The sequence below is a fragment of the Alteromonas sp. NFXS44 genome (assembly GCF_040148705.1).
In the GTDB taxonomy this organism is placed as follows: domain Bacteria; phylum Pseudomonadota; class Gammaproteobacteria; order Enterobacterales; family Alteromonadaceae; genus Alteromonas.
This window is the reverse complement of sequence record NZ_JAGDEA010000007.1, coordinates 1-57,671: the sequence shown is the minus strand read 5'-3', so window position 1 is coordinate 57,671 and position 57,671 is coordinate 1. Positions and strand designations below refer to the sequence as shown.

The following is a 57,671-nucleotide window of genomic DNA, read 5'->3' as shown; positions in this document are numbered from 1 at the left end:
TGGAAGACAGAATACGTCGATGATGCTGTGAGTAAATTGGACGCCTTCTTTAAAGATACTCTCTAAGTTAATGACGTTGTGAGCAAAGATGAAACGGCGACGAGGATTGGTATCGAGTTAATTCGATAACTAAACGCACCAATCTGCTAGGAATCGCCGTTTCCTCCGTTCAAAGAAATATGGCATCAGTTCACAATATTATCTTGAAAGCCGCGCCGTCCACCAAGTAAATGATGCCGCAACCAATAGAACCGTTGCACTGAAAATATAGGTTGTGACGTAACCCTCAAAATCATACAACACGCCACCTAGTGTAGAGCCAAGCCCAATGCACAGCTGCACGACGGCTACCATCAAACCACCACCGGCTTCGGCATCGTCAGGGAAGTTTTGTGGTATCCACGCCCACCAACCAACAGGTGCAGCTGTGGCGATAAAGCCCCACAGTCCGAGTAGAAATACGACAATCTACATAGAATGACCAAATACAGTTAAACTAACCGCGATAGCCGCAAGCATGAGAGGAATAGAAATCAGGGTAGGGTAGAAGGCATGCTTTAACGGAAAATTAATCAATGATGTACCAATAAAACCCGTCACGCCTATTACCATCAGAATAAGGGACAGCGTGCCTACATCTACCTGGGTAACATTTTCCAGAAACGGGCGAATATAGGTGTATAGACTAAACTGTCCAAGAAAGAATAAGCCCACAGCAAGCATGCCGATGACAACCAATTTTCTTTTCAACAGTGCGAATACGGCAAAAATTCCAGCACTTCCATGATCTTTAGATACTGGCGGCATTGAGGGCAAGCTGAGCCACTGCCATACAAAGGTGACTATCGAAACCGGTATAAGGCTAAGGAATGCGCCACGCCAACCAATCAGTGCCCCCAGGTAGGCGCCTAAAGGCGCAGCAATAACAATGGCCAATGCGTTACCACTATTAAATATCGCTAACGCCTTGGAAACTTGATCTTCTGGTACCAGTCGCATGGCAATGGCAGCAGACATAGACCAGAAATCACCAACAACAATACCAATCATGGCGCGTCCAATCATGTAAATAATATAGTTATTGGCGAGTCCGACAACTGCACCAGACAGACCCATAAGCACCGTTAGAAATAACAGCAGCGTTTTGCGATTCACGTTAGACGCAGCCGATGAAATAAACAGGCTTGTTATTACTGCGAACGCACCGGAAATAGCAATACCTTGACCAGCCATGCCGTTAGTCACATTAAGTGCATCGGCGATAGGTGTAAGCAAACTCACGGGCATAAATTCAGAGGCAACCAGAGTAAAAACGCAAACGGTCATGGCAAAAACGCCACTCCAATAAGCTTGCGGCTCGTCGTTAACGATAGTGCTTTGTTGAATTGTCATGGATGATTTTCTACAGCAATAGTTAGCAACAAACATCGTGATGACAGTGCTGCACGTATGTCTGAGATAAAATAAGGAAGGTGCTATATTCTTACACAGGGTGTTTTTTGAATTAACATGGAATGCATAAATACACTTATGAATGGTGTTCATTGAAGAGCGTGGCGAATTGTTAATAGGTGCGGTGCAACAACAAAGTTGTAGAGAGGATTTTGCAAAGTGACGACTGCCACTTAACTTGAGAATCTCTGCCAGCGAGATCTCCTACTTATCAACGAGTTATAAATTCTCTCAAAAATTCACTGTCACTTAAAATGAGATTTATTTTTCCTAAGGCAATTGAACATCCTGTCGCTAACTGGCTTAGCGTCCTGTACTAGGTAATCCCAGATAGAGGGGAATCTAAACCCAAGCAAAATCAAATCTATCCATTTATCAGTTTCTAGAGTTAGAGAATTGGACGAATTCACCATGGCAATACAAAAGGTAATCAGCGGCGATTCATTAGGGACTACCAAGTAAATAGCTGACTCCTTACCTGATGATCTTGGTAATGCAGCTCTCAACGCGTGGGTTGCAGGAATGGAGGGGAGGCTAGAGCGATTTGGCGACTCGAATGAAATTCTTTCTGAAAAAAGTTTCATGCCGTGGTGAGTAGGGGCTAAGTACTAAAAGTGCGAACTAATACTTGTGCATATACGTTTACGTAAATGTACGACCATGTGTTTCGTTCCGAAATGAAGCAAATGTGCAACAAGCCGTTGCACAAATAACGACTGCTGAGTGTCTGTAGCATTCTTGAGTGTGATTTATATTTTTACATTTATTCCTCAATCACTTTTTTAACACTGCTCAGCATATTCATTTGTGATTAGGCTTAAGCAACTGATAATAGTAATGTCGTATTTTAGCAGAAGAATATTCGGGCTGTATATTCGTTGTAAGTCGCAAAGGTATGCGAAATTCAACATGCACTACGGCATAACCGTGTCAAAAAACACACTTGCACGCTTAGCTGTGTTGAAATTAATCCAGTTAAGAAATGAACTAGTACAACTAATTTCCTATTCTTGGCATGTGAAAAGGTTGACGGGAACCTGAAGGGGGATGTGTTTGCGATACATTGAGCAGCATCGCTAGCATTGTATAGTAACCACATAAACCACATAGCTCTACCACACCCTGTTCATCAAATAAGTCTAATGTCTGTGAGTAAATTTCATCAGTTATACACTTACTTAGATTAATCTGTTTACAGAACTGATACACTACGTTGAAATCATTAGGTAAGTTTTTGAGGTTGCCAGTTGTTCCAAGCTCTTCAATCCACTCCTCTCTTACTCCCTTACTAATAGCTATTGGAACATGAGCATGCCACTCATAGGTTTGTTGCCAGTGCCTTGCAATATTCAGAATAGCAAATTCGCGATAGCGTTGAGGAATAACAGAGTCAAACCGTATATATTCTCCTAGATGTTGAGCTCGGTTCATAAATTCTGGGCTTCGAATCATAGAGATAAAAGGCCCTCGCAATCCACCACGAGGTCCACTAATTAATGCCTTTGCTGCATCAAACTGCTCTTTTGAATAAGCCTCTTGTGCAATGGCTGGCATACGTTTGGGTTTACTATTGGGAGTCATCATTATCAGCTATATATATTTTTGTGGGCTACCTAAAAATGATGCAAATACACCGTTAGGATCGTGTTTTGCCCGCAACCTTTCTAATTTTGAGTAGGCGGCCTTAGATAAATAATCCTGCGCATGATCCAGCATGTTTTCATCATTCATCTGTGCTCCGATTGATAAATCTTCTAAGGCTTTAATCTGCGCTACCGGCCAGCTGTGCATTTCGGTATCAAGTGCAGGATCTGTCCATAGTGTATAAGTGGCTATGAATACATCTCCCTGCATAGAGAGCGCCATATCATCTTCATAAGGTTTGGTTGGTCCCCAGCAATGCCAGAAGGTATGTGTTCTGGGGGTTGGCTGGTTTAGGAAAACCTCTCGTATTCGGGGTAAAAGTTCCTCTGCAGAGGCATTGGTATACATATTATCTACGGCAAATCGAAAGCCTGCCGGATCAGCTGAGTAGCCGCTCATGTAACACTCTTCCAGCGTGGTGGGGGTGCAAGGCATTGTAAAGTAGGCTTTGTCCAGAATTGGGCAAGTATCTATAAAGTCCAGTTGACGGTCACACTCTTCGTCTGTATCAGCTAAAGACAGTGCTGCCACCGTTAATCTAGGCGCCGATGCGTCTCCGGTTTTTGCATCATGTGAGGTAGATACCAGCACCATTTCGACTTCTTCTGGAATCTCTGGCATAACATTACGTATCCAGGTAATCAGTTCGTCGAACTGCTCTGGGCGGAACCCATATACCGAACGTTTCCAGACTTTAGGTCGTGGGTGGGCCTGTATCTGCATGCGGGTAACAATACCAAAGAATCCCTGACCTGATCCTCTTGCAGCCCAAAGGTAGTCGGTATTTTGGGTCGCGTCAGCCCGAATTAACTCTCCGTCGGCTGTGACAACATCTATCGCCAGTAATTGGCGTGCGCCATTCCCCCATTTACGAGAGTTCCAACCAAAACCGCCATTCATGGTAAATCCACCGATACCTGGCGAAGGGTGATGGGCGGTAGGAATAATTAGTCCCATGGTTTTTAACATGGCATTGATTTTAGAACCCAGTACGCCTGTGTTAGTCCATAAAGTTTGGCGTTTTTCGTCAATATCGACCTGTTGCATTAGTGACATATCAACAAGCAAACAACCCTCACGGATGTGTGAGGCAGACCAGGCATGTCCACCGGATCGGGTTGTTACTTTCAATTTGTGCTGACGGGCAAATTTCACCGCAGCCACAACATCATCATCGTTAAGCGGTTGCACGATAATTAGCGGATATCGTTTAGGCTCGTTGCTACGATAGGTATTTGCTCCGCGGATGCTTTCGTATCTGGGACTATCCTTCCAAAAAACGTTACCAGATACCTGGTTTTCCAGAGTGGATTTTTCCTGGGCAGAAAAGGATTTGAAAACAGGGGCCGCTAAGGCGAATGCTGTGGTAGCAGCGAGCTTGCGAATAAAGGTTCTGCGCTCTTCGTTAGTGATTGTTCTTGAGTGCTTTGAATACGACTTTGACATACGAGTATCTCACTGTTGAATTACTGTCATTTTTGATGTGTTACAGCATTTGTTAAATAATTAACAATATATTAATTACCTTATCAGAGAATATTTGACGGGGTAAAGTGTTTTGTGTAGATTTGGGTAACATTTTCCCTTTGAGAGAATAATTTTGATGAGTAAAAAGACAGGCTTAACTACCAACGAAAAAGGATGCTTTACAGTCATGCGCAGAATGGATACGAGGCGCTTGTTAGCCGCCTCTGCTATTGGCATAGCGGTGCTTGCTCCTGTCTCGACGAATGCTAATGAAGCGCTTGCAGTGAAATATGGGTGTGTCGCCTGTCATGCTGCTGATTACACACGGATTGGCCCGTCTTTTATCGATATTGCAGAGCGCTACGCAATGGGAGGCAAGCCCATGGTGGATCATCTAGCCAACCAGATTGCCAAGGGGAGTAAAGGTTTGTGGGGGGATATGCCAATGGCTGCACAATTTTTACCAACCGAAGCTGATCGAAAAGCACTAAGTGCATGGATATTGGAGCATGATCTAAGCGAGTAAGGGGCGCCTTGCGTCTAAAAGGGCTGGTTCTTACTAAACAGGAGCCGGCCTTTTTTGTTTTTCGGTGTAACTTCTGGCTAGCAGAGCGGTTATTTTGTCAGGGCTAAATGTGTGGGCAAGTAAAAATAAAGCCACCGTTCTGATGGCTTTATGTATGGTTATAGATTAACTCGGGAGGCTGGGTAATAGGCTAGCTCAAACGACGGTCTATCGCACATATCCCGATACCAGCGAACGACAGAGGGGCGAGCCTCGAAGAGATACTGCATATGTAAATCTTCGAGTCTGACTAACGAAGGCAATAGACTGATGTCGGCGATGGATAGTTCATCACCCACCAAACATCGGTTCATATTCAGCGTGTGTTCAATCCGGTCTAAACTCTGCACTAATTGCCGTTCTGCCAACGCCAACACACCTTCGTGAAAGCCTTCAGGGCCCAGTTGACGGTAAAATCCTTCACGTAGAGGACGTTCCCGCGCCATGGCCAGGCGTTTTTCGGCTGGCATTGTTGCAAGGCGTTTACCAAACGCTTTTTGAAACGATGGGTAACGAATAGCCGGCGTCGTAACTTCATCAAGGTACTGAACCCAAGCGCGCATTTGCGCTTTGTCTGCAGCCAAAGAAGGTCGCAATGGTTGTTCCGGATAAACATCTTCCAAGTACTCAAGGATGACTGAAGAGTCGACTACCGTGGTGCTGCCATCAATCAGGGTCGGTACTAACCCGTTTGGGTTTAGTGCCAGATACTCTGTGCTCAAATGTTCATTGGCGTCCAGTTTGATATGCCGGCTTTCCCATGAAATATGTTTTTCTGCCAGCGCGTGCCTCACGCGCTGGGAACAGGTTGATTTATCTGAGTGATATAAAATAATCATGGGATTAACACTCTTTTTCAACCAATGGGTTATTTGCTGGTTGCTCTTCTTTCGCCGGTTCAGGCTTAAGTAGGAACCGGAACTTTCCAAGTGTGGCAATACATAAAACAGAAATTGTCATCGTTGTTCCAAAGATATAAACCATAACGTCGTAGCTACCTGTGAGGTCATGAACCTTACCCATCATAAAGATACCGATGGCAATACCTAAGTTACTGGCGCCAAAAGTTAAACCGTATAAGGTACCGAAGGATTTTAGGCCAAAATAGCGAGAAATCATGTAAGCATTTTGTCCGATCTCACCACCGAGGCCCATTCCCATCATTAAGCAGCCGAGCATTAACAGGGCTTCTGAACCGCTAGTGGTATGGGAAATCAGAACGCCCAGTAAAGCGATGCAGAAATACGGTAAAATAATGCGTGGGGTAGGGAATCGATCCACTAAAAAGCCTGACGAGAATTCACCAATGAGTACGCCGGCAAAGGAAAGCGAGATAGCTGTGGTTGCAATGTTAGCGCTAAAGCCGTGCTCTTCAAAAAGGATTCGGGCATGACTTAATGTACCGATTAAGGTCATCGACGCAAACATAATGGCAAAAAACACCTGATAAAAAGAGAGGGTTTTCAATGACTCTGGTACCGAAAGGCCTGGTAGAACTTTGACGTCACTGGCTTTGTTATGGTCTAGAGGAGTTTGTTTTACCCCTTTTGGCTGACGCACAAAAATGAATATCAGAGGTAAGGCAACGGCAAAAATTATCAAAGAGATACCCTGATATCCGCCACGCCACCCATAGGTATCGATTAGCCACTGAGATATTTTAGGCATGGACATTTGGCCAATGCCTGCACCAAACGCGACACAGGTCCCTAATACCAGACCACGGTTGCGGTCGAACCAACTCGACACGACTTTCGCGTAGCCGACCGACGAGTTAAGGCTGGCACCAACCGAAAGCACGATTTGGAGTAAAGCATATTGCCAAATACTAATTACCTGACTCATGGCTAAAAAAGCACCGGCAAAAATCATCACGCCGGGAATAAGCACTCTTCTGGCACCAAAGCGATCAATAAGCTGACCCGCGATGGGCACTAAAAAGGCGACTACCAGTGGCGCAATGGCAATTGCGCCACTGACCTCTGAGTAGCTGGCACCAAAATCTTTGATTAAGGCATCCATAAAATTAGCATTGGTTGCCGCCACCATTACGTTGGGGCCAAGCAGGAATGCAACCCAACAGCCAAATGCGGCACGCATAGAGTGATTAGAAAATTCGCTGTCGTGTTTCATAATTCATACCTGATTTGCATAATCATATTTCCTTTCGATTCGCGTTTGAAGGCGTGTTTTAAAAATACATACTTAACCTGACACCATAGGTTCGCGGTGCTTCAATGGCTGAATACCTTGCGCCACTTAGGTTTGTGGATGGTCTCCAGAAAATCCCGGTGCTGATTGAGTTCGATGTACCCACATTAATAACCGGTTCGTCAGTAATGTTGTCGATGTACGCGGTAACTCGCCAGTCAGCTGACGTACTCTCGTATGTTAATGTAGAGTTAAATTTTATGTAAGCCTCTCTGTAGTCTCCCTCAGTTAAGCTTGCTTTATCAACGGCTCGCATAATCATTTCTGACTCATAGTGAGCATTCAGGCCGAAGATAATAAAGTCACCACCTGGTAGTATGAAAAGATGGGTATAGTCGGCGGTAATGGTGTGTTTAGGTACGCTGGTTCTGTCTAAATCGTACAGGCCACCAATCTCTCCCGATGAGTTCACAGCCTTAGGTAGAAAGTCGTATTTACCATTTACATTTAAATACTGCAGGTTAAGGGTATCGACGTCTGTTGGTAGCCAGGTTAGCTCCACTTCGGCACCGTATAAGTTACCATCTGCCTGTAAGGGTTTAGGTGCTTGGCCTGAAGGGTAAAGATTTTGTCTTACCCCAATTTGTTGATCTTCATAGTCCCAGTAATAGAGCTCGATATTGGTTTCTAATGAGTTATCAAAGAAGCGGTTTTTTGAGCCTATTTCATAAGATGTTAGTTTTTCTGGGCTGTAGCGGTTAGTTTGCACGTCGGTAGTTGGATCGTCCAGGCCAGGGTTCAAACCTCCAGATTTAAAGCCCGTTTTAATATTGGCGTACAGTAGTGAACTATCTGTAATATCATAAGCAATACCGAGTTTGTAACTCAGATCATCAAAATCAACTTCACCGCTATTGGGAATAAGACAATAACCTTCAGGGTATTCATTTCCGAAGGCTGTCGTAGGGCCATTTACCAAGGTGGCAGGTTCTGCACAGGTGGCAGAGAAATCGGGAATAATACCTAAATCAACCAGCCAACTTTCGTTATTTGCTAGTACAAAACCATCAATTGATTTTTCTTCTTTGGAATAACGCAGGCCAGCCGTAAGACGCAGGTCTTCTGCCAGGTGGTAAGTTACCTCCCCAAACAGCCCCATACTGGTCGTATCGAGGTTAGGGGTATTCAGGATTTGATACCCTTGCGGCTCAAAGTTTTGATTAATGGCATTTTGATCTTCTTTTAAATACAGCGCGCCAATCAACCAGTCTAGTTTGCTGTCCTGATTAGAGGCTAATCGAGCTTCAAGAGATACCTGACGGGTTTCTTCATCCCCTTTAAAGTGAAAACCAGAACCATAATTTAAAAAATTAACATCGGTTTCGACTAACGCGGGGATTACGGTGAGGGTGGCAGCTGAGAATGACTGGTTGATTTCCATGCCATAAATTTTTTGGCTGACGTTTAAGAAGCCATCATCATCGACTACAGATAAATCCTGAAACTCTTCAATGTGGATATTAAAGGGGACGCCAGCAGAGGTGTTATCACCCCAGGTCGGGCATTCGGTAACATCACCACAGCCGGATGGACCGTAGGCAAACCAAGGATTATCCGGGTTTTGGTACTCTTGGCTAGGCTCTACATAACGATAAATTGTGCTTGGCCCTTTCGAATTGTTGTTAAACTGGTCATAGAAGAACAACACATTAAAGTTATCAGATGGCTCGTATAGCATGCTGACTCGTAAGCTTTGATTGTTGGCATCGTTATAGCCATTAGATAAGTAACCGTCGTGATGATTGCTGGAAAATGATACCCGTGCTGCGAGGTCATCGTTGACGGGTAAACTGACGCCACCATTAACGTTTAATGTGTTGTAATTACCTGCAGTGACGTTGAGGTTACCCTCGAAATCAGAGCCAGGGCGCTTAGGAATTAAATTTAGAGCCCCGACATTGGCGTTTCTGCCATAAAGTGTGCCTTGGGGACCTTTCAGGAGTTCTACTCGCTCCAGGTCGTAAAAGGCTGCTATGGTGGAGTGCTGTCGTGATAACGGAACACCGAAAATACTAAATTGCACACTTTGCGTCGTAAACTGGCTTGAACCGCCAGCCCCGATCCCTCTCAACACAATATTATTACTTGGCGTTGACGTGGTTAAGTTAAGTCCGGTTACTGCATTTTTGAAGGTGGTGAGATCCATCAACCCTTTGTTATTGAGCTCTTCACCACTTACTGCTGAAATTGCCATTGCGGTATCCTGAATACTGGTAACCCGTCTCTCTGCGGTGACTTCTATGGTTTCTAATTCTATTTTCTTACCTTTCTTATCTTTCACATTGGCATCAGTTTGAGCCGTAGCCGTTACGCTAAGCAAAGATGTAATCAGTAGGCTAAGTGTGTTTTTTCGGATGTTCATAAAGTGTCCTAAGGCTTTAATTATTGTACTTATTCTCTTTGAAAGAATATTTAGGCAAACTTACCCCCAACTGCGGGGTGACAAAACGATAATCATGTAAACACAAACTTTTAACAATTTAAATAAATAATTTCCCTAACAGAGAAATAATTTCTGTGGTAAGTTGATTTATGTGATTATCTTATTGAATATATTGATTTTAATTTTTCTTAGTCTGGTATTATTTAAAATAGTGTTTCAATTTTAATTGGTTTTTTGTTGCTAGTTTGGAAGGTGTGGTGTTACATTTTATTAAACTTAATTCTCTGCTAAAGAATAAATTCAAGGAAAAAAAGTGAATATTATAGGTCCTGATTACTTAGTGTTTGGTGTCGATGATATGAGCGCCTGTCAGCAAATGCTTAAAGACTATGGTGCAATTGTGAAGGAGGAATCCGAGGAAGGGGGGACATATGTTGCTTTAGATGGCACCGGCGTTATCCTTCGTCATCACGATGATCCTCAGCTGCCTCCAGCGGTAGCGCCTGCCCCCAATGCGCGCGAGACAATTTACGGCGTAGCTGACCAGGAGACCCTGGATGCTATTAAAGCGGAATTAGGAAAAGACCGCGACGTGGCTGAACGAGATGGTGTGATACATAGTGTTGATGATGATGGTTATCCCATTGGATTTCAAATTACCGTCAGACATGCCATAGATATGCCGCACTATGGCATAAATGTGCCTGGTCAGGCTCCTGGTCGGGCTCCTAATGTGGTGGCAGCAATTGAAGATCAGCATATACGCCCCTTGTCGCTGTCGCACGTGGTGTTCTTCACACAAGATAAGTACAAGTCAGAAAAATTTTATGCTGAGAGATTAGGCTTCAGAACGGTGGATGTATTCACAAATTTAGGGCCATTTATGAGGCCTGCTGGCACTCTGGACCACCACACTTTGTTTTTAATTCAAGCGCCTAAATTGGGCTTGCAGCATTTTACTTTCCATTTTGCAGGAGCGAATGAAATTCTCAAAGCCGGATTTGAGTTAGTTAATAAAGGTTATAGTTCAATGTGGGGGCCAGGTCGTCATGTTCTGGGCTCAAATTATTTCTGGTACTTTAACAGTCCTTTTGGCGGCTTATTGGAAATGGATGCTGATATGGACTTACACGACGATGACTGGAAGCCGCGTTTTATGGACGCGACCAAAGAGTCATCGCAAACTTTTTTAATGAAGTACACGGAGAAGTGGTCACCAGGTGGTAAGCATTAATGTCGTTGACCAGACTTTGTGGTTTTCACGATATTCCTGAGGGTGAAGCCAGAGGCTTTTTGTATCTCGAAGGTCACCCTCAGATTTTTGTTGTTCGACGTGAAAATCAATTATACGGGTACCTTAATCAGTGCCCGCATAATCTAATCCCCATGGAGTTCAAGAAAGATCACTTTCTGAACGCCGATAAATCTAAAATTATTTGTTTTGCTCATGGCGCACACTTCGAGATTCAAACTGGCTATTGCGATAAGGGAATCTGCCAGGGGGATTATTTAACCGCAATTGAGTTAACTATCGAAGATGGACAGGTATTTTGGCGTCAAGGTTTGCGCGAGTCTAAAAGTATGATCTAATATGAAGTCTGATAGGAACTCTAAAAATTCCCTGAACAGGATACTTCATGGCCGGTACAATAAGAAAAACAAATTCTGCTAACACCACAAAGAACACAACCCGAACCACAACAAGCACTACTAAACGCAGGGGAAAAGGAAGGCCAGTAGGCGGACAACTAGAAATAGGGCGCGACATTCTTATTGAAACAACCTGCAAATTACTTAGTGAACTGCCACCGAAAAATGTGACCCGAGTTAAAGTGGCCGAAGAAGTAGGCGTGGACCCTTCGTTAATTCGTTATTATTTTAAAAATCGGTCGGCATTGCTGCTGGCTGCTTTTGAACGCCTGACCAGCGAATATAACTCTATGTTGAAAAAGGAGAAAAGCAATTTTGATTCATCTCCTGAAGGTCAGTTGCGCTCAAGGGTGTCGGCATTATTTCGCCTTATTTCTACGTATCCTCACTATCATCGCTTGATCATCGAAGAAATTGCGCCAATGGATACGCCGGAGTCGCGTAAAGCGTTGCAAGAGTTGACCGGCAACCGTCTGGTAACTTACGGAAAAATCATTCAGGATGGTGTTGAGGCGAATGAATTCCGGCAAGTGGATACCGGTTTATTGTTTATCGCTATTATCGGTATGGCTAACTTTTTCACCAGCGGTGAAGAAGTGGTTAAAATCGCGCTTAACAAAGACTCTCTCGATGAGGAAGCAGCCTCTGACTATCAAAGTTTCATCTGTGACATGCTGCTGAATGGCTTGAAAGTCAGACCAGAATAGTACAGTCATTGTAGCGGTAACTCCTTTTTACCCTGCTGTTGTGTAGTGCACCTTTCGATTTGTACTTAACGCAAGGCAGGGTAAGTTAAACCCCTCATTTATTGAGTTAAAAGATACTGTTAATCAAACGTTAAATGCGATACGTTATTCTCTCTTGAAGAATAATGAGTGATATGATGTTACGGTATTTGACGATATTCATGTTTGTGGTTGCTTTACATGCGGCAGCTAATAGTTCTGCACCAGCTTTTTCCATGATGGTTGATGGTCAGTCAGTTGCCTATCTCGATAGCGGGGGGAATGGTGAGCCTATTCTGTTTTTGCATGCAGGCTCTGGCAATATGTCGTTATGGGATCAACAAGTAGGCTTCTTTATCTCCCATGGTTATCGGTTTATCGCCATTAATTACAAGCCAATAGAAAACGCACAACGTCATGCTGTCATGCATGAGTTTATGGCTAAGCTCGGTATTCACCAGTTCCACTTAGTTGGCACTGCCGCTGGTGGTGGGATAAGTTTAGGCTATGTGCTGAAATACCCAGAATCGGTTAAATCCATTGTGATAGCCAATAGTACGGGCAATATTGATGACGATGACTATCGAAAAATGAGTAACCGGTTTCGGCCTAGCGATATTTTTACACAGCTTCCCACCGATTTTCTTGAACTTGGCCCTTCATATAGGGCAATCAACCCAGACGGAGTTGAGCTTTGGAAAACACTTTCTGAAAGCCATAAAAGAATGCCTCCCCCACCTAAAACACCAGTTAACGTTGACCCTGAATATGCTATAACTTGGGAGAACCTGGCCAAGTTAACTATGCCAATTTTGTTTTTAACCGGAGACGCTGATTTATATACGCCTCCTGCGGTTGTGCGACTATTTCATACTCATGTTCCACAATCAGAAACCTACATAGTATCGGATAGCGGCCATTCTGCTTACTGGGAATCTCCGAAGGAGTTTAACCACGTTGTTTTGACTTTTCTTTCTCATGGCAAGCTGAACTAACCTGTTCGTCGAATATTCGGAAATTTCCCGTTAACTCTTATTTTTTAGATATTTAAGCTGTTGTCCTAATTTGCTTTTTTATTTATTTACAATTTTATTCCCTAACAGAGAATTATTATGTATGATGTAAAATAGTTGTGAACATGCTTATGTTTTTAGGTCCGGAAGAAAGAGGTGTTTAATTTATGACGTTAACGAGTGACTTGGTGTTTACTCAATTAGCCACTAGCAAGGCTGTTGACTTTGGCTCTCTGGCTGCCTCTCTGGATGTTTCAAGTGAGAGCTACTTGTCACAAGAGTCTGAATTGCGGGTAGCTTGGTTTGAGTATGTGGCAAATGGCAGTGCGCGAAATGTGTTAACAAATAGAAAAGCACATTTAAGTCAGCTTACTAAAGGTATAACACCGATTGAGGTCAACGCTTATGCAGGTCGTCTGGTGCAAGATACCGGCGATGCTTCTGCTCCATGGGGACTTCGTATGATAGTGGCATTTAATGTTCCTGATACACAAAAAGCCGAAATCGACAAGTGGTATGTGGAAGAGCATATCCCTTTGTTAATGAAGTCTCAGTATTGGTTAAGAGCTCGGCGTTATGAATGTGAAATGGTTATTGGTGATACACCATTTAGTTCAATTGCCGTGCATGATTTGGTCGATCAGCGTGCGTTGGACAGTGCTGAACGGAAGGTAGCTCGCGATACGCCTTGGCGGGCTTCGTACAGTGATAGCAACTGGTTTAAACAAGCGGGTCGTTTTTATTACTGTAATAACGCAAAACATATAACGGAGGGGGCGTGATGTCAGATAAGCGGTTAGACGGCAAAGTTTGCCTGGTAACGGGCGCCGGTCAGGGAATTGGTAAGGGTATCGCTCTGAAATTTGCTGAATTGGGCGCTCATGTAGTGGTTACGGATTTAAATCCAAATACGGTACTGGGCACAGTCTCAGAAATTACTCAGCAGGGCTCACGAGTGGATAGTTTTGCACCGTGTAATTTAATAAATAAAAATGATGTCAAAAACTGCATGGATTTTGTAATTGAAAAACATGGAAAACTCGACGTATTGGTAAATGCTGGGGCAATCCACCCACACCTTAAACCCTTTTCTGAAATGGATTATGACACAGAGTGGTGTACCACCATGGTAGGTGAAGTTGATGTCGTGTTCTTGCTCACACAGGCAGCGTGGCCACACCTAAAAGCCACAGGTAATGGTTCGATTATTAACTTTGCATCAGTGAGTGCACAACGTGGAAGCCTGAATATGGGGATGTCTGCTCATTGTGCAGGCAAGTCTGCAGTGATGGCACTTACATGGCAGATGGCAATAGAGGGCGGCGCAGACATTCGGGCCAATTCCATTGCTCCGGGAATGGTAACTACGCCGGGCACTCAGCAAGCTGGAGGATCTTCTGAAGGTCCCGTGAAAGACGCAATTCTAGCGCGCGTTCCGCGCAAACGTTTAGGTACTCCGGAAGATATTGCGTGGGCAGCAGCATTTTTAGCATCGGATGAATCGAGTTGGATTACGGGGGCTATGCTCCCTGTTGATGGCGGAACTACCTGTTGTTAATCAGTTTTACGAAGAGGACTAAAAATGAAATTTGTATTGTATTGGTCGCATGGTAAAGCGCGCCCAGGAGTGATTGTTGATGGCATGGTAATAGATATTTCCCGTGTAGTAGATCATGGCCAGACTGCACAACAAACCATGGAAAACATCATTAATAGTTACGACACTATTAAATCAAAAATCGAGGCACTCTCCGACTCGGCACCGAAGCAGCCATTATCATGTGTGCATTTACTGCCTCCATTACCGAGACCAGGCAAGATCCTTTCTTGTATCGCGAATTATCGTGAAAACAACGAGCACCGTGACCCACGCCCTTTAAACATGTTTATGAAGAACCCAGAAGCCGTGATTGGCCCTGGGGACACCATTCAGTTACCTAATTTTGAAGAGCCATCGAGCTTTATGCATGAAGCAGAATTAGCCTTGGTTATCAAAGGTCCGGTTAAACATGTAACGGAAGAAAACTGGCGCTCTGCGATATTTGGTTATACCGGTTTAATTGATGTGACTGCCCGGGGAGAAGGTCGTTCAACCTGGAAGAAAAACAGTTGGATGGGAAAATCATTTGATACTTTCGCTCCTATTGGCCCCTGCATTGTCACCGCAGACGAAATTGACGACCCAAACGATATCGATATTAAGTTTTGGAACAATGGTGAACTTCGTCATGACTTTAATACTTCTGATATGGAGCACAAAGTACCTGAAGTGGTGTCATTTGCCTCACAAATGATGACGTTAAATAGTGGCGATCTCATTGCCACAGGTACCAATCATGAAGGCTTAGGTTACTTACAACATAACGAAGAGATCGAAATTAGCCTGGCCGGGATTGGCACTATGAAGCTCAATGTTTTCGACCCACTAAACCGTAGTTGGGAGCGAGGCGTTTATCTTGGCGCAGACTCAACAAACCATGCTGTTGCGTTAAAAGACGGCAAAGTCGTAAACCGATAAATCCAATTTACATAACGACAAGGGGCACGTTTTTAGGCGAGCTCCTAAGAATACTTGTGCGAAAAATAAGGAATGATGATGAATGCAACTTATCCTGAAATAGTAAAACTGTATATCGATGGTGAATGGCGAAATGCTCTGGACGGCTCTACGTTACCGGTATTAAGTCCTGCCTCTGGGGATGAAATTGGCAAGGTGGCAGCAGCACAACAAGCCGATCTGGATGTTGCTCTGGCAGCCGCTGAAAAAGGGTTGGAAGTCTGGCGCAATACGCCACCATTAGAACGAGCCAGCAAATTACGTAAAGCGTCTGAAATTTTGCGTAATAATGCCCAAGAAGCCGCCCGATTGATGACATTGGAGCAGGGTAAGATTTTGGCAGAAGCGTCTGCAGAGGTGTTTCGTACCGCTGATGGAAATGATTGGTTGGCAGGCGAAGCCGAACGGATTTACGGTCGTACGATTGCCGGGCGTACTCCTAATGTAAGCCAAACTGTTGTGCAAGATCCGATTGGTGTTGTCATTGCGTTTACGCCGTGGAATTTCCCGCTGTTTCAAATGGTAAGAAAAACCGCAGGCGCGTTGGCCGCGGGTTGCAGTATTATTGTAAAAGGGCCAACGGAATCTCCGGCGTGTTGTGCCGCGCTGATTGACGCCTATCATCAGGCTGGTATTCCTGCTGGGGTGGTCAATTTAGTTTATGGTGAAGCGGCTAAGATTTCTGACTATCTGGTACCGCAACCCATTGTTCGTAAGATATCTTTTACCGGATCGACTCCTGTGGGTAAGCGCCTTGCTGCTATGGCCGGTGAGAATATGAAAGTGATCACCATGGAATTAGGTGGCCATGCTCCTGTGATGATTTTTGATGATGTGCCAGATGTGGAGGCGGTGGCTAAAATGATCTGTGGCAATAAATTCAGAAATGCCGGAGCCAGTTGTATTAACCCAACCCGAATCATGGTACAAAAATCGGTGTTTGATCAATTTGTAAAGGCGTTTGTCGAACAAGCTAAAACCATTAAAGTGGGTCATGGGCTTGAGCCTGATTCAACGATGGGCCCGATGTGTAACGAAAGCAGATTGGTAGCCACTGAGCAACTGGTTGAAGATGCAAAGTCGTCAGGGGCGCAGTTAGTGTTAGGCGGCAACCGGGTGGGTACACGCGGTAACTTCTACGAACCCACTATTTTTATTAATGTGCCGCAAGATGCCCAAGTGATGAATGACGAGCCTTTTGCGCCAATTGCTATGATCAATAGTTTTGATTCAGTGGATGAGGCGATTGAAGAGTCGAATCGCCTGCCTTACGGACTAGCGGCTTTTGCCTGGACATCAGATCCTGCTAAAGCCAGACGAATCAGCCGAGAAGTCGAATCAGGTATGGTTTCCATTAATCACTTTGGATTGGGGAATCCCGAAGCGCCATTTGGTGGCGTTAAAGACTCTGGATTCGGTTTTGAAGGTGGTCAGGAAGCCATTGAGGCTTATCTGCAAACACGCTTTATTACCGTAGCTGACTTATAAGGCTGGAAGACCATTATGTCTGCATTATCTTTCTGGCATCATCATATTGGATTGAGTGTGCCTGATTTGGATGAGTCTATTGCATGGTATGAAACCATGCTGGACTTTACGTTATTTCGTCGTTCACATATCGCTGATATACCGGCGGATATTGCCATGCTAAAAAACGGTAATATGCATATCGAGTTATTGTGTGTGGAGGGGGCGAACCCGTTACCAGAAGACAGGCGTACCCCTGAACTGGATATCCACACTCATGGGACTAAACATGGCTGTTTTGAGACCGATGATGTGGTGGCTACTGCCGAAGAGCTCAAGCGTCGTGGAGCCGAAGTCTTATGGGTTCGTGAATATGCTGGTGGACGACAAAATTGCTTTGTCCGGGATAATGCGGGTAACTTAATCGAGTTTGTCAGAGCCGTGCCCAATTAAGCTAGATTGGAAAATAAAAAAGGAGCGATATGTCGCTCCTTTTTTGTGAACTGTGACTGACCCATCCTAAATAGTGCTCATACGTGATCAAACCCTTACTCTGCGGTCCAGCCACCATCGATAACCAGGCTGGTTCCTGTTACCAACGAGGCGGCGTCGCTGGCAAGAAACACTACCGCGCCCATGATATCCTGAACCTGGCCTAATCGACCCAATTTTATCTTTTGTAGAACGGCTTGTAAAAAAGCCTCATCGGCTAAAAAGGGTTGGCTCATAGGCGTTTCGATAAAGGTCGGCGCGATGGTGTTGGAGCGAATACCATGGCATGCTAGATCAAGGGCGAAAGCTTTGTTCATCCCTTCCATTGCCCATTTTGATGCGCAGTAAAGAGAACGATTTGCCGCGCCCACATGACCCATTTGCGAACTGATATGGAGTAATGAGCCACTGACTCCCTCACTTATCATCTTATTGGTACATGCCTGAGACATGAAGTAAGCGCTTTTCAGATTAAGGTTAAGCACGGCGTCATAGTCTGCTTCGGTTACCTCACTTAGCGGTTTAGGGCGGTTCGTACCGGCATTATTAACCAATATATGAAACGCTGCTTGAGTGGCAAAAAAATCGGTAACAGCGGATGTGTTAGTTACATCAAGTTCCGTTGCTGTCGCCATGCCTCCGCTTTGTGTAATGGCGTCGGCAACAGACTTGATTTCATTATGGCTGCGGGCAATCAGAGTGACCTCGGCACCGGCCTGGGCTAACCCCGCTGCGATAGCCATACCGATTCCTCGCCCGGCACCACTGACGAGTGCGCGCTTCCCGCGTAAACTGAAGCTCGGCATAATAGGGAGTTGAAGGTCACTCATGCGTTATTCCTTATGCCCGTGTTTTATCTGACGGCGTGGCAGTACCTGCATAAGGCACATCGATTTTACCATAACGACGCACACGTATATTAGCTTGCTCACCATGGCCGGCAAAACCTTCAAGACCACATAAACGAGAGCAGTATTCGCCTACCAGTGCAGATGCTTCATCGGTGGTGACTTTTTGATAGGTACAGGTTTTCAGGAATTTACCCACCCAGAGTCCGCCTGTGTATCGAGCAGCCTTTTTAGTTGGCAGGGTGTGGTTAGTACCAATGGCCTTATCTCCAAAGGCAACATTAGTGCGAGGTCCAAGGAATAAAGCGCCGTAATTGGTCATGTTATTGAGGAAGTAATCTGGATCGTAAGTCATTACCTGAACATGTTCACTGGCCAGCTCATCAGCAATTTGAACCATTTCCTCATTACTCTCTGCCACAATCACTTCACCATAGGTTTCCCATGCGGTACGAGCATGCTCGGCGGTGGGTAGCACCTTAAGTAAACGTTCAATTTCGGCCATGGTTTCACGAGCCAGCTTTTCTGAGGTGGTGAGAAAAACGCCGGGGCTATCTGGACCATGCTCTACCTGACCTAAGATATCGGTCGCGCAGATTTCTCCATCAACCGACTCGTCAGCAATAATCAGGGTTTCTGTTGGGCCGGCAAAAAGGTCAATGCCGACACGCCCGTAGAGTTGTCGTTTGGCTTCAGCTACAAATGCATTCCCCGGACCAATCAGTATATCTACCGGTGAAATGGATTCGGTACCCAGCGCCATGGCGCCTACCGCCTGAATCCCACCCAGCGCATAAATTTCGTCAGCTCCAGCAAGAGCCTGGGCGGCGACGATAGCTGGTGCAGGCTTGCCCTTAAAGGGAGGTGCACAGGTAATGACACGAGGAACACCGGCGACTTTGGCGGTAATTACTGACATATGGGCAGACGCCAGAAGAGGGTATTTCCCTCCCGGTACATAGCAACCGGCGGCATTTACTGGCAGGTTTTTATGGCCCAGAATGACGCCTGGCAGGGTTTCCACTTCGACATCCTGCATCGAGTTGCGCTGCACCTGAGCAAAGTTTCTTACCTGAGTTTGTGCAAACTCAATGTCTTTCAAATCCTGTGGTGAGAGGGTGTCGATACACGCCTGGATTTCAGCGGCACTTAGCCGGTAGTCTTCGCGATCCCAGTTATCGAATTTATTTGATAACTCACGCACGGCAAGATCGCCACGTTGTTCAATATCGGCAAGTGTTGCTTCAACAATAGTGCGTACCTTGCGGTCTACATCTGCTTTGAATTCAGTGGCGGCTCCACGTTTTAGCCAGATAGCCATAATCTTCTCCAGGTTAAATAGGGTTGGGCTGGCGCTATGTAACCATAGCGCACGTTAAATCCGGTGTTTGTTTGAGTATGTTTCTTCGTTCAGAGCAACGGTATTTTTACACTCGTTGCAGTAACGTAGCGATGCCCTGGCCAACACCAATGCACATAGAACACACAGCGTATTTGCTGTCAGATTGTTGCAATTGCACTGAGGCTGTTTGCAGTAATCTGGCTCCAGACATGCCTAGCGGATGGCCAAGTGCAATAGCGCCACCATTGGGGTTGATACGTTTGTCGTCATAAGGAATGTCGAGAGCTTTGAGGCAGGCTAAGCCCTGAGCAGCAAAAGCTTCATTTAGCTCTATCAGATCAATGTCATTGATGGTTAACTGATTACGCTTGAGAAGTTTTTGCATGGCCGGCACAGGGCCTATACCCATGATGGAAGGTTCTACACCTGCAGTAGCCAGGCCTTTGATTTGTGCCACAGGCTCAAGTTGATAACGCTCTACGGCAGCTTCGCTGGCGACCAGCATTACGGCCGCCCCATCATTGATTCCTGATGCATTACCTGCGGTGACCGTGCCTTCTGCCTTAAAGGGGGGGGCTAATTTGGCCAGCGCGGCTAAGGTGGTTTGCGGACGCAGGTGCTCATCGGTGTCGATGATTACCTGCTTATCCCGCCCGGCCGTATAGGTTATAGGAGTAATTTCCTGCGCAAATCGCCCATTTTGTTGTGCTGTTGCAGCTTTTTGTTGAGAGCAAAACGCAAACTGGTCTTGCTCTTCGCGACTAATATTGAATCGCTCCGCTACATTTTCGGCCGTTTGTGGCATGGTTTCTGTGCCATAGCGCTTTGCTAGTTCAGGGTTGATAAAACGCCAGCCCATGGTGGTATCTTCAATTTGTTGCTGGCGGTTGTATGCATGGGTTGCTTTGCCCATGACATAGGGCGCACGAGACATAGACTCAACGCCACCGGCCATAATGACGTCAGCTTCACCGGTGAGAATACTTCGATAAGCTAAGCCAATCGCATCCATACCTGAGCCACATAACCGATTTATCGTGGTCGCCGGTACAGAAAAAGGAATACCGGCGAGTAATGCCGCCATACGACCCACATTACGATTATCTTCTCCTGCCTGGTTGGCGCATCCGATAAAGATATCATCAATGTGTTCGGCTGGCAGATGGGGGCAAAGCGCTAGTGTGGCCTGCATCACCTGAGCCAGTAAATCATCTGGTCGGACCGCAGCTAAACCGCCACCGTAGCGGCCAATGGCGGAGCGCCTTGGAGCACACAAGTATACATTCATACCGCACTCTCCTGACTATGGGCTTGCTCGGTGGCCGCTTTTAAGCTTCTTAGTACTTGTATCTCCTGTGTTGAAGGAGATGGGGTGGTGACCAGAGTAGAAGCAAACCTTATATCCCAGCCGGTAGCCTCGATCACTTGTTGTTGGGTCACACCAGGGTGAAGGCTAACCACAATCAATTCGTTTGTTTCGGGGGCAGGTTGCAAAATACATAAGTCGGTAATGACCAATACCGGTCCTTTACCTATGGTGGCTTTGCCTTTACGGGCCTGACCATCCCGGCCAAAGCCGAGTGTGGTAATAAAGTCCACATCTTTAACAAAGGTGCGGGGGGAGTGCTTAAGCGTAATAATTACTTCTTTGGCATTGGTTGAGATTTCAGGAGCGCCGCCACCGCCAGGTAACCTTACTTTAGGATGTTGGTAGCTAAATGCCCCTTCCGGCCCACTGTCAGGGTGCTCAGCGGCAATGACCGTGGTATTGAGATTGGCGTACCGATCTATTTGTGCTGTACCTAAGAAGCCCACATCGATATGGCCCCCTTGTAACCAGTATCGGAACATTTCGGGTACGGAGACTGTGGTTAACGAGGATTCACATAATTCCCCATCGCCAATAGATAAAGGCAGTAAGCTGGGTTTGGTTTCAATGGTGCCAGACTCGTAAATAAGCCGAATGTCCGGAGCGTGAGTGAGCCTGGCCAGATTGGCCGCCTCACTGGGTAAACCAATACCAACAAAACAAGTCGAATTATTATTCAGTGCTCTGGCAGCAGTGATCGTCATCATTTCTGCTGCAGTGTAATCTGACGCAGTCATTAGCAAGCTCCTTGCATAAATACGTCGCTATCCAGCCAGCTGGCAAAGCTGTCCCGCTGGCGCGAAATAGCATCCCATTTTTTGTAGTAGCTATTGTCTCTTGGGTAATAACCTTGTGCGTACGAGGGTTTAGCACCCAAAGGTACGTGGCATATTGCATCGATGGCCCATCCGGGAATAATGCAGCTATTGGTACTGGCGTTGAGATCGTCAACAATTTCTTCAACAGTAACTATGCTATGGTGAGAAGACAGCACGACTTCTTTTTGCACTCCCACAATACCCTCTAATAAGACGTTACCCGCCTTATCTGCCTTTTGCGCATGAATGATGCCTACATCGGGTTTGATTGCCGGTACGGCGGCCAGAGCTTCGCCGCTAAAAGGGCAGGTTACGGTCGCGATATTTGGATTGACCTTTTGCAGGTCACTGCCCACATACCCCCTAAAAAGAGCCATAGGTAATCCTGCTGCACCTGCTTCATAGGCATTTGCCATCGCAGCGTGGCTGTGCTCTTCAATCTCAAGCGCTTCAGGGTAGGCATTTTCAATCGCGTCACGAACACGATGCAACGAACCGACTCCAGGGTTTCCTCCCCAGGAAAAAACCAGTTTGCTAACGCAACCGGCACCCACCAGTTGGTCGTAAATCAAATCAGGCGTCATTCTAATTAATGTGAGTTGACGTCGTTGCTGACGAATAATTTCGTGGCCTGCAGCAAAAGGAATGAGGTGGGTAAAGCCCTCTAGTGAGACAGACTGGCCATCGTGTACACCATCAGAGATAGCGTTTTTTAAGGAAGTAAATTTTGCCATATTCTTAAAAGTTCGTTATACGAATTAAAATTCACGATGCGTACAATTTAGCGGGTTACGCTTTGTTACGTCAAGTTTAATTTTTAACAAAAGGATAACTTGGCAGTGGTGAAAGGTTTTATGTGGCTGAAATTAATGGAAAACTGGCACTTGTTAACGGAATAGGAAATAATTTGACTAAAGCGAAACGGAAGCTCATATGACTGACGAAAAAATTACCTCCGATCATCGTGACTACATAGCAGCGCTAGCGACGGGCCTGGATGTACTGGGTGCATTTGATGCGCAGCATAGATCAATGACGCTGTCACAAGTGGCTGAAAGATTAAATATCGACAGAGCAAAGGCACGTCGCTTTTTACTCACGTTACATGCCCTTGGATATATTCAGCGTGACGGCAGATTATTTGCTTTAACGCCAAAGGTGCTGTCTTTAGCACATGCTTACACTGTGGGTGATGATTATCTGGCCGTGGTAGAGCATTACCTCAAAGAAGTCACCCAAACGCTGGGAGAATCAGCGTCCTTAGGTAAGCTGGAAGGTCAGCACGTCGTCTATGTGGCGCGTTCACCGGCGGCACATCGTTTAATGTCGATTAATATTACGACCGGCACGCGTTTACCTGCGGCCTATACCTCGATGGGCCGGGTGTTAGTGGCCGGTTTAGATTCCTCCGAGCAAGCGGCCTGGCTTGACGGCGTAGTATTATCACCTCATACCAGAACAAGCATTATAGAGAAAGACGTATTAAAAGAAGCTCTTGAACAATCCCGTGGTGAAGGTTTTAGTATTGTGGATCAGGAGCTTGAAGAAGGGCTAAGATCAATCGCCGTGCCTGTATTTAGTGGTAAAGGTGAGTTGATTGGAGCAATGAACATTAGTACTAATGCGTCACGGGTGAGCATGGAACACTTAACGGAAACCTGTTTGCCGGTGTTACAGCAAGCCGCAGCGAAAATAAAAGACGATACTCGCTAAAGTGAATTGCTATTTTTTGAGTTTGATAAGTCAATCAAATGACAGCCGCGAAAGGCTGTCATTTGTGTAAAGTACCTGCTATCACAAGGCGCTAGCACCCGTGAGCTGTTAAAAACTCATTCAACGCGCAGAATAATGTTACCCTGATATTTACCGGGTTTTATTCGGGTTGTTTTACCATTAACCGTCATGGTTAGTGTGCCATTTTTGCCAACAACCGATGCGCCTTCTTCTAATTGCAGCGAATTTAACAAGCTCGTTGAAGTTACATTCCAGGTAGCGCCTGTTTTTAAGGTCAGATTGATATGGTTAGCCCCATTATCAAAGGGTTTATTCGCAATATGGCCCAGATAGTAATATTCATCACTATTAAATCTGGCCTTTTGTTTACCATGCTCATCAACATGGATCGCAGAGGTTGCCGAGACCTGACCGGTTAGCGTGGCCTTGTTGGCTAAGGTTAAATTCAGGATATCTCCTGCCTGTCCATTCATGTAACCCGTGGCATTAAATACATCACCGGTTAAGTTTACATTTGTTGCCGTTGCATTGACGGTCGAACGCATTTCGGTAGTGGGTTCGGGAATTTTAAAATCAAGTCCGGGGTAGCCAACCGGCTCGGAAAAACTTGTATTAAAGTGGAAATCCAATCCGGTGTCTTGTTGCAGGCCAACGGCGCGATCATCACTATCCATTAGTTGAATCAGTATGCCGTTTGCTGGCAGGAGTTCGACATTGTCTTCCAGTGTTAGGGTGATGTTGCCGTCTTTAAACAGGAACATAGTACTGCCTGTTTCTGCGCGAGTACCATCCGTCAGTGTTAAACCACCGTTACCATGAGACATCCAGCCAAAATTATCAGATAAGATAACAGAGTGTTTGCCTTTACCCGGGATATTGGTAAATATGGGGTCTTTGCTTACTTGCTCTATAAAGACTGGGCGGTCGTTTCCAAAAATGTCTTTTTCTGTTTTGCCCGTATCGATTTGAATTTTAGGATAGACGTTTAACGGCGCGCTAAAGTCCGATGCTCCGTAGGTTGCGTAGCCATTACGGATTATACCGCCGTAGGTTCCGGCTTTCACCGTAACGCCATAATAAAACTGTTCTGAACCCAGGATATATGTGCCATAGCCACTACCATATTTTTTGCTGAAGATATCTTTTTCACCAGTTAACTCCAGCTCAGAGTCTACGATGGTTAACAGCATTGCTGCGCCCAGATCGGTTGATACCACTCCCCAGTTTGCGGCTTTTACCGTAGAGTTAACTAAGGTAAATGTGGTGGTATTACCCATCATGTTAGTGGTTCTGGCTGTCCCCGTAATGCCAAGTACCCAGGGAGGGGCTACCATTAACGAAAAATCAGCGGAGTTTTCATAGCCGGGGTAAAGCTCACCTCCCAATGAAGTGAAGTTTGAATCCTGAACCAAAACATCTGAACCCGCAAAGCTAAACAGAGCGAGGCGGGCAACACCAGCAGTGATAATGTTGGTATTATTAATCGTGACTTTAGCATCGTTGTAAGCGGCAATGGCGGCACCGAATCCGGAAAAATCTGATACCTCTGAGCCGTCACCATTACCGGTAAAATCAAACGTTGAGTCAGAAATCGTATAATTGACAGGCCCATTTATCATCACGCCATTAAAGTTGTCGCTGGACGAAGTAATTGTCAGGTTCCTAGCAGTCGTATCACTGAATTGTCCTTTAGCAATAGCTTCAACAATCGATTTTTTGTTATCAATGCCTGATTCATCGACGTACAGCGCTGTCCGGAAGTTATCTACGCCTCGAGGAGTATTACCTGCAGGATTTTGGCCAAATTTATCTGAAACTCGGAGTTGTGCATTTTGATAAGTTCCGGCTTTTATGGGGACTTCCTTGCCTGCAACCAGTAGCGTTATGGCTTTTCCGGGTCTGAGAATTCGGGCTCCTGCATCAATAACCAGTTGATCAATTAGCAAATCCTGACTGATAACCCAGGGGCGTTCATTGGTAACATGGTACTTTTTTAAGTGTACGGCTGTGCCGGCTATCGACACTGTACTTAATACACAACTGACGGCCAGTGTGATGCGCTTTAAATATGTACCCTTAAATAAAAACGGCTTAATCATATCAAGATCCCTGTTTGACTTTAGCGTTACTCTATCCACCTAAAGTAATTTTATTGTGAATGTTTTGTAATTATCTTGCAGATAATTATGCAGGATATATCAATATCGACACGAATACGCCAAATACATCTTTTGTTTTACCGATACACATTGTTTGTAAAAAAAAATAGCCGGTTTTTTATTTAATGTTTTACCCAAGCGCATGAATTTATGCGCTTTGTTAAGTCTATGGAGGAAGGTTGACTGCCCATGGAATGATATTGCCAGATTGCCCTTTCGCTACTGGTATACGTCTTTCTTGTTAATGTTAAACATTATTGCAAAAATTATTTAACATATTATTGGTTTGCTATACATTATTCTCTTTTAGAGAATAATGTGGTGAGTTATGTACAAGCAAAGAAGACATATGATAAAAGCGGCTGGTGGACTTGTTGCGGCTAGTGCCCTGATGGGAGCCAAAGGAGTGCGCGCGAATCAACCTCTAAGGTTATATGACAGCCATTGTCATCTTATTTCAGATGACACAACGAAATATCCGCAGAAAGCCGTCGATTTAGCCGGCGATAAGTCTGGTCAGAAGATGCCTCCTATCCCGGGAGAATACTTTGGTCATATTAAAGTCGCTCCTACACTCTCCAATGTATTGCAATGGATGCACAACTCGAACGTAGAGGCGGCGGCGGCAGTGCAAAAGAAAAGCACCTATGGCTATGACAACAGCTACACTCTGGATGCGTCTGACGTAGTGGCCGATAAATTTGTGGCTGTGGTGGTGGTTGATGCGAAGCAGGACAATACCCACGATGTGATTCGTCAGTACGCAGAAAAACACAATCTGGCGGGTATTCGTTTAAGTGGATTGCAGGGAAATAAAGCCAGTTATGACTGGTTACAATCTAACAACGCACGTAAATGCTGGCAGGTGGCTCATGAACTGAAGTTAACAGTCGATGTGATGGCGGTATTACCAGAGTACAACGAAGAAACCATGGAACGTTATCAGGAATTAGCATCAACGTACAATGATACAAAACTGGTGCTTAATCACCTGGCATGGCCACACTTGAGCCAACCTAATTACGGTGTGCATAAAGCGATTACTCAAATAAACTCGTTACCTAATGTCTATTTTAAGTTTACTACCATTAACTTAAATATGCTGGCAGAAGCGAATATTAACAGCGCCGACTTTATGAGGGTTGCCTGTGACAATCTGGGCGCTCATAAATTATTGTGGGGCTCGGATATTGGTAATTCTGCAGGTACATACAGTCAAATGGTGCAGCGTATGCTGGTGGCTTGTGAAACCCTGAACAACAAGGAAAAGCATGAGGTGCTATACAAGACCGCGAAACAGTTATACCACGCATGAATCGGCTGGCACCACGCCAGCCACATTAGTTCAGGCTGGCGTGTGTCGAAGTAAAAACGCTTTCATAGATGCTTTGGCTACATCAAGCTCAGCTCCGCTCTTCCATTCTTGCAGAAAAACCTCATTGTTTGGTAACAATGCGGCTACCTCTCGTGATACGGATAGAGGATGGGCGTTATCGTTGCCTGCAAACACTGCCGTGGGGATCTGACATTGGCTAAGAGACTCCGAATTTACACTATACACAAAACCGCTTTGATATAAGTTGGCATAAAACCTATCCAGTATCTCACTCGGGGTGCTTTGTAATGTATCGACGGTCGCTGTCCACTTATTAAAAATCTCATTCGGCGGTGGCAACGCAACGCCTGCTGCACGTCCTATGGTTTGGGCAATGACTGCACTGCAAAATCGCTCTGGTGAACGTTCGAGCAATTTGAAAATAAATGGTCCACCAATACATTGTCCGAATACATGGCATTGTGCGATATCAAGATGGTCAAGCAGGGCGATGTGGTCGTCGGCATAGTCATCCCAACTGGTTTTTGCCGTGACCGGAGCATGGGAAAGTCCGCCAGCGTTTCTCTGATCCATTACGATGATCTGAAAGTCTTGAGCCAGGTCATAAAGTGGTTTGATTGGGGCATTGGGGAGATCCCAAACTGATACTTTGGACAACAATCCCATCGGGGCAAAAGTCAGGATTGGAAACCCTTCTCCGTGTACCTCGTAGTAGATGCTTGCATCACCATGTTGAAACTGTGGCATACGCTTTTCCTTTTATTTTTCACTTTGTTTTAACCCGTGTGGGTTATTGTTGTGTAACAATTAAGTCACTTTTCTTATTTTTTAATTCGAATTTAATTCTTTTCCTGGTTGTTTTCTAGGTATCTGTTTTTGTTTGATTTATTGTTTTTGTCTTAATCCTTTTAAGGTATGGTTAAAGTAACTTTGTAAACAAAATGTTCAAGTTCAACTCTTGACGCAATCAACTCAAGATGCGTAATATTACCTAATCGAGAAATAATTGTAACTAATAATTCTCTCCAAGGGAATAAAGTGAGGAAGCGGCATTGGCTAAGTATTTACGTAGAGTAGTAACAGGTCACACACCCGAGGGGAAATCTGTGGTGTTGAGTGATTCCATGGCTCCGAATGTGAGAACCAAAAATACCGGAGTGGATTTTATTGAAATCTGGAATACCAGCGAGACACCTGCAGTAATACATGCCTCTGAGCCTGAACCTACGGAGGGGCCGTTAATTGTTCCCCCTGTTGCAAGGGGCAGCAAAATCAGAGTGAACGACTTTTATCCTAACCACATCGATAAGTTGCCAGAAAGGGAAGATGGTCGTCACAAGATGATGCATCGCACACTTTCTGTTGATTACGGCATTGTGCTGGAAGGGGAGATTTACATGATCATGGACGATGAAGAGGTGCTGTTAAAGGCCGGAGATATCGTAGTTCAACGGGGAACGGATCATGCCTGGGAAAACCGTTCTGACCAAATGTGTCGAATGGCATTCATTTTAATTGGTGGCGAGTTATCCGACGCGTTGAGGGAAACATTGCCAGAAAATCTGGAAATCAGAAAATAATAAACAAGAGGATTTAGTTATGGCCTTTAAGCCTGAAAAAGGAAATTACTACCGTATGCCGGTATTCTTCGGTCCTACACCTGGGCCCCGTCAGTTCAAAGGAATTGAAAATTATGATTGGGAAACTTTACCTAAGCGCCATGTATTGGGAGCGCGTTTTCTAACTGATGCCAAGATGCTCGAAAGCTGGTTACCTGAAGGATTCTCACTGTGGGGCGAGCCGGTAGTGACTTGTGAGGCAACTTACTTTGATGGCTTTGGCTGGCTGGCCGGTCGCGGCTACAACATGTGTGATTTAAAACTTAATGTGGTCTTTGAAAGTGAAAATGGCCCAGTCCATGGCACTTTCTTGGTTGTTCGTTATGAAAACCTGACTGATCCTATTTTATCCGGTCGTGAAGAGCTTGGTCATAATAAATTGTGGTGCAAAATTCCTCCGGTTAGAGATCACGAAGGGAAAAAAGAAACGGCAATGTCATGGTTGGGTACAACGTTTTGGAAGATTTCAGCGTCGGATCTTAGTGAAAGCACCGAACTGCCTAAAAGTGACCCTAAGTTTGCAGGGTTATTATCTTATAAGCATATTCCTACCACGGGTAACTGGGGGGATTCTGATGCCAGCTATGTCACTTTAACGCCACCTGCCTGGAACGGTAAAGTTATTCGCCGGTTGGAAGGGAGCGGTAATGTTGAGTTTATTCGTCCTAAATGGGAAGACCTGCCCACCATGTATCACATGATTGATGCATTTTGTGATTTACCGCAATTAGAGAGTCGAGGTGGATACTTCCTGGAAATGGAAGGCGGCGCCAGTGGTTCTGAGACACACCGTATTGACTAATCAGGGAGATTAACATGGCAGCCATTAAAAAAGCCCTGGTTGTGGGCGCTGGAATTGGTGGACTTTCTGTAGCAATTGGTTTGAAGAGAAACGGTGTTGACGTTGAGGTAGTGGAGCTGCATGGGAAGCGGGATGTGTACCATGTGGGAATTGTCGTGCAGGCAAACTTTATTCGGGCAATGGATGCCATTGGTGTGGCTGATAAAGCCATGGAAATTGGTTATCCCTATGAAACCATGATATTTACCGATTTGCAGGGGAATAAGCTGCACGAGATTGAAGTGAAAGGTTTTGCAGGCGAACGTTATCCGGCCAGGTTAGGAATGACTCGCCCCGCACTTCATGACCTCTTGTTGGGAGCAGCTGATGAACTGGGTATTCCGATTCGCAATCATTTTACCTATAGGGCGTTGAATGAGGTCGGTGACAAGGTTGAAGTGCTGTTTAATGATGACACAACCGAAACATACGATGTTGTGATTGGTGCTGATGGTTTGTACTCATCGGTTCGGAAAACCGTGTTTGGAGACAAGTATACTCCCAAATATACGGGGCAAGGCGTATGGCGATATAACATTCCCCGCCCAGCTGATTTGAGTACGTCGTTTAACGCCATGGGCCCTGAGATCGATAAAGGTAAGTGCGGTTTTATACCATTAAGCGATAAAACCGGTTATGTGTGGTTAACCTCTACTGACCCTGAAGGTAGCTGGTTCCCACAAGATAAATTAGCGGAATTATTCCGCGAAAGACTGGCTGGCTGCGGCGGGCATTTAGCCCAGATGAGAGAGCAAATCGTGGATTCGTCGATGGTGGTATATCGCCCTCTGGAAGCGGTGTTTATCGATGAACAATGGAATAAAGGCCGTATTATCCTGATGGGGGATGCTGCTCACGGGGCAACACCGCATATGGGGCAAGGTGCCGCGCAGGCAGTGGAGGATGCTGCAGTATTAGCCGAGTTACTGCCGCAGGATATGCCATTTGAGAGCCTGATGGAGCAGTTTAAAGAGCGTCGATTCGAGCGCTGTAAGTTTGTTGCTGAAAGTTCTATTCAAATTGGCCAGTGGGAGCAGGATGGCGCTTCACATAATGAAGATGCGGTCAAACTGACTCAAAAGGTCATTGAAGAAGTGGCAAAGCCAATTTAACACGATAGGAATGGGCCGGAGAATCAAAAAACGCTGTCAGATTGATACGTTATTGATATCCGGCCACCAATATAACTGAATAAAAGGACACCTATGACTATTCAGAACCGTTTAAAATCGATCCCGCTAATTATCAGTTTATCTTTAGGCACGTTGCTGAGCACAGGTTCGGTTCAGGCATATCACGAGCAGCCTCACACCGATAAAGCGCTGATTGAAGAGACCGCATTTGAATCTGAACAATACGTTGATTTGTATCCTGGATTATTTACGGTACAAGAAAAGCAACCCATTGGTGATTATATCAAGATGATTAATGCGATTAATCAACGAGGTGATGTTGATATAAAAGCATTAATTAAAAAAGGTTGGCCGAAATCCGTACCTGGCTTAGGTAATGTGATTGAAGTGACGCCGGAATGGGTTGCTTATCAGAATAATAAGTATGATCCAACCAATCCGCTGTACACCGATAAAAAGTATGCAAAGGCACATGGCCATCCTGATACGCCTGCTTATTTAACTTTTGGAATTCACGACGATTCCTTCATGACGTTTCCTAACGTGGAAAGCCGGGACTCGTTACTGGCTGGTGACTTAAATCACAATGTGACTTTCTATCGTCATGTATATCCTGGTGATACCTTATATGTGATCAAAGACCAAATTATCCGAAAAGACCGTACGCCAGAAGAGGGCAGTAAATATCGCTGGACTCATAACAGTTATTCGGGACGTGTATTTAACCAAAATGCGGAAAAAGTGGCAGATGTCACATTTAGAGTGACTCGTGGAATCAAAATCTTTAAAGATGAATTTGAGCCAGAAAAGCGTGACTTCAAGCTGTTATGGGAAGCGCCAGCCTGGAATAGTCGCCCAGCGCATTACTATACCGATGCGGATTGGACTTACATTAAAAGCATTTGGCAGAATGAGTCAGTGCAGGGAAGTAAGCCACTATACTGGGAGCAGGTGAAAATCGGCGATCGCCCCACCGTCACCGCTGACGGCCCAATTTTACATGGCCCATTACCCATCTCTCCCCACGGAATGGGAGTGGGTGGTAGTGTGTCGCTGCAGCGCTTTATTATGGATCCTAAGATTGCTAAAACCATGATTAGAAATAGCGCTGATGGCATTTACCGTATGAAAAATCGCACTGACTATGTCCCTATTCCTCCAGGCAGTGATAAACCCATTGCCTTGGCGATGAGTGAGGAAGACGAGAGCGATTATGACGTTACTGACATTCATAAAGAGTCGGAAAAAAGAGCCATTCTGCTGAACTATGTAGCCAGAGATTTTGCTATCAGGCACATCAACAACTGGATGGGAGACAAAGGCTTTGTGCAAAACCTTCGATGGAGCATTATGGATCCTCGCGCCATGGCTCTTGTCGGTAAAACAATTCCAGAAAACCCAGAAGCAGAGCACTTCCTGGATCGTGTACCTGAACTGAAAGGTAAACATGTAAATACACATGGTCTGACTCAGGATATGGCGATTGTGAAATCTTATGTGTATGACAAGTACGTTGAAAATAATAAACATTACATTGAAATAGTGTGGTGGATTGAAAACATAGAGGGTGACATCTGGCAGGAAGGGGCAGCAACTATCGAGCTTCCTTCAATTCAGGATTAATCATCTGGCTGGCGGACGATGTTCGCCAGTCTATGTCTCTGGAGATAGTGACGCTATGTTTACTCTCAGTCGACGTGCTTTTTTGGCAGGGGCTTCGGTTGTTGCTTGTTATCCGTTGTGGGCAAATGGCATTTCAAGCGACCTGCAGCGTTTTGTTGTTGGCACTTTCACCAATAGTCAGGATGAAGATATACCTACCGATTTTGGCATACATCGCAAGGCATCGGATATCTCTGAAGGGATATATGCATTTACGTTAAACACAAAAAGTGGGCAGCTAAGTCAGGCAGAGTTAGTCGCTAACGTTTCTAATCCGGTCAATCTGATAACTCATCCAACGCTTAATGTATTGTATGCGTGTCGGGGGCAAGGTACGCAAATAAACGGGCAAAACGTGATTACGGCTTATCGCTGGCACCACAATCATTTTGTCGAACTCAACTCGGTTATGAGCGGTGGGTTAGGTCCTACCGTTGGGCAGGTGAGTCATGATGGTAAACAATTACTTACAACACATTTTGCTTCCGACAGTATTGTCGCCATTCCGTTAGCCGCAAACGGTGCCTTATTGAATCAACAACAAACTATGGGTAAGCCCTTTGTCACAGGGGAGTATCGTATTCGGGCTCCAGGCGAGGAGACACATCGGGATAGCTGGCCTGAAATGGATATTGGCAAGCCCCATGATATTCAGTTTAGTCAAACCCAGAGATATGCCATTGCCACTGAGATAGCGGCTAATCGATGTCGTGTTCTTAAAGTGGATAAAACCTCGGGACGCTTGCTTTTTCACAGTGTCGCTAACGACGCCCCTGGCGCTGGCCCCAGGCATATTGCCTGGCATCCGGGGTTTCAATTTTTGTATACGTCTGGTGAAGGGACTTCCTCAGTATCTGCCTGGCGATGGAATGAACATGATGGAACTTTAACCTTACTTCAAAACGAGAGCGTACTGCCATTAGGGTATCGTGGTGACAATCATACCGCAGATATTGTAATGCATCCTTCGGGTAAGTGGGTCTTCGTTAGCAATCGCGGGGCAGGGAGTATCGCCTCTTTCAGCATCAACAGTCAGGATGGTCGTTTTACACTTCATCAGCATGTTGAACTCTCATCTCCCAGTTGCTGGAGCATGCAATTTGATAAAACTGGCCAGTGGGCTTTGGTGACAGAACAAATAGCTGACCAGGTCTCACTCTGGCGATGTGATGTGAAATCCGGGGACCTCATTCGTACTGAAAATCGGGTGCGAGTCGTGTTGCCATCTTGTATCCGAAATTGGGTTTAGGATGCCAATTTTTGCGGGCATTATTTGTTTTATCGATGCCGTATATCACACTTTCTTATCGCGAATACACATCCTAAACTATTGATTAACTTGCCTTAAATTTTTTTACCATAAAGTCTAAAAAACTATTTCCCTTTGCGGGAAATATGTGTTTATTATGTGTGAACTTAATGTTATCAGTATGTGTTTTTCTGGTGTTTGGTTTTCGTTTTCATGTTGTCACGATGTGGCCATCAGCAGAGATACGCATTGAAGAATGAGAAATAAAATACAACTCGGAAATATGCACACAGGAGGTATTATGCGTAAACACAAAATCACTTTATCAGTTGCCATGGCAATATCTAGTTTGAGCGCTTCTAATGTTGCAATGGCTCAGCAGAACGAAATAACCGAAGCTGAAAACAGGGCACAAATCGAAGTTATAGAAGTGACAGCTGAAAAGAAGGTTTCATCCATTCAAGAAACACCAGCGTCTATTGTGGCAATAAGTGGTGAAGCCATATCGTCTCAGGGACGAAATGATATCCGTGAAGTTTTAGATACGGTAGCAGGTGTGAGTTTTTCAAATGCAGCGTTTGGTGCAACAAACATCAATATGCGTGGTGTGGAAGGTGCCACAGCCGCATTTGGTCGCACTGATCCCGGAGTGTCTATTAATGTCGACGGCGTCGTGAGTTCCAGTCTGATAGGTGATACCGGTTCACTTGCTTTCTTTGATATTGACCGTCTGGAAGTATTACGTGGGCCCCAGGGAACGCTATATGGTCGCGGTGCCATTGCCGGCGTGTTAAATGTTATTACAAAAGATCCAACTGATGTCTTTGAGTTATCTGGCTCGGTAGAGCGAGGCAATTATGACTTAATTCGTGCTACCGGCGTTATGAATTTACCATTAAATGACAACTGGGCAATGCGTGTAGCCTATAACTCCGTTGATCGTGACAGTTACTATACCAGTGGCCTAAACGACTTGGTTTCGTCAGGTTCCCGTATTAAGTTAGCTTACAATGATGGCGGAGCATTTAGCGCTTTATTTGGAGTAGAAAACAATACATTAGGTGGCGCTGTTGGTTCAGGAGGTCGTGGCGCAGGTTCTGCTGTTTGGGGATTAGGTGAGCCTGACTACGATGCATGGGATGATGTTACACAAGACGGTGGTTTAACCGGTCAGGAACCGGGCTCTTCAAGAGATTTTGATTTTGCCAAGTATTATGCTGACCTGCGCTTTTCTACCAGTTTTGCTGATTTTCGAATATTACCAAGCTACAGTAAAACGGATCAGTTAAAGAACCTGATCATTAATACAGGTACAGCATACCAGTACGGACAGTTTCCTGAAAAGACAGAGGCGGATTCTACGACTTTTGAAGCTCAGATGTCATCTCCGGAATCTTCCGACATCGATTGGATTATAGGTCTTTATTACGATGAGGCGGAAAGAAGTAACCATTCTACGGAATATGATACCTTCCTCTTTCAGGACCAGAGTACTCAGGCAGTATTTGCGCAAACAACCATCCCATTTGGTTCATGGGCAGTCACTGCCGGTGCACGCATGACGAAAGATGAAAAGTCATTCATTAATACCAGTAACTATGAAACTGAAAGTGCATCGGATGCGTCAGGTAGCAAGGACTGGTCTCGTTTTGATTGGAAGCTGGGCGTTGAAAAAGAGTTGAATGACACCTCGTCTGCATATATGACTTTAGCGACTGGATATCGTCCAGGTGGTATGAACACTAATGCTTCCCCGATTGTAACCAACCTTGCAGGTGAGGAGATCCCCAATAAAAAATTGTTCAGTGACCCAGAGTATCTGACAACCTTGGAAATCGGCTCCAAAAATATGTTGTTCGATGGTACTCTAATGCTAAACGTGTCTGCTTATTATTACGATTATACTGACCGTCAGTATAATTATTTCACCACAACAGCCGATCCAACAGTTGACTGTCCGGATGGTTCTGCTCCACGTGTTTTCTTTGATGTGGACGTAGTGTGCAGTTCAATGCTGAACGCCGAGGGCATTGAGACTACAGGACTGGAATTAGAGTCAATGTGGCTGGTTACCGAAGATAGCCGTATCAGCTTATCGACAGCCTATACCCGCTCTGTGGTGTCGGATGACAGTTATCTGACGTTTACAGCTACTTCAGGTACCAGTTTTCCGGACGATGCTTCATCCACTGTTAATCTCAATGGAGCGCAATCCCCGCGAACCCCCGAGTTGCAGGTTAAAGGTTTCTATGAACATTTCTTTGATTTCTATGGCGGCACCCTGTCACTTCGTGCCGATGTTCGCTATTCCAGTGAGATCTACGTATCAGGTTACAGTTATATGAATCCGGCAATTCGTGAATCTGATGGAACCCCCGTTGGTGATTTATACACGGTGGATGCTAATACTCAGTTTGACGTTATGGCAACCTACATGCCGGGTGGCGAATACGATTGGAAAATTAGCGCGTATATAAGAAATATTACTGAAGAAGTCGTAAAATCGACTACAGACGGAAGTACCGCACAGGCAGAGCCTCCGCGTACTTTTGGTATAGTGTTTTCTGCGAATATATTTTGATGATTGTTCAAGTTTTACCGTAGCCATTTGAAACACAATGCTTTATCAAGTGGTGAATAGGCTAAATTGTCTCTTCATCACTTTTTATTTTGACTTTTCCGATGATTTTAAACTACTGTATATTCGTTGTAAGTCGCAAAGGTATGCGAAATTCAACATGCATTGCGGCATAACCGTGTCAAAAAAACACACTAGTTCATTTGTACTGACACATACACGATCTGACAGTTTAGGATTTTAACTCAACCAAATCAGACAGTCCGCAACAAGTTAATGTCCGAAAAGAGCGAATTTCGGGCGTTTTCCAAGCTTTGGTTAAGTAACCGCTAAAAGTACACAACCACGTGTTTCGTTCCGAAATGAAACAAATGTGTAATGAGTGAAATATCTGAGTTATTAAAGGCATTAGCAAGTCTCTTGAATCACTTTTTTAAAACTGCCAAGCATAGTCATCCATGTGTCACTGTAACCTCTATAATTACAGTTCCCGGCACGGAGCCGGGACTGCGTTAGTGGTTGTTTTACTGCCCAATCAATGCAAGTTCTGCATCGCGGTTTAATACTACCCACCAGCGGTTGCCAAACTCACTGTCATATCCGGTTAGCGGATAGTCTTCACAACCGGCATCTAGTGTAGGAGGGGTAGTGAGATAACTGTCGGTCCAGGCAGAATCAACCACACATGACGACGGTGCCACAGGTTGCCATTCATCCCCGGTAAGGACACCTAACACTACCGTTGCAGCGTCGTAAGTCTCGGCGGCAGTAAATTGTACAGCGTATGCATCACTAACTGCTGTGCTGATATCCCACTCTTTTGTTGCGGTTATCGGTAAGACTACGGCTTGTTTAGCAGACCCATCTGTTTGAGAATTGCCTAAGCCGGTATCTACTTCGATATCTTTAAGGACGCCGTAATCATCCTGATAGATGCCGGTTTGGTTTTGGGTACCACTGACAATCAGGATGTCTGAAGCTGTGTTTGTCGATGTTTGCCAACTTAAGGTGATATGCTCTTTCAGGTCGATAGTGGTCTCAGGGATCAGCAATTCCTCAGCATCGTAGTCAGGAACAACCCGCAGAGGGCTGTTTAAATTCGGACTCCAGTTCTCGTGAACCTGATATAACCATTGATAGGCAAGACGTAATAAATCGTTCATAGACTCTGCGCGGGTCAAGCCAGGCGTAAAACCCAAATCGCGGGTGCGGGTGTCGGTACGATTAAATGTATTATTCTGACCACCTACCAGATTGACATAACTGCCATCATCAGCGTAACACTCGTTCGTCATATAGCGCGTCTGAAAGACCAAAACCGGACGAGTATCTGACAGAATGGAGTTGGGATAAATTACCGATTCGCAACGGTTTTTAGTGCGTGAAAATTTATCCATAAGCTGCCATTCGGCTGTAAAGTCCTGGTCTGCATCATTAGAAGTAGCCGTGTGCGAAGCATAGTAAGCCTCGTAATCAAGACGAGGCCCTGTAAAGGTGAGCATAGCTGAGTTTACGTCAAAATTTTCTGAGCCATTTTCCATTGTGGCGTTTTTCTGCGACACAATCATTTGCACCAATTCACGTTCTCCGAATCGAAATTCATAACCTTTGTAGGAAGCATTACCTGACATTATCTGGGTATAGGTATCCATGCGATAATTGCCACCGGTTGGCGTTGAACTTGAAGGAAAAGTCTCTAGCGTAGTTTTGGCACTCACCAGCGAGCGCTGATATTGATGTTCATGCCCCTGAACATATACCACATCATTGTCGGCAAAAAACTCACGGATTTGCGGTTGTACTGAATACACCCAGTCGTCGTCTTTAGTGCCATCAACGATTTGTTCTAATGTCTGTCCGTATTTAGCGCCAATCAAACCGTCATGACTGGCAACTACAATATGTTCGATACCTTCAAGGCTTTCGACAGTTTCTTTAATCCAGCTAAAGGCAACTGGCAGGTTGTAATAAGCTAAGGCAAATACCGCTACGTTTTCGCGTACAACATAATAGTTTATCCATTCGTAGTCGGGCATGTGCACGGCGTCTTCAGGGATAAAATTCTTCATGTTCTCTATCCAGTTATACGTATAAGCATAACTGGTTTCGTGGTTACCCATCAGGGGCATGAATTCGATACCTTGTTCAGCATAGGTATCGGCAACTGAACGCCATTCGGCAAACTCTATGTCTGAGCCTTTATCAGTAAGATCGCCAACGGCTATTACCATATCAACACCAGCGCTTGCCTGATGTGCCAGTACTTCACGCATCGGATAAATAGAGACATGAGCCTGTCCTTGGGTATCTGTGCCACCTTGCGTATCAGGTAATAAACCAATTTTAAAGGGTTCTGGGGCAGACGCTTCTTCGGAAGATTGCGTTTGGGTTGATGATTGCGCTGTTGAGATGGGAGAATTGGATGAGCCGCCACAGCCCGTTAATATTGCTGAGGTAATTAAAGAGGGAATCAGTATTTTTAGTGATAGAGCTTTCATTGTAGTCCTGTATTGAGAGAGAGGTAAACAGAACCATTAAGTTACAAACTGAATATTCTAATAGGATTGCAGAAATAGTAATATTTTATGGCAGATTTATGTATCTATTCATTACAAACCAAGACCTTGCAATTAGCTCTGCGACACCAGACCGCCATGAATATCGCATCAATGACTCGGCCAAAATGACTTGACAACTACATGGCAGTCTCTCATTGCCGTCATCGTGAAATTGTATTTCTGCTACAAAATTTCATAAATGTCGCCTTAGGTAATTCAGTAAGTAAAGATTGGTATAATAGGTAAAGGTTAATGTGCTTTATAATCACGGCAGCAGGCTTTCATATCAGCAGAGGTGAATTATTGGTCAATAGGCGCTCAGAATGACATAATAACTAAAGCCGTGGTGTATATTTGTAGTAATCGAGGAGAGCAGAGTGTTATGACTCTTGAAGGATTTATTATTGGGCTTCTTGGGCTATTTGTACTGCTTGCTTTTGCACAGTATGTGGCGCGCAGTTAAGGTAAAAAGAGAATGACGGTATACTTGATTTGCGGTATTTCGTTGGTCATTGTTGGAACAGTTGTGGGGGGTGCTCACATTGCCTATTTGCAGCTTATGAAGAATAAAGAGCGTTAATTGTTACGAATTCGATATAATTAATTTCGCTCAGAAGGTTTTTTAAACAATGAATACTATACAGATTATTGGTTTGTTCGTTGCAGTTGGCGGGCTAACGCTGATTGGCTTCCTCTTTTCATACTACAAAAAGAAATAACAATTCTAAAAGGGACTGAAGTGCAGGCAGTGATTTTTGATCTCTTCAATACCCTGGTTTTTCTACAAACTGACAGTCGTCCATTTTATCGGCTGGCAAAGAAATCGACTAAAATGTCAGTTAGACACGCCTTGCAGTTGTCTTTAACGAGAAATTATCCCACCTTGCAAGAATACGCGTTGGATGTCTGCGCGGAAGAGTCTTTTGACCAGACTTCTCTTGAAAAACACTTATTACATGATTTAGCTTCATTGAAACTTTACGACGATGTCGTTCCAGAGTTAAATGCACTGAAGTCCCGTGGTGTTATGCTGGGGCTGGTCTCCAATATTGCTTCGATTTATATACCCTCTGTCGAACGCACCGGCCTAATGTCTCTATTCGATTCAGTCGTATTTTCCTGTGATGCGGGCTATATAAAGCCTGAGCCTGAAATCTACTATTCGGCGCTGGATGAGCTAGGTCTGAAACCCAGTGATGCACTATTTGTTGGTGACAATTTCAGAGCGGATGTTAAAGGCCCGAGGGGCGTAGGCATGCATGCTATACAGATCAAAAGAGGGAAGCGCACCAACCTAAATAACGACAGCATTGCCAGACTCTAACAGCTGAATGAGTTTCTCTAACTACTGTGGAAAATAAGCGCGATGGGGCTAAGTTTGTTTTTCCGTTATTCACTCAAAATGAATCGCCCCTCGTTCCCTAAACGCCTCTCAGCTGAAAATCATTTAAATATCTCTTTGGATACTCTATGGTAACGACAAAAGGAACACCGGTAACGTGGACTTTCCGGATGTATTGAGTGATAGCCCACTGAATTTCAGAGATTGAAACGGGGTAATCTCGTCGGGGTTTTCGAACTTCCCGCCCGAGACTGGTTAGTGATAGCACCGGACGATTCCGGATAGTGTTGGCCTGAAAAGCACGCTGCCGATTGTGCTTGTAAGCGATGATTCCGATCAGCCTGAGCAGCCATTCGGCGGGCATCGCAATAAGCAACAGCACATCGAATCGTTTGGGACAGCGTGTTCTGCTGTGACGAACACCCAGCCCGTACTGAGGGCTTTTAATATCCCGGAAGCTTTCTTCTATCTGCATTCGCTTGGCATAGAGGTTCACGAGTCTCTTTGAGGTCAGTGATTCTGCGGGGATGTTCGTTGCGAGTAGCCATGGTTCTTGGAACTTAGCGCCTCCATGTAGGGCATCATTATATTTGTCATTCTGTAACGCTTAGCATACTCCCATAGCTTTCCCTGTTCTAGTTTATTGGCTCGTTTTGCTTCTGTAAGTGCTTCAATCGCAACACCAATACCGATCTTGTTACGGAACTTAAAGCAATCAACAACCGTCCGCTCAATGTCCGTAACCAAAACAGGGACACCATCAACTAGTGTTGAGATAACTCCAAAATCCTCAGTCTCTCTGCTTCGAACAATCTGAATGCTTGGGTAGTCAATATTAGGCGCTCTATCGCCTTTTTTGATGCAGAGCCATACCTGAAAAGGAGCTTGGGTGGTGAGGTTGTGGTATCTAAGAGCCGACAGAAGGCAGATAACACCATTTTTCGATCTGGCGCTAACTTCTGCAAAAGACTGCATCTCAGACTCTTCTCGACCTATATAACCGTAGAGTCCTCTCTGTAGTTTTTCTATCTGGCCCTTTACCACGGCGCGAGACAGGGAAGCGCGTGTTATATTTAATTTCGCAGCGTCTGAGGTAGTAAATATGGATAGTTTTTTTAACTTTTCTAGATGTGATGGACTCATACTAAATGATACGTTATGTCATACTTTATATATATAGTATGACATAACGTATCATTTATCCATTTTTCCTTTGATGGAGTTCAGCCTATGCTCTTGCAACCTTTTTGTTTTATTAACAACACAGAAGTACAACAGAGCCTAGTTTGTACAACTGTGAATAATTTAGTGTGATTACCAAGGGATACTTACAGTATAAGTTGTTCTGACTCATACACGATCTGACAGTTTAGGATTTTGAGTTCAACCAAATCAGACTGTCCGCAACAAGTTAATCTCCGAAAAGAGCGAATTTCGGGCGTTTTCCAAACTTTGGTTTAGTACATCAAAAAAGTTTAATCAGAATAGTGTACTCAAAGTACACTATTTCAATGTACTTCACAGATTATTGTTCTATTCATTTATCAGTTTCTAGAGTTAGAGAATTGGACGAATTCACCATGGCAATACAAAAGGTAATCAGCGGCGATTCAAGACTCCTTACCTGATGATCGTGGTAACGCAGCTCTCAACGCGTGGGTTGCAGGAGTGGAGGGAAGGCTAGAGCGATTTGGCGACTCAAATGAAATCCTTTCTGAAAAAGTTTCATGCCGTGGTGAGTAGGGGCTAAGTTGTACTAGCTCAGACCTGCTCTTACAGTTTACTATCTGTGAAGATTTCATTGGCTTCAAGAACCAAATTACTGACATGTTCGGTTATATTTTCTTCGGTTACACCGTAAAATTTACTTCGAGTTATACTAACGGTACCAATTAATGCATTTGGTAAGCCCCGAGCCTCAATTATTCGATGAGCTTTAAGCACCTCTAAATTAGTGAAGTTAAGTTTATGAAGTGTAGGGGGGTAACTCCCATTTTCTGCTTCTTCATATTGAAAGTTACACATCACCACTGAATATTTGACTTGCCCAACCTTGATTCTTCTTGCAAAAATTGAATGAATATCACCTCCACGCATAGCATTACTTTTAAATCTGAGTGCGTACCAGAGTTCTGGACTGCTCATTTCACAGTCTTGTATATATACGTGATTTACTCCTCCCGATATCTCACTGCCTACAACGAGCCCTCCATGTCCATCTCTCATAGTACATTTCTCGACTAAAATATTCTGAGATGGAACGTTGATTCTCCTGCCGTCAGCATTTCGGCCTGATTTTATTGCAATGCAGTCATCTCCCGTATCGAAAAAGCAATTTTCAATTACGACATCTTTGCACGACTCAGGGTTACAGCCATCGTTGTTTGGGCCTTTGCCTCGAACAGTAACATTTTTTATTAGTATGTTTTCACTTAAGACTGGGTGAATATTCCAAAACGGCGCATCTTTAAGCTCGATCCCACTTATCTCTACATTTTCACATCGATAAAATTCAATAAAACTTGGCCTCAGGTAGTGCCCTCGCCCAAAAATTCTATTGCTAACTGGCACATTTTCTTCTGCTAATTTAAATAAAGCCATTCTATCTTGATGTTGCTGTGGCATTCCTTCTTCCCAGCCAAACTTCGGAGAGCCACACCAAGACCACCAATTATCATTAGATGCCTGCCCGTCAAGAATACCTTCCCCCTTAACTGCTATATTTTTAGCTTCTTTTGCATAGATAAGAGGAGAAAAGTTATAGAGTTCCACACCTTCATATCTCGTTAATACAATTGGGTAGTCTGTGGCTTGAGTACTAAAACGAAGAATCGCGCCTTTCAAAAGTTGCAGAGTAACGTTTGACAGAAGTTCTATTGCCCCGGTTAAATAGTCTCCGGGCGGAACGATTACTCTACCACCACCAGCATCATGACATGCTTGTATCACTTTTTTGAAAACCAAGGAGTTATCAAAATCACCTCCTGATTTCGCGCCGAAAGATTCGATGTTGAAAGAGTTTTCTAATGGTTTCACACCTCCAACCCTCGCTTTTATTTCATTTGCTCTTTGCCATGGGTCAGCACTTGAAGCAGCATTTGCACGTGGTAACACACTACAGGCACAGAGAGCGCAGCTCATTCCGATAAAAGTACGTCTGCTAATCACAATATTAGTCCCCTCAGAAGAATAACAGGCAGTACGAAAACCGCACTGCCTGACTAATTCAAAATTTAGCTTTGAGGGCTGCGAACATAACACGCCCTTGTATATCGTAAGTTGCAGGAATGGTGTTTGCTCCTCCCAAGTTGAGATCACCTAGTACCGGCGGCTCTTCACTTAAGAGGTTTCGTATACCAAGCGTAATTTCTAGTTCCTCAGAGAAACGGTAACCGCCAGTTAGATCAAAATATACATAGCTGTCAATGGTTGGTGACGTAAATGAGCTCGCATCAGGCGGTGTTTCACCACGGCCCTGCGGTACAACGATTCGATCTGTTGTTAGTTCATCAATATATCGAGCACGTAAGGAAAGCGTTGCATCACCGGTTTGCCATGTAACTCTCGTAGTTCCCTTCCATTCAGGTAAGGGTTGACCACATGTACCTCCCCATGTTCCAACGCACTCGTTGGTAAGACCGGGTAATTCTTGTATGGGTGTAGTTGTGAAATCTTCTGTGTAGGTCCATGAAGTATTAATAGTCCAGCGACTACCACTCGCAAACAAGCCGAATTGAGATTCAAAGCTATATGAAGCATTAAAATCGAAGCCCGTTGTCTCAATACCACCAATATTAGCGTTTGCTGTAAAAACATATGTGGGAGCGGCTATCTGGCCTGTTAGTGGGTCTCGATTTATAGCCTGACAATAAATGCTTTCAGAATTTTGCAATGTGGAGTAGCACAAATCCAAAACATTCTGAATTCCTCCGCCACCAAGTGGTGCGATGGCATCATCAAGAGTGATATTGAAGTAGTCTAAAGATAGTGCCAACCCTTCTATCTGGCTGGGCTGGTATATAACACCAAGGGTAGTTGTGTCTGACTCTTCAGGATTTAACTCTGGATTTCCGCCGCGAATTTGTCGAAGAAATGGTGACGGTTGCACTGCATCAGTAAACACAGCGTCTGAAGGAACACCTGTAGCTATACAGAGATCTCGAACTGACTGGGTTTGTCCACTTGATGGCTGACTTGAGCCACATGGATCGATTGCTGTAGGACCATCCGATCCTTGTCCTCCGAATAACTCACCTATATTTGGTGCGCGTATAGCATGCTGAAATTGTCCTCGAAATGACAGGTCATCATTTACAGCCCATTCAATGCCTGATGAGTAGGTCCAGACAGCATCATCACTTCCTATGCTGTAGTCCGAGTAGCGAAATGCTGCGTTCAAATCTAATTGTTTTATTGCAAGCATGTCGGCCAAAAGAGGTACACGAATCTCTCCGAAAAACTCTGTTACTGACTGACTACCACTAGTAGGCCTGGCTGAGTTCCAACCTGAAACATCCCCTGAACTGAGAAAAGAGTCTGGAACATAAGCTGCGCTAGCGTGTCTCCATTCAAAACCCAATGCAAAATCAACTGGTCCTGCTGCCATATCAAATGCAGCACCTGATATGGTTGCTACAGCAACCTCTTGCTGAGCCTCAATCTTTGACACTGCACCAATGCTTATAAATTCTGCTGCCTCGCTTGAAATATTACCGTTTCCAAATAGATTTAAAAGTGGGGAATTATTACCGGATGATAAAAGTGAACTTTGAACTCGGCTCAAGGAAACAGAGCCTGTTTGTATATCTGTTTCTGACGTTTGTGCATAGCTGTAATAAACGTCGTAAGATAAATCATATAAAAAGTCACTGGATACGTCCTCCAAGTAGCCTTTCACACCAAGAACGGTTCGAAAGACCTGGTGGTCAGCATCAGCCACACGTCTGTTTAGGTCGCTAAATCTACGACCATAGTTAATAATTGCCAAACCGTCATTGGGAGTTGTCGAATAGGTGGCACTTCCAACATTGATTGTCGATGATGCAGCTTCTCGTTGATCCATCAGAGTAAGCAAATTCTGAACTTCATTGCTTACAAACGGGTTGTCAGTTTCGATAAGAAAGTTCGTGTTAACGTTTGTTGGAGAGATCTGAACAGTTGAATCATTGTTACTAAAATGAACTTCAAGGTAACCGGTGGAATTTTCAGATAGCTGGTAACTGCCGAAGACATTTGCCATCCACCTCTCCTGAGGCGTCATTAGATAGGAGTCAGGGCCCAAATCGAACCTATCATCAGGAGAAACAAAAGGTCTTAGTTGATTTCCTTGATCGTTGAATATTGCGCCAAGTGAACCCATATTTTGCAAGCCCGCAGCTATAAGCGCCTGGTCAAATTGTGCGTCAGATTGAGAGGAGCCATACAGTGGTATATTACCAATCCTTCCATTTGGAACAGCACTAGATCCACCTGTTATGAATCCCATTATTCCCCCAGCTTGACCACATGATTGCCCAGAAGGAACATTGAGAGGTGAACCAGGTCCATCACTTCGATATGATTCAGGCGTTACACAACCATCACTAAGCGAATTGCTTGCGAATCCGCCCCTTTCAGCGGCAGTGAATCCTTCGCGGCTCATATAACCTAATGAAACAGTCAGATTTCCTTTCCCATCATCAAAATTTCCACCAAAAGTGAGGTCTGCATTATAGAAAGGTGTTGAAGTGTGCTGATCCCAGGTTCCCTGAACATCAAGCTCTATTCCTTCAAAGTCATCACGCATAATGAAGTTAACAACCCCAGTGATTGCATCTGAACCGTACACCGCTGAAGAGCCGCCGGTCACAACCTCCGTTCGTTTAATGAGTGCTGCAGGAATTGTATTAATGTCAGTCGTCATGGCTGGACCAGAAATAGCAAATCGTCGACCGTTGACCAAGACAAGGTTTCTGGACGCTCCGAAATTTCTTAAATTCAATGTTGAGACACCAACCGGTTGACCTGCTTGCACAGTATTCGATTTCGGACCTTCAAATTGGTTGCCTGAAAACTGAGGGTTGTCTAGCATCAGTTGCTCGACATTTTGTGTCCCTGAAAGTTCTACTTCCTCTTCACCAATAATTGACACAGGTGTCGGTGAGTCCATACCGCGTGGAGCTAATCTCGAACCGGTAACTCTTATTTTTTCCACTTCGATCTCTGACTCGTCTTTAGTTGTATCAGCGGTTTCCTGGGAATAAATGTTTCCTGAAGCCAGAATGAAGCCTATGGAAATGGAAAGGGGGGCGAGCCGTGAAGTAAATCTTCGAACATTAACTCGATGCATATGTTTTCTCCTGAATATTATATCAATCAATTCCAATAAAATACGCTCTTAAAAAGCGCTAAAAAATTCGTTTCCGGTCTTTTGCGAGCACTTTTTCTCAGTTTTGTGTAGAGAAAAATCTAATCCAGCTCATTATTTTTACAATAAATACACAACTAAAGTATAAGAAGCAATATAGAGAGAAAATGATTGGCATGCGATATTTAAAGCATTTTGAAATGGGGATGGCGAAGTGACAAATTCACAAAGATATATGATTTAAAACATTTTTTTAGACATAAAGAAAAATGATGGACATTGATCTCTCATTGATGTTATCGGTTACATTTTCGATCGTACAAAAAAGTAAAAACAAATTTAGTTAAATGAAATGTAAAAAACATAACAAAAAATAAAAGAAATTGATTGAATTTGATTTTTTGTTCAAGCATGTTTTATGTAAAGGAAAAAGTAGAGTGCAAAATGAGAGATAACGTTTCACTAAAGTTTAATAAAATAAGTTGCTTTATATTCATTCCATTGATTGTACAAGTCATGTTTCACTGCACAGTTGCAGCTGACGGATGGCAACCTGACCTCGGTAATGGAGAGTACAAAAACCCAGTTTTACATGCAGATTATTCTGACCCGGATGTTATAAAGGTTGATGATGATTTTTATATGGTTTCTTCCAGTTTTAACGTCATGCCCGGAATCCCGATTCTTCACTCGAAAGATTTAGTAAATTGGGAAATTGTCGGGCACGTGTATGACGCTTTACCATTCGAGAAATTTAATAAGCCTTCACACGGAAATGGGTCATGGGCTCCCTCGATCAGATATCATGATGGACTTTTCTACGTCTATTTCTGTACACCTGAAACCGGTTTGTTCGTTGCTACAGCGGAAACTCCTGATGGCGATTGGACTGTAGAGCAGATAGCGGAAGTTGAATTGTGGGAAGATCCTACACCATTTTGGGACGATGACGGAAAAGCATATCTAATTAGAGGCAAAGTCAGAGCAGACATTTTATACATCCACAGAATGAGTGAAGATGGAAAAAGGTTACTGTCAGACGGGGAAGTCATCTATAAAAATTTGGAAAGGCAACCCGTCATTGAGGGACCTAAGGTTCTCAAAAGAGATGGTTACTACTACATATTTGCACCAGCAGGTGGAGTGAGAGATGGCTGGCAAGCCGTCCTGCGGTCCGAGCATATCTTCGGACCTTATGAAGATAAAATAATCCTTCATCAGGGCAACACCGATATTAATGGGCCTCATCAGGGAGGGCTTGTTCACCTGGACTCTGGTGAATGGTGGTTCCTGCACTTTCAGGAAAAAGGCATATATGGAAGGGTTGTTCACCTTCAACCCGCGGGTTGGAAAGATGGATGGCCATTTATTGGTATTGACCAAAATGGCGATGGTATCGGTGAACCTGTAGATACCTATACCAAGCCGGACATTGGACAAACACACGATATTATAATACCTCAAACATCTGACGAATTTAATACGTCCAATTTGGGTTTGCAATGGCAATGGCATGCAAACCCGAAGAGTCACTGGTATTCGCTTAATGACGAAAAACCTGGACACCTTCGCCTTCGCACGGTCCAAAATCTTACACAGAACGGCAACTTAAGATTTGTTGGTAATCAGTTACTTCAGAAGTTCTCTTCTCCTGGTTTCACCGCAACAACCAGAATGACATTTTCTCCGGACGACGAAAGCGACAAAGCTGGTTTAGTGGTCAATGGAAAATCCTGGGGCTACCTCGCGATGTTTCTTAATAACAACAAGGTATTCCTAGGGGCATTCAAAGGTCATTACGAACAATATGATGATGCGACTGAGCTTATTGAATCTGTGGCCATCAAAGATTCATCAAGACCCATCTACTTACGAACCAAAGTCGATGCCACCGGTTTATATCAGTTTTCTTATAGTTTGGATAATGAACATTACGTTTCAATTGGTTCAACGTTACAAGCTGAACAAGGCGTCTGGATTGGAGCAAAAATTGGTGTGTTCGCACTTTCTTCGAGCGTACAGGAAAGTCAAGGGTATGCTGATTTTGATTGGTTTAGGCTTAATGACTAGCGGAGTAGTTATGTTCAAAAATACAGATTTCCTAAGATTTAGAATTAGTATGCTAGGAGCATTACTGGTTCTTGCAGGATGCTCATCCTCGGAAAATAGTCAGAATGGATTAAAAAATCTTGTACCTGCTGCTATAGATAGAAAGGCACTTATTACACGACATAACCCGTCGGTAAGTTCAATTGACGCAAATAGTCCGTTTTCTTTGGGAAACGGGCAATTCACCTATACGTCAGACGTTACCGGTTTCCAATCCTTTGGAGATTTATACCATAAAGAAGGTATTCCTCTTGAAACAAAGGCTCGTTGGGCTTGGCATTCCAGAGTGAGTAGTGAACCTTTTTCGCTGTCGGATACAAATGTATCTTACAAATGGGGCGAGGAAGATGTCTTCTTCCCGACAGATGATTCAGGTGAGGCTGGTCAATGGTTAAGGCAGAATCCGCATGATTTACCACTTGCAAACGTTGCTTTAAACGTCGATGGAAAAAGAATAGACAAAGCAGTCCTCAAAATGCCGCACCAGACTCTTGATATGTGGCGAGGTCTCTTATCAAGTCATTTCTTAGTTAACTCAATCGAGGTTAATGTAGAAACTGTCGTCGATAACGCTACGGATAAAGTTGCATATTCAATTGAATCTTCTCTATTGGAGAATCAATCGTTGAGCTTTTCTTTAACGTTTCCACGAGGGTACGACATGAATGTGAAAAACACTCCCGCCATTGATTATGAAAACCCTCATGAGCATTTAACAACAATTATCTCTCAATCTGAACATGGCGTGGTATTCGAACGGCAAATAGATGACCATCGCCATTGGGTAAAAGTTCAGTGGTCTAAAAACGCTCGTATTGAGAAGAGTAGCGAGCACAACTATGTTCTTAAGGTAGATAATATTAGTCATGACGCACGATTCGATTTTTCAATAGAGTTCAGCGAGGAAAACAACTTTTCTAATGAAATACTCAATTTCAGAAAGCTGAAAACTAATGTCGCAGCTTACTGGCATGACTATTGGAACAGCGGTGCAGCTATCGACTTTACCGGCAGTGAATCCAAACAGGCTATTGAGTTAGAGCGACGAATCGTTTTGAGCCAGTATCTTATGGCCATTCAAGAAAGAGCAGAGATACCAGCACAAGAGACTGGCCTGACTTCAAGCTCGTGGTACGGAAAATTTCATACAGAAATGTCGTGGTGGCATTCTGCACACTGGCCATTATGGAATAGACCAGAACCGTTGAGAAAAGTCTTATCCTGGTACAACAGTAATTTATCTCACGCAAAAGAGACCGCAACTAATTTGAAACTTGATGGGGCACGCTGGTCGAAGATGATCGGGCCTGATGGTCGGGAGAGCCCTGGTGGTAATCCACTTATAATCTGGAACCAGCCACAACCGATTTTACTCGCAGAGTTACTATATAAAGCTGGTGATAACGAGACTGTACTAGAAGAATATAAAGAGCTTGTAGAACAAACAGCCTTAGCTCTCTCATCAATGTTAATTTGGGAGGAGAGTAATAATAGATACTCGCTGAAGCCACCAATCTGGATTGCTCAAGAGCACTACGATGTTACAGAGTCAGAAAATCCTACCTTTGAATTGAGTTATTGGCGAGAAGGATTAGAGATTGCTCAAAAATGGCGAGAACGGTCAGGGTTAGAAAGAAATCGTAAGTGGGACGAGCAACTAAGTATGCTCGCCAAGTTACCAGTCTTCGAAGGCAAATATGTAGCAATAGAGTCTATCCCGGATACATTTACCAACATAGAAAGTCGAAATGATCATCCTGCAATGTTGGGTTCATTAGGAGTGTTGCAAGATAAGACCGTTAATAAAACGGTGATGAAGAATACACTTCATGCAGTCATTGAAGATTGGGATTTCGAAACGCGTATTTGGGGTTGGGACTACCCAATGATTGCGATGACCGCTACCAGACTTAATGCGCCACAAGTCGCTGTCGATGCAATACTGATGGATGCTCACAATAATACATATCTCAACAATGGCCACTGTCCACAAAAGAAAGTCGGGCTTCCTGTTTACTTGCCAGCAAACGGCGCATTACTTTCAGCTGCAGCGCTAATGGCAACAACAAATGAAGACTCTCCTTCTCTGGGTTTTCCATCAGACGGAAAATGGACAGTCCGCGCAGAAGGTTTCTAAAAATGTACAAGTTTTTTCAAACTGATACAGACACTTTAAAGGACAGTTATATGCTTGCCCGGTTTCAAACCAAATTTGCTAAGTCAGGTCTTCTACTCATAGGTTTTGGTGTATTTAGCGCTTGTGCGCTAGCTGAATCTGCCAAGATTTCATATGGAACGAATACACTGTCAATCGACGCGCAGGGTAGCCAACTCGCGATCTCAATTTTTAGCGCGGATAAAAAAATAGCGCAGATAGAGGAGATTAACTTCAATTACAAATCAGCAACGGAGTGGAAAATCGTTTCGAAAAATGATTCGGAAGTAACTTTGATTGCGCTATTACCACCTAGTACTGAGTTCTATCGTACGGCAAGTGATGAAGAAGAACGAAAAGCAGAGCTATTGGTGAGTAAGGCAGATGGAGGATTCAGATTCTTTGCTGCTCCTGAGTGGGGAAACCAGATTACTATAAAAATGAAAGATCTGGGAGGTCATGTATTTGGTTTAACAGAGGCTCTTCAGCCAGATAACCGTTTATCCCCAGATCTGAGGAACTCATTTATTGATTTAGAAGTTAAAGCAGAAGAAGCAAGTATTCATGAGAATTTCGCCTCTGCCTATTCGGCATTCTTTATGAATAGCAAGGGCTACGGTGCCTTTTTTGATACTTTCGCGAGAGGAAAGTACCAAATAGCTATTAATGGGAAACATCAAATCCATCATGATACGGGAACGCTGGATTGGTACATATTTCCTGGTAAGGATGGTACTGAGATCCATCGATCATATTTTTCGTTAATTGGAGAGCCTAAATCGGTTCCGCTTTGGGGACTCGGCCCTATAGGCTGGAGGGATCAAAATGATGGCGGTGCTGCAGAAGTTCTGGATGATATTGAAAAACTAACGAGCTTAAGAATGGCATTCACATCATGGTTTATTGATAGACCATATAGTGATGGTGTTCATGGGTGGTCGGATATGAATTTTAGCCCTATTTTTAAGGATCCAGAGTCATGGATAAACGAAATTAATGAACATTTTAATCTCGAGTTTATGACATGGACCACGCCCGCTTACTTTGGTGCGTCGCCATTGCCTAAGCATCTGGCCGGCAGCTTTTCTTATGCAGACCTCAGTGATCCAGATACTGTAAATGAGTTTAAAAAAGAACTGACATCTAAGCAATTATCTTATGGTGTAAAAGGACACAAGATTGACCGGGCAGATGAAGGCTTTCCAGTCTATGAAAGCTGGCATGATGAGAAAGTAAAACCCGCATTCAGACGCAATTACTATGCTTACCTTATGAGTAAAGTTCACGACGATGCCCTTCGAGAAAAATGGGGAAGCGACCAAGTTACGTTCGTGAGATCTGCTATCCACAAAACTCAGCCATTCGTAAGTGCAATTTGGGCGGGAGATCCGAGAACAACGTGGGACGGCTTTCAGGCTAACTATGCTAACGCTGCAAGAAGCGCATTTATGGGGTTTCCTGTATGGGGTACTGATGTCGGAGGCTATCAAGGGGAAGGGTTTATTCCGGCAGATTTGTATATTCGATGGATGCAAGCCGGAAGTATGAGTGGTCTATTTGAGATAAAGCTGGATGGCGCTGGTGGCGAAGGGAAGGACAGAATGCCATGGCAGTATAACGAAGATGTTCAGAGCCAGTTGAGAAATATTTTAGCTGACAGGATGAAACTGTTGCCGTATCTGAACACATTGGCAAATGATTCTTCAAATCTCGGCACTATGATGCAGCCTCTTTCCTATCGTCACTTAGATGATGAAAAGACCTATGATATGTGGGATGAATTTTACTTGGGGCAAGCAATCCTTGTGGCTCCTGTATTCACTTCTGCATCAAAAAGAGATGTTTATTTACCAGCTGGTAAGTGGCGTGCATACGATCAACCTAAAGTCCGTTACCAAGGAAAGCAAACGATAACAGTCGATGCGCCAATAGATGTAATTCCCAGGTTCGTTAAAGAAAACAGCCTGTTCGTTACTGGTAATTTTGCTTTGGGTAACACTAAGCATTGGAACAAAGATGAAACGGTCTTAACTATCCACGCATTTCCCGGAGATGTAGGAGAATCTTCTGAACTTGACTATATCGATGTTGAAAGTGGAAATAAGAAAAGAATAGGCTTGAGCGTGAAGGAACAGCATATTGAGCTCTCTGTTCCAGCGTTGTCCTACAAGAGTGTTCTTGAAATTATCTCTGATAAAAAACCGAAGCAAGTTTTTATCAACGGTAAACGTATAAAGGCAGATTTCAGGAGCCAGGATGGGATAATAGAAATACCTCTTCAAGCGGACATAAATGCAAAAATCAGGGTTGAAAGGTAGACTCTAAATAATAATCGAGGCTGGTTTAAATCAGCCTCGTTCGTTAAATGTGAACTTCCACTAAGTTAGTAGCATCCATAATCAGCGAATTAGTCAAATCCACTATCAAGCACTGTGTAGTGGTCAATAAAACCCGGAAAAGCTATAGGCCCTCATCACTCTATAAGTAAGACAATTTTGGTACAACACGAATAAAGAAAGTGGTAAGCCCCCATTTTTCTGGGCATCTTCAAGCTGCTGATAATGCGCCTTTTCATTTCTGCCAGGAGATGTTCTGCTCACTTTAGGTGACAGGTGTAAAATTTGCAGATGCGATGGGGTCGCTTTGCATTATTGAAAGACATCGCGTTATGGCTTGCGTGTACATGTTGAACTATCCGAATACCATACGTTTCAAAACGTAGAGGCTTTAATAAGGAGACACTGCTAGAAATTTGAAGATGTATAGCAAACTAAAGGTCGAACGTGTAGGCTAATAAATATACAGGGAATGTTAGAACGATTATCTTGGTTTTGTATTAGCTATCTCTTTGACGATAAAATATCTTGGAGTGCAGGAATGCGGTGGTCTAAATTATTTGTTGGGCGCAAAAAAGAACTCTCCCAACTTATCGCGGCATATGACAAAGCTTTTAAGGGCAATGTTCAAATCGTGCCAATAGTGGCTGAAACCGGCTTTGGAAAAACTAGACTAGCGCAAGAATTATACAATTGGCTTTCAGTAAATCGTGATCCAGCTGGTGAAGCAGGTTATTGGCCCGATTTGCTTGAGAGAATTGAAAATAATCTTACAGTAAATCCTCCGGCCGAAAACTGCGGACAACGCAAATTAGTTATGCCCTATTTGTGGTGGGGGCTACGAATTCCAGATCCAGGAGCTCGCAACGAGATCATATCTGGAGCACTTTGGCCCGCAATTAGCTCCCTAAAACCTCATTTGGCACAGTATCAAAAGGAGGTTGAAAAACGTGCTATAAAATTCAAGGCATTAAAAGAAGGTGCAAAAGGTGCCACATCATTGGGGTTTGATGTTTTAGGAAATATTGTAACATTTGGATTACTAGGTGCAGGAAAAACCATAATAGAATCTGGCATTGCATTTTATAATATACACAAAGAGAGAGTGACTTTAGAAGAAAAAACTGTAACGCCGAATCAAACTAATCAGAATATGAATGACGAACTAAGTGAGACTATAATCTCGGACCTACGTCTATTGGCTTGTCCCCCGTCAAAGAACCTACCAAAGATACCCCTAGTTTTGCTATTGGATGACGCCCAATGGCTGAGTCAAGATCAAAGTACCTTAGCGTTTTTTGAACAACTTATCGTGACTGCCAAGCAAGAAAACTGGCCTCTACTATTAATTATTACTTGCTGGGAAAAAGAATGGCACGACAGCGAAGAGAATCAATTAGCGCCCGCTAAATGGTTAGATCGCGCGGAAGGTGATAGCCCGATTTTATTAGGTTCCGCTAAGGGATTGGAAAACATCATTTCGAAAGCCTTTTCCGGTTTAGTTCCTCCCCAAATTGAACTTTTGTTAGACAAAGCAGACGGTAATCCCCGTTTCCTTGACGAAATTTTGATGTTTCTAGATCGCAGCCCAAAATATTTTAAAGAACGAGACCAAAGCCTTCCACTTTCACTAAAGGGTGAAAAAGCCATAGCAGAAATGAACTTTGCAGATCTTGTGTTAGATCGCTTTGAAGCAGCTCCTGAAAACGTTCGTAAAGTTTTGGCCTTATCCAGCCTACAAGGTATGAGCTTCTCTCCTCGTATTTCAGAATTAATGGCTGAAAGCGCTGCAATAGCGCAAGCAAGCCAAGCCATTTCTTATAGTGAAACTCCTTTAGGCTTTACAAGTATTCGAAGTGAGACAGCAACCACTTTCCCCGAAAGCAAAGCGGAAAAAAATGAAAAAATAATTCAAAGTGTAGAATTTAGATTAAAGGCATACAGAGAAGCGGCGATAGAAGATTTGGAAAACCATATAGATGAAATAAGTGCGCATCAGTATTTCGCAAAGGCTCGCCAGCAAATCAATTTATCAATATGTCAGTCTTCGAACATCGATTTAGAAATATTAATGGCGTTTGTTGAAGAACCTCAAGCCGCCTTAGCGGCAGCTGCAGAGCTTATAAAACGAGCAAATGAAAAACTAGATAACCGGGCAGCCGCATCAATTGCGGCTAATGTTATGCCTCTATTAAAAGAAGTTGATAGCCCTCCGCCTTATGATGTAGCGGATAAAATACTCAATGCAGACTCAAATTTTCACTCGGTCTCTAATAAACACTTAGAGATTGTAGATCGCTTTATTCTAATGTTTTCAGCTCAGCATGTAGACGTGCAAAATTTAGCACTCCAGATAGATGTGACAAAATATTATCGTTTTCGTTCTCGAATCAATTATATATTAAGTGGTGCGTTAAAAGCTGCTGAGGATGCACAAATATCACTAACTGAATCTAGATTAATTGCCGATAAGTATCAATCGACTGATGCTATAGAGAACTTAGCCATCTCCATCAACGATTTCGCTAGAATATTACAAGTCACAGAAGGCCCTAAGGTTGCCAAACCGCTCTTTGTAGAAGTGGAGCAACTGATGCGGGCATTGGCTGAGGAGATAGAGAGCCCAAGCGTGAAAAGGGACTTAGCCCTCGCCACCTTTGACCTCGCCACCGTAACGCGGGACATTGATGGATCGGAAGCTGCCAAACCACTCTTTGTGGAAGTAGAGCGACTGATGCGAATATTAGCTGAAGACTTAAAGACTCCTAGCGCACGCAAGGACTTAGCCAGCGCTACCGCTCATCTCGCCAACGTGACGAGAGACATTGGCGGACCGGAGGCCGCCAAGCCGCTTTTCGTGAAATATGAGCAAATGATGCTGGCATTAGCGAAGGAATTAAAGACTCCAAGCGCACGTATGGACTTAGCCAACGCCATCTCTCGTCTAGCCACCTTGACGCGAGACACAGATGGCCCGGAGGCTGCCAAGCCGCTCTTCGTGCAATATGAGCAACTGATGCGGACTTTGGCCTCAGAATTAAAGATCCCTATCGCAAATAAGAACTTAGCCCTCGCCATTTATCACCTCGCGTCCGTTATGCATGACACAGATGGTCCAGAAACCGCCAAACCACTTTTTGTGGAAGTGGAGCAATTGATGAAGGCATTGGCTGAGGAGTTAAACACACCGGGTGCTCGTAAGGATTTAGCCGACGCTACCTTTCACCTCGCCACCGTAACTTATGATTTAGACGGGCCCGAAACCGCCCGACCGCTCTTTGTAGAATACGAGCAACTGAAGCAAGCATTGGCCGACGAGTTAAAGACCCCAGACGCACAAATTGACTTAATCAACGCCACCGCTCATCTCGCCAACGTGACGAGAGACATTGGCGGACCGGAGGCCGCCAAACCGCTCTTCGTGAAATATGAACAATTAATGCGAGCGCTGGCTGAAGAGTTGAAAACGCCGGGGGTGCGGAGAGACTTAGCCAATGCAAACTTTCAGCTTGCCACAGTGATGCGGGACACAGACGGGCCGGAGGCCGCCAAACCGCTCTTCGTGAAGTATGAGCAACTAATGCGGACATTGGCCGACGAGTTGAAAACACCAAACGCGCTGAAAGAATCAGCCTACGCCGCTTATCACCTTGCCACTGTAACGCGAGACACAGATGGACCGGAAACCGCCAAACCACTTTTTGTGGAAGTGGAGCAATTGATGAAGGCATTGGCTGAGGAGTTAAACACACCGGGTGCCCGTAAGGATTTAGCCGATGCCACCTTTCATCTCGCCAACTTGTCGAGAGACATAGACGGACCGGAGGCCGCCAAACCGCTCTTCGTGAAATATGAGCAACTAATGCGGGCGTTGGCTGAGGAGTTGAAAACACCGGGCGCTCGGAAAGACTTATCTTTCGCTATCTACCAGCTTGCCACAGTAATGCGGGACACAGACGGGCCGAAGGCCGCCAAACCGCTCTTCGTGAAATATGAGCGACTAATGCGGACATTGGCCGACGAGTTGAAAACACCAAACGCGCGGAAACAATCAGCCTACGCCGCTTATCACCTTGCCACTGTAACGCGAGACACAGATGGACCGGAAACCGCCAAACCGCTCTTCGTGAAATATGAGCAACTAATGTGGGCGTTGGCCGAGGAGTTAAAGACACCAGGAGCCCGCAAGGATTTAGCCGATGCCACCTTTCATCTCGCCAACTTGTCGAGAGACATAGACGGACCGGAGGCTGCCGAACCGCTGTTCTTGAAATATGAGCGACTGATGCGGGCGTTGGCCGAGGAGTTAAAGACACCGGCTGCCCGCAAGGATTTTGCCGACGCCACCTATCATCTCGCCACAGTTATGCGGGATTTAGACGGGCCGGAGGCCGCCAAACCGCTCTTCGTGAAATATGAGCAACTAATGCGGGCGTTGGCTGAGGAGTTGAAAACACCGGGCGCTCGGAAAGACTTATCTTTCGCTATCTACCAGCTTGCCACAGTAATGC

41 protein-coding genes and 1 pseudogene (1 of these 42 running past the window's edge) are annotated in these 57,671 nt (G+C 44.4%); 24 read left to right on the top strand and 18 right to left on the bottom strand.

Translation table 11 applies throughout. The features are described from left to right. On the top strand, nt 1-66 hold the 3' portion of the coding sequence (locus tag J3369_RS10475; RefSeq protein WP_349586499.1) for an alpha/beta hydrolase. 987 nt of this gene lie to the left of the window's left edge; only the last 66 of its 1,053 coding nucleotides appear in the window; its start codon lies off the left edge, out of view; it ends in the stop codon at nt 64-66. 402 nt (nt 67-468) lie between these two features. Here J3369_RS10475 and J3369_RS10470 read toward each other — a convergent pair whose 3' ends face one another. From J3369_RS10470 to J3369_RS10460, 3 genes are all read right to left on the bottom strand, one after another. After that, nucleotides 469-1,392 carry an MFS transporter gene (locus tag J3369_RS10470; protein ID WP_349586496.1) on the bottom strand — a complete coding sequence of 308 codons (924 nt, stop codon included), beginning with the start codon at nt 1,390-1,392 and terminating at the stop codon, nt 469-471. 1,056 nt (nt 1,393-2,448) lie between these two features. Beyond that, nucleotides 2,449-3,006: a carboxymuconolactone decarboxylase family protein gene (locus tag J3369_RS10465; protein ID WP_349586494.1), complete on the bottom strand. Its 558-nt coding sequence runs from the start codon at nt 3,004-3,006 to the stop codon at nt 2,449-2,451. A 36-nt stretch (nt 3,007-3,042) separates the two neighbouring features. Beyond that, nucleotides 3,043-4,542 (bottom strand): FAD-binding oxidoreductase, encoded by a 1,500-nt coding sequence (locus J3369_RS10460; protein ID WP_349586491.1) that lies wholly within the window; start codon nt 4,540-4,542, stop codon nt 3,043-3,045. Between the two features lie 157 nt (nt 4,543-4,699). On the opposite strand from J3369_RS10460, the gene J3369_RS10455 reads away from it, so the two are divergent. After that, nucleotides 4,700-5,089: a c-type cytochrome gene (locus tag J3369_RS10455; protein ID WP_349586488.1), complete on the top strand. Its 390-nt coding sequence runs from the start codon at nt 4,700-4,702 to the stop codon at nt 5,087-5,089. Nucleotides 5,090-5,247: 158 nt separating this feature from the next. On the opposite strand, the gene J3369_RS10450 is transcribed toward J3369_RS10455, so the two are convergent. From J3369_RS10450 to J3369_RS10440, 3 genes are read right to left on the bottom strand one after another with little or no spacing between them, the layout of a single operon-like run. Next, on the bottom strand, nt 5,248-5,967 hold the full coding sequence (locus J3369_RS10450) for a glutathione S-transferase family protein (RefSeq protein WP_349586486.1): 720 nt from the start codon (nt 5,965-5,967) through the stop codon (nt 5,248-5,250). A 4-nt stretch (nt 5,968-5,971) separates the two neighbouring features. Then, on the bottom strand, nt 5,972-7,261 hold the full coding sequence (locus J3369_RS10445; protein ID WP_349586483.1) for an MFS transporter: 1,290 nt from the start codon (nt 7,259-7,261) through the stop codon (nt 5,972-5,974). A gap of 58 nt (nt 7,262-7,319) precedes the next feature. Further along, nucleotides 7,320-9,701, bottom strand: coding sequence for a TonB-dependent receptor (locus J3369_RS10440; RefSeq protein ID WP_349586480.1), 2,382 nt, complete (start codon nt 9,699-9,701; stop codon nt 7,320-7,322). A gap of 334 nt (nt 9,702-10,035) precedes the next feature. Here J3369_RS10440 and J3369_RS10435 point away from each other — a divergent pair, with 334 nt between their 5' ends. The 9 genes from J3369_RS10435 (at nt 10,036) to J3369_RS10395 (ending at nt 17,587) form a co-directional block, all read left to right on the top strand. Then, nucleotides 10,036-10,956 carry a VOC family protein gene (locus tag J3369_RS10435; RefSeq protein ID WP_349586477.1) on the top strand — a complete coding sequence of 307 codons (921 nt, stop codon included), beginning with the start codon at nt 10,036-10,038 and terminating at the stop codon, nt 10,954-10,956. Beyond that, the gene (locus tag J3369_RS10430) at nt 10,956-11,312 is read left to right on the top strand and encodes a Rieske (2Fe-2S) protein (protein ID WP_349586475.1); all 357 of its coding nucleotides are present in this window, start codon (nt 10,956-10,958) and stop codon (nt 11,310-11,312) included. Before J3369_RS10435 ends, J3369_RS10430 begins: the two co-directional genes overlap by 1 nt. Nucleotides 11,313-11,359: 47 nt before the next feature. Next, nucleotides 11,360-12,079 carry a TetR/AcrR family transcriptional regulator gene (locus J3369_RS10425; protein ID WP_349586472.1) on the top strand — a complete coding sequence of 240 codons (720 nt, stop codon included), beginning with the start codon at nt 11,360-11,362 and terminating at the stop codon, nt 12,077-12,079. Nucleotides 12,080-12,243: 164 nt separating this feature from the next. After that, nucleotides 12,244-13,092 carry an alpha/beta fold hydrolase gene (locus tag J3369_RS10420; RefSeq protein ID WP_349586469.1) on the top strand — a complete coding sequence of 283 codons (849 nt, stop codon included), beginning with the start codon at nt 12,244-12,246 and terminating at the stop codon, nt 13,090-13,092. Between the two features lie 185 nt (nt 13,093-13,277). Beyond that, nucleotides 13,278-13,892 carry a hypothetical protein gene (locus J3369_RS10415; RefSeq protein ID WP_349586466.1) on the top strand — a complete coding sequence of 205 codons (615 nt, stop codon included), beginning with the start codon at nt 13,278-13,280 and terminating at the stop codon, nt 13,890-13,892. After that, nucleotides 13,892-14,668, top strand: a complete 777-nt coding sequence (locus tag J3369_RS10410; protein ID WP_349586710.1) for an SDR family NAD(P)-dependent oxidoreductase — start codon at nt 13,892-13,894, stop codon at nt 14,666-14,668. Before J3369_RS10415 ends, J3369_RS10410 begins: the two co-directional genes overlap by 1 nt. A 24-nt stretch (nt 14,669-14,692) precedes the next feature. Then, nucleotides 14,693-15,628 carry a fumarylacetoacetate hydrolase family protein gene (locus J3369_RS10405; protein WP_349586463.1) on the top strand — a complete coding sequence of 312 codons (936 nt, stop codon included), beginning with the start codon at nt 14,693-14,695 and terminating at the stop codon, nt 15,626-15,628. A 72-nt stretch (nt 15,629-15,700) separates the two neighbouring features. Then, nucleotides 15,701-17,155: an NAD-dependent succinate-semialdehyde dehydrogenase gene (locus tag J3369_RS10400; RefSeq protein ID WP_349586460.1), complete on the top strand. Its 1,455-nt coding sequence runs from the start codon at nt 15,701-15,703 to the stop codon at nt 17,153-17,155. A 15-nt stretch (nt 17,156-17,170) separates the two neighbouring features. Beyond that, a complete protein-coding gene (locus J3369_RS10395; RefSeq protein ID WP_349586458.1) occupies nt 17,171-17,587 on the top strand; it encodes a VOC family protein in 417 nt (138 codons plus the stop codon). 95 nt (nt 17,588-17,682) lie between these two features. Here J3369_RS10395 and J3369_RS10390 read toward each other — a convergent pair whose 3' ends face one another. The 5 genes from J3369_RS10390 to J3369_RS10370 form a co-directional block, all read right to left on the bottom strand. Then, nucleotides 17,683-18,432 (bottom strand): SDR family NAD(P)-dependent oxidoreductase, encoded by a 750-nt coding sequence (locus tag J3369_RS10390; protein ID WP_349586708.1) that lies wholly within the window; start codon nt 18,430-18,432, stop codon nt 17,683-17,685. Between the two features lie 34 nt (nt 18,433-18,466). Then, the gene (gene hisD / locus J3369_RS10385) at nt 18,467-19,795 is read right to left on the bottom strand and encodes a histidinol dehydrogenase (RefSeq protein ID WP_349586455.1); all 1,329 of its coding nucleotides are present in this window, start codon (nt 19,793-19,795) and stop codon (nt 18,467-18,469) included. Nucleotides 19,796-19,901: 106 nt separating this feature from the next. Next, nucleotides 19,902-21,104 carry a 3-oxoadipyl-CoA thiolase gene (gene pcaF / locus J3369_RS10380; RefSeq protein WP_349586452.1) on the bottom strand — a complete coding sequence of 401 codons (1,203 nt, stop codon included), beginning with the start codon at nt 21,102-21,104 and terminating at the stop codon, nt 19,902-19,904. Beyond that, nucleotides 21,101-21,922, bottom strand: a complete 822-nt coding sequence (locus J3369_RS10375; RefSeq protein ID WP_349586450.1) for a CoA-transferase subunit beta — start codon at nt 21,920-21,922, stop codon at nt 21,101-21,103. The genes pcaF and J3369_RS10375 overlap by 4 nt, the downstream gene beginning before the upstream one ends. Next, the gene (locus J3369_RS10370; protein WP_349586447.1) at nt 21,922-22,737 is read right to left on the bottom strand and encodes a CoA transferase subunit A; all 816 of its coding nucleotides are present in this window, start codon (nt 22,735-22,737) and stop codon (nt 21,922-21,924) included. The genes J3369_RS10375 and J3369_RS10370 overlap by 1 nt, the downstream gene beginning before the upstream one ends. A gap of 199 nt (nt 22,738-22,936) precedes the next feature. Here J3369_RS10370 and J3369_RS10365 point away from each other — a divergent pair, with 199 nt between their 5' ends. Beyond that, nucleotides 22,937-23,716: an IclR family transcriptional regulator domain-containing protein gene (locus tag J3369_RS10365; protein WP_349586444.1), complete on the top strand. Its 780-nt coding sequence runs from the start codon at nt 22,937-22,939 to the stop codon at nt 23,714-23,716. 116 nt (nt 23,717-23,832) lie between these two features. Here the strand turns inward: J3369_RS10365 and J3369_RS10360 are convergent, their stop codons facing one another. Then, on the bottom strand, nt 23,833-25,836 hold the full coding sequence (locus tag J3369_RS10360) for a hypothetical protein (protein WP_349586441.1): 2,004 nt from the start codon (nt 25,834-25,836) through the stop codon (nt 23,833-23,835). Nucleotides 25,837-26,245: 409 nt separating this feature from the next. Here J3369_RS10360 and J3369_RS10355 point away from each other — a divergent pair, with 409 nt between their 5' ends. Next, on the top strand, nt 26,246-27,211 hold the full coding sequence (locus J3369_RS10355; RefSeq protein WP_349586438.1) for an amidohydrolase family protein: 966 nt from the start codon (nt 26,246-26,248) through the stop codon (nt 27,209-27,211). Nucleotides 27,212-27,241: 30 nt separating this feature from the next. On the opposite strand, the gene J3369_RS10350 is transcribed toward J3369_RS10355, so the two are convergent. After that, complete coding sequence (locus tag J3369_RS10350) at nt 27,242-27,979, bottom strand: alpha/beta fold hydrolase (protein WP_349586435.1); 738 nt, start codon at nt 27,977-27,979, stop codon at nt 27,242-27,244. Between the two features lie 305 nt (nt 27,980-28,284). Here J3369_RS10350 and J3369_RS10345 point away from each other — a divergent pair, with 305 nt between their 5' ends. The 6 genes from J3369_RS10345 (at nt 28,285) to J3369_RS10320 (ending at nt 36,317) form a co-directional block, all read left to right on the top strand. Further along, nucleotides 28,285-28,812, top strand: coding sequence for a cupin domain-containing protein (locus tag J3369_RS10345; RefSeq protein ID WP_349586433.1), 528 nt, complete (start codon nt 28,285-28,287; stop codon nt 28,810-28,812). Between the two features lie 19 nt (nt 28,813-28,831). Then, entirely contained in the window at nt 28,832-29,653 is an 822-nt protein-coding gene (locus J3369_RS10340; RefSeq protein ID WP_349586430.1) for an acetoacetate decarboxylase family protein, read from the top strand. A gap of 14 nt (nt 29,654-29,667) precedes the next feature. Further along, nucleotides 29,668-30,804: an FAD-dependent monooxygenase gene (locus J3369_RS10335; RefSeq protein ID WP_349586427.1), complete on the top strand. Its 1,137-nt coding sequence runs from the start codon at nt 29,668-29,670 to the stop codon at nt 30,802-30,804. A gap of 93 nt (nt 30,805-30,897) precedes the next feature. Continuing rightward, entirely contained in the window at nt 30,898-32,448 is a 1,551-nt protein-coding gene (locus tag J3369_RS10330) for a MaoC family dehydratase (protein ID WP_349586425.1), read from the top strand. A gap of 55 nt (nt 32,449-32,503) precedes the next feature. After that, nucleotides 32,504-33,736, top strand: a complete 1,233-nt coding sequence (locus J3369_RS10325; RefSeq protein WP_349586423.1) for a lactonase family protein — start codon at nt 32,504-32,506, stop codon at nt 33,734-33,736. A gap of 301 nt (nt 33,737-34,037) precedes the next feature. After that, nucleotides 34,038-36,317 carry a TonB-dependent receptor gene (locus J3369_RS10320; protein WP_349586420.1) on the top strand — a complete coding sequence of 760 codons (2,280 nt, stop codon included), beginning with the start codon at nt 34,038-34,040 and terminating at the stop codon, nt 36,315-36,317. A gap of 521 nt (nt 36,318-36,838) precedes the next feature. Here the strand turns inward: J3369_RS10320 and J3369_RS10315 are convergent. Next, nucleotides 36,839-38,812: a metallophosphoesterase family protein gene (locus J3369_RS10315; RefSeq protein WP_349586418.1), complete on the bottom strand. Its 1,974-nt coding sequence runs from the start codon at nt 38,810-38,812 to the stop codon at nt 36,839-36,841. A 799-nt stretch (nt 38,813-39,611) separates the two neighbouring features. Between J3369_RS10315 and J3369_RS10310 the strand changes: the two genes are divergently transcribed. After that, complete coding sequence (locus tag J3369_RS10310; RefSeq protein WP_349586415.1) at nt 39,612-40,196, top strand: HAD family hydrolase; 585 nt, start codon at nt 39,612-39,614, stop codon at nt 40,194-40,196. 97 nt (nt 40,197-40,293) lie between these two features. Here J3369_RS10310 and J3369_RS10305 read toward each other — a convergent pair. The 4 genes and pseudogenes from J3369_RS10305 to J3369_RS10290 form a co-directional block, all read right to left on the bottom strand. Further along, a pseudogene (locus tag J3369_RS10305) lies at nt 40,294-40,815 on the bottom strand (transposase); the annotation flags it as partial. Continuing rightward, the gene (locus J3369_RS10300) at nt 40,725-41,357 is read right to left on the bottom strand and encodes a type IV toxin-antitoxin system AbiEi family antitoxin domain-containing protein (protein ID WP_349586412.1); all 633 of its coding nucleotides are present in this window, start codon (nt 41,355-41,357) and stop codon (nt 40,725-40,727) included. The pseudogene J3369_RS10305 and the gene J3369_RS10300, both read right to left, overlap by 91 nt. Nucleotides 41,358-41,987: 630 nt before the next feature. Further along, nucleotides 41,988-43,328 carry a glycoside hydrolase family 28 protein gene (locus tag J3369_RS10295; protein WP_349586410.1) on the bottom strand — a complete coding sequence of 447 codons (1,341 nt, stop codon included), beginning with the start codon at nt 43,326-43,328 and terminating at the stop codon, nt 41,988-41,990. Nucleotides 43,329-43,440: 112 nt separating this feature from the next. Further along, the gene (locus J3369_RS10290) at nt 43,441-46,578 is read right to left on the bottom strand and encodes a TonB-dependent receptor domain-containing protein (protein WP_349586407.1); all 3,138 of its coding nucleotides are present in this window, start codon (nt 46,576-46,578) and stop codon (nt 43,441-43,443) included. A 369-nt stretch (nt 46,579-46,947) separates the two neighbouring features. On the opposite strand from J3369_RS10290, the gene J3369_RS10285 reads away from it, so the two are divergent. From J3369_RS10285 to J3369_RS10270, 4 genes are all read left to right on the top strand, one after another. Continuing rightward, entirely contained in the window at nt 46,948-48,630 is a 1,683-nt protein-coding gene (locus J3369_RS10285) for a glycoside hydrolase family 43 protein (protein WP_349586404.1), read from the top strand. Beyond that, entirely contained in the window at nt 48,596-50,806 is a 2,211-nt protein-coding gene (locus J3369_RS10280; protein ID WP_349586402.1) for a hypothetical protein, read from the top strand. The genes J3369_RS10285 and J3369_RS10280 overlap by 35 nt, the downstream gene beginning before the upstream one ends. 2 nt (nt 50,807-50,808) lie before the next feature. Next, on the top strand, nt 50,809-53,142 hold the full coding sequence (locus tag J3369_RS10275; RefSeq protein WP_349586400.1) for a TIM-barrel domain-containing protein: 2,334 nt from the start codon (nt 50,809-50,811) through the stop codon (nt 53,140-53,142). A gap of 559 nt (nt 53,143-53,701) precedes the next feature. Then, nucleotides 53,702-57,671, top strand: a 3,970-nt coding sequence (locus J3369_RS10270) for an ATP-binding protein (protein ID WP_349586397.1), incomplete at its 3' end; no start/stop codon positions are given.

Coding starts and splice junctions, on each gene's coding strand:
- pcaF (WP_349586452.1), bottom strand. CDS start 21,104: ATGAATGTATACTTGTGTGCTCCAAGGCGCTCCGCCATTGGCCGCTAC.
- J3369_RS10405 (WP_349586463.1), top strand. CDS start 14,693: ATGAAATTTGTATTGTATTGGTCGCATGGTAAAGCGCGCCCAGGAGTG.
- J3369_RS10460 (WP_349586491.1), bottom strand. CDS start 4,542: ATGTCAAAGTCGTATTCAAAGCACTCAAGAACAATCACTAACGAAGAG.
- J3369_RS10390 (WP_349586708.1), bottom strand. CDS start 18,432: ATGCCGAGCTTCAGTTTACGCGGGAAGCGCGCACTCGTCAGTGGTGCC.
- J3369_RS10320 (WP_349586420.1), top strand. CDS start 34,038: ATGCGTAAACACAAAATCACTTTATCAGTTGCCATGGCAATATCTAGT.
- hisD (WP_349586455.1), bottom strand. CDS start 19,795: ATGGCTATCTGGCTAAAACGTGGAGCCGCCACTGAATTCAAAGCAGAT.
- J3369_RS10350 (WP_349586435.1), bottom strand. CDS start 27,979: ATGCCACAGTTTCAACATGGTGATGCAAGCATCTACTACGAGGTACAC.
- J3369_RS10450 (WP_349586486.1), bottom strand. CDS start 5,967: ATGATTATTTTATATCACTCAGATAAATCAACCTGTTCCCAGCGCGTG.
- J3369_RS10365 (WP_349586444.1), top strand. CDS start 22,937: ATGACTGACGAAAAAATTACCTCCGATCATCGTGACTACATAGCAGCG.
- J3369_RS10465 (WP_349586494.1), bottom strand. CDS start 3,006: ATGCCAGCCATTGCACAAGAGGCTTATTCAAAAGAGCAGTTTGATGCA.
- J3369_RS10330 (WP_349586425.1), top strand. CDS start 30,898: ATGACTATTCAGAACCGTTTAAAATCGATCCCGCTAATTATCAGTTTA.
- J3369_RS10275 (WP_349586400.1), top strand. CDS start 50,809: ATGTACAAGTTTTTTCAAACTGATACAGACACTTTAAAGGACAGTTAT.
- J3369_RS10375 (WP_349586450.1), bottom strand. CDS start 21,922: ATGACTGCGTCAGATTACACTGCAGCAGAAATGATGACGATCACTGCT.
- J3369_RS10410 (WP_349586710.1), top strand. CDS start 13,892: ATGTCAGATAAGCGGTTAGACGGCAAAGTTTGCCTGGTAACGGGCGCC.
- J3369_RS10470 (WP_349586496.1), bottom strand. CDS start 1,392: ATGACAATTCAACAAAGCACTATCGTTAACGACGAGCCGCAAGCTTAT.
- J3369_RS10370 (WP_349586447.1), bottom strand. CDS start 22,737: ATGGCAAAATTTACTTCCTTAAAAAACGCTATCTCTGATGGTGTACAC.
- J3369_RS10340 (WP_349586430.1), top strand. CDS start 28,832: ATGGCCTTTAAGCCTGAAAAAGGAAATTACTACCGTATGCCGGTATTC.
- J3369_RS10355 (WP_349586438.1), top strand. CDS start 26,246: ATGATAAAAGCGGCTGGTGGACTTGTTGCGGCTAGTGCCCTGATGGGA.
- J3369_RS10315 (WP_349586418.1), bottom strand. CDS start 38,812: ATGAAAGCTCTATCACTAAAAATACTGATTCCCTCTTTAATTACCTCA.
- J3369_RS10425 (WP_349586472.1), top strand. CDS start 11,360: ATGGCCGGTACAATAAGAAAAACAAATTCTGCTAACACCACAAAGAAC.
- J3369_RS10415 (WP_349586466.1), top strand. CDS start 13,278: ATGACGTTAACGAGTGACTTGGTGTTTACTCAATTAGCCACTAGCAAG.
- J3369_RS10420 (WP_349586469.1), top strand. CDS start 12,244: ATGAGTGATATGATGTTACGGTATTTGACGATATTCATGTTTGTGGTT.
- J3369_RS10325 (WP_349586423.1), top strand. CDS start 32,504: ATGTTTACTCTCAGTCGACGTGCTTTTTTGGCAGGGGCTTCGGTTGTT.
- J3369_RS10280 (WP_349586402.1), top strand. CDS start 48,596: ATGCTGATTTTGATTGGTTTAGGCTTAATGACTAGCGGAGTAGTTATG.
- J3369_RS10360 (WP_349586441.1), bottom strand. CDS start 25,836: ATGATTAAGCCGTTTTTATTTAAGGGTACATATTTAAAGCGCATCACA.
- J3369_RS10430 (WP_349586475.1), top strand. CDS start 10,956: ATGTCGTTGACCAGACTTTGTGGTTTTCACGATATTCCTGAGGGTGAA.
- J3369_RS10395 (WP_349586458.1), top strand. CDS start 17,171: ATGTCTGCATTATCTTTCTGGCATCATCATATTGGATTGAGTGTGCCT.
- J3369_RS10445 (WP_349586483.1), bottom strand. CDS start 7,261: ATGAAACACGACAGCGAATTTTCTAATCACTCTATGCGTGCCGCATTT.
- J3369_RS10440 (WP_349586480.1), bottom strand. CDS start 9,701: ATGAACATCCGAAAAAACACACTTAGCCTACTGATTACATCTTTGCTT.
- J3369_RS10400 (WP_349586460.1), top strand. CDS start 15,701: ATGATGATGAATGCAACTTATCCTGAAATAGTAAAACTGTATATCGAT.
- J3369_RS10300 (WP_349586412.1), bottom strand. CDS start 41,357: ATGAGTCCATCACATCTAGAAAAGTTAAAAAAACTATCCATATTTACT.
- J3369_RS10335 (WP_349586427.1), top strand. CDS start 29,668: ATGGCAGCCATTAAAAAAGCCCTGGTTGTGGGCGCTGGAATTGGTGGA.
- J3369_RS10455 (WP_349586488.1), top strand. CDS start 4,700: ATGAGTAAAAAGACAGGCTTAACTACCAACGAAAAAGGATGCTTTACA.